This is a genomic window from Pseudomonas sp. 2(2015), assembly GCF_000955865.1.
Taxonomy (GTDB): Bacteria; Pseudomonadota; Gammaproteobacteria; order Pseudomonadales; family Pseudomonadaceae; genus Aquipseudomonas.
Genome location: NZ_JYOF01000019.1, coordinates 55,051 through 111,857, shown reverse-complemented (window position 1 = coordinate 111,857; position 56,807 = coordinate 55,051). Strand labels below are relative to the sequence as shown.

The window sequence follows — 56,807 nt, the reverse complement described above, 5'->3', positions numbered from 1 at the left end:
TCTTCAGCTCCTGGGTGCCCAGGCCGCCCAAGGCAAATGACGGCGTGAAGTAACCGCGCATCTGCACCTGGTAAATGAACGGCTGCTCTTCGCCATGGCCGATCTTCAAACTGACGTTGTCGTGGCTCGGGTCTTCCTGGGTGATGACGTGCAGGCCCTTCTCGCTAAACACCTCGGTCACCTCGGCAATCGCCGGACGCACCACGTCGTCCATGAAGCGGTATACCTCGTCGCGTGACGGAAAGTGCACGGCCTGGCTCAGGCGCTGACGCCAGCCACCGCGGCCGCGCCGCGAATTGGCGAACGGCGCCAGCGAATGCAACTGGGCGATTTGTCGTTGCGACTCCAGATAGAAGGCCTTGTGCAGGCCCCACATCATCAGCAACAAGATCACCGAGAACGGCAGCGAGGTAAGCACCACCGCCGATTTCAGCGAATCGATACTGCCGGCGAACAGCAAACCGCTGGTCACCAGTGCGGTCATCGCGCCCCAGAACACCCGCAGCCAGTTCGGCCCGTCTTCATCGGCATTGCCGCCACGGGCGGAGAGGGTCGAGAGCACCACAGTGCCGGAGTCTGCCGAGGTGACGAAGAACACGAAGCTGATGAACACCGTGACGGCGATCACCGCCTTGCTCCACGGGTAGGTTTCCAGCAACAGGTAGAGGGTCATCGACGGGTTATCGAGGGCCGACTGGCCCAGCGCGGTCATGCCGTGCTCGAGCACCTGGAACAACGCGCTGTTACCAAAGATCGACATCCACGCCAGAGTGAAGCCCAGCGGAATCAGCAGCACGCCGAAGACGAACTCGCGGATGGTCCGGCCGCGGGAAATCCGCGCGATGAACAGGCCGACAAACGGCGCCCAGGCAATCCACCAGGCCCAGTAGAACACCGTCCAGCCGCCCAGCCACTCATTGGCCTGGTTGTAGGCGTAAACGTCAAAGCTCTTGCGCGGCAAGGCGCCAAGATAGTCACCGAGGTTCTGGATCAGGGTGTTGAACAGGTGCTGGGTAGGGCCGGCGAACAGCACGAACAGCAGCAGCGCGCAGGCCAGGAACATGTTGATGTCGGACATCACCCGCACGCCCTTCTCGACCCCGGCAACCGCCACCGCGACCGCCGCGCCCATCATCAGGGTGATGAGGATCACCTGCACCCACTGGGTGTGCGGCACGCCGAACAGGTAGTCGAGGCCGGAGTTCAGGTGCAGCACGCCAAAGCCCATGTCGGCGCCCAGGCCGAACACCGTGGCGATGATGCCGAAGCCGTCGACGGCATAGCCGATCGGGCCGTTGATGCGCTTGCCGATCAGCGGATACAGCGCCGAGCGCAGGGCCAGCGGCAGGTTATGGCGGTAGGCGAAATAGGCCAGGGCCATGCCGACAAAGGCGAACACCCCCCAGCCGTGCAGGCCCCAGTGCAGGAACAGCAACTGCATGGCCTGGCGCCCGGCCTCGACCGTGCCGGCCTCGCCTTGCGGCGGCTGCAGCATGTGGGTCAGGGGTTCGGAGACGCAGAAGAAGAACAGGGTAATGCTGATGCCGGCGGCGAACAGCATGCCGGCCCAGGACAGGTAGCTGAACTCGGGCTCGTCGTGGTCGGCACCGAGCTTGATCTTGCCGTAGCCAGACAAGGCGGTGACCACCACGAAGACCAGGTACAGGGTCATCGCCAGCATGTAGTACCAGCCAACGGTGTTGGCCGCCCAGTTCTGCGCCGCCAGCAGCCACTCGCCAGCGGCTTGCGGGTTGCTGATGACCACCAGGCCGAATATCAGGATAAAGCTCGCCGCGAAGTAGAAAACCGGCGGGTTCATGCGGATCTTGCCGCTGGATTCGGAGCTGGGTGCACTCATTGGTCGTGCACCTCGCCGAGGGGGGAGAAGCTTGGATTGAACGGGTTCAGCAAAGGGTTTCCTCCTGTTGAACACCGGCAGCGGACCACCGTTTTAACTTGAACAAGCGTTCAAGTTAAACACGGATGGGGGTCGCGATGCGACCCGTTGCCGCAAGCCAAGCCTCGGATCGCCTACTTCTGGGTACCGTCATCATGCTGCAGATTGGCCTGGGTCAGGTTGCTGCCCGGCGCCACGCTGCGGGTCAGCCAGACGTTGCCGCCGATGGTCGAACCCTTGCCAATGGTGATTCGTCCCAGAATAGTCGCGCCGGCATAAATCACCACGTCGTCCTCGACAATCGGGTGGCGCGGATGGCCCTTCTGCAACTGCCCGTCCTCGTCCGCAGGGAAGCGCTTGGCGCCCAGGGTCACGGCCTGGTAGATGCGTACCCGCTCGCCGATGATCGCCGTTTCGCCGATCACCACGCCGGTACCGTGGTCGATGAAGAAGCTGGGGCCGATCTGCGCCCCCGGGTGAATGTCGATGCCGGTGGCCGAATGCGCCAGCTCCGAGCTGATCCGCGCCAGCAATGGCAGGCCAGCGCGGTACAGATGGTGGGCCAGGCGGTGGTGAATCACCGCGAGGATGCCCGGGTAGCACAGCAGCACTTCATCGACGCTGCGCGCCGCCGGGTCGCCATGAAAAGCGGCCAGCACATCGGTATCGAGGATGCTGCGCAGGCTTGGCAGGGCGGCGGCAAAGTCCTGGATCAGGCGCAGCGCCGTGGCGTCGATCTCGGCCGTGGCCTGCTTGCCGTGGCGCGCCACATAGCGCAGCTCCAGGCGCGCCTGGGCGAGCAAGGCGGTCAGCGCGGCATCGAGGGTATGGCCAACATAGAAGTCTTCGCTCTCTTCACGCAGGTCGACCGGGCCCAGGCGCATGGGGAACAGGGCACCACACAACTGCTCGAGAATATGGCGCATGGCCTCGCGCGACGGCAGCTCGCGGCCGCCCTGCTCGCCGCTGCTGCGCCCGTTACTGCTGCGCCACTGGTCGCGGGCGGCACGCAGCTGGCCGACGATGGTCTGCAACTGCCAATGCCCTGTTTGCGCGTTGTCGCTCACGGTTACCTCTCCTGCTGCAGCGGCGGTCGGTGGATGGTGGTGCCGCCGAAGTGCCGATTACTTTACGGCAATTTCCTGCGACAGAAAAAATAACCCTTTATTCCAGAACGCAATAAAGGTGGCATAAGCCCGGGAGTTGCCCACCTGCCCCGGGCTGCCTATAGTCGAATTTTACCTAGCCGACGTGACCCCATGATCGACCGACAGCTTGCCCGCTTCAATCGTCTGGACCTGCTTGGCGCCCCTACCGCGCTGGAAAAACTGCATCGGCTGTCAGCCTGGGCCGGCCGCGACATCTACGTCAAACGCGACGACTGCACGCCGTTGGCGCTGGGCGGCAACAAACTACGCAAGCTCGAATACCTGGCCGCCGATGCCCTGGCCAAGGGCGCCGACACCCTGGTCACCGCAGGCGCCATCCAGTCCAACCATGTGCGCCAGACCGCGGCGCTGGCCGCGCAACTGGGCCTGGCCTGCGTAGCCTTGCTGGAAAACCCGATCGGTACCGATTCACTCAACTACCAGCACAACGGCAACCGCCTGTTGCTGGAGCTGTTCGACGCCAAGGTCGAGCTGGTCGATAACCTCGACAATGCCGACGAACAACTGCAGGCCCTGGCCGTGCGCCTGCACGCCAGTGGCCGCAAGCCCTACATCGTGCCGATTGGCGGCTCCAACGCCCTCGGTGCCCTGGGGTATGTACGCGCAGGCCTGGAGCTGGCCGAACAGATCGAACATTGCGGCGAGCAGTTCGCCGGGGTGCTGCTGGCCTCCGGCAGTGCCGGTACCCACAGCGGCCTGGCCATCGCCCTGGCAGAAAAACTGCCGAAGCTGCCGGTGATCGGCGTCACCGTGTCGCGCAGCGACGAAGACCAGCGCCCGAAAGTCCAGGGCCTGGCCGAGCGCACCGCCGAGCTGCTGGGCCTGCGCCTGCCGGCCACCTTCAAGATCGAATTGTGGGATGAGTACTTCGCCCCGCGCTATGGCGAACCGAACGCCGGTACCCTCGCCGCCATCCGCCTGCTGGCCAGCCAGGAAGGCTTGCTGCTTGACCCGGTATACACCGGCAAGGCCATGGCCGGGCTGCTTGATGGTATTGCCCGTCAGCGATTCGATGACGGCCCGCTGATTTTTCTGCATACCGGTGGGGCCCCGGCATTATTCGCCTACCCTGAGGTCTGGAACGGCTAACTAACTTATTTGAAAATAATATAAGAAAATGAATTTATATTATTTTTAAGACTAAAAGCGTCACCCTATAGTCAGCGCCACACTCACAACAACATTGGGGCTAACCATGAAGATTTCCGCTTTCGGTAAACAGGCAATCGCCGCAGGCCTCGGCTTGCTGCTCGGCGCCAGCCTGCTCGGCCAGGCTGTCGCTGGTGAGCAACTGCAGCAGATCAAAGACAAGGGCGTGATCAACATCGGCCTTGAAGGCACTTATCCACCGTTCAGCTTCGTCGACGCCGACGGCAAGCTGGCCGGCTTCGAAGTGGAGCTTTCCGAAGCCCTGGCCAAGGAGCTGGGGGTCAAGGTCAAGCTGCAGCCAACCAAGTGGGATGGCATCCTCGCGGCACTGGAGTCCAAGCGCCTGGACGCGGTGGTGAACCAGGTGACCATCTCCGATGAGCGCAAGAAGAAGTATGACTTCTCCGCGCCCTACACCGTTTCCGGGATTCAGGCGCTGGTGCTGACGAAAAAGGCCGCCGAGCTGAACATCAAGTCCGCTGCCGACCTGGGCGGCAAGAAAGTCGGCGTGGGCCTGGGCACCAACTACGAACAGTGGGTCAAAGCCAACGTGCCGACCGCGGACGTGCGCACCTACGAAGACGATCCGACCAAGTTCCAGGACCTGCGCGTCGGCCGGATCGACGCCATCCTGATCGACCGTCTGGCGGCGCTGGAATACGCCAAGAAAGCCAAGGACACCACTGCCGCCGGTGACGCCTTCTCCCGCCAGGAAGCCGGTATTGCCCTGCGCAAAGGCGAGCCGGAACTGCTGGCAGCAGTGAACAAAGCTCTCGACAAGCTACGCGCCGACGGCACACTGAAAAAGCTTTCGGAAAAGTACTTCAACGCTGACGTCACCCAATAATGGAAGCAGCTTTGCAACTGGCGCTGGAGTCCGCGCCCTTTTTGCTCAAGGGCGCGTACTTTACGGTCATTCTCAGCCTCGGCGGGATGTTCTTTGGCCTGTTGCTGGGCTTTGGCCTGGCGCTGATGCGCCTGTCGTCGATCAAGCTGCTGAGCTGGACGGCGCGGGTCTACGTGTCGTTCTTTCGCGGCACGCCGCTGCTGGTGCAGCTGTTCATGATCTACTACGGCCTGCCGCAACTGGGCATCGAGCTCGACCCGCTGCCCGCAGCGTTGATCGGCTTCTCGCTGAACATGGCCGCCTATGCCTGTGAAATTCTCCGTGCCGCGATCAGTTCCATCGACCGCGGCCAGTGGGAGGCTGCCGCCAGCATCGGCATGACCCGTGGCCAGGCCATGCGCCGGGCAATCCTGCCGCAAGCGGCGCGCACCGCCTTGCCGCCACTGGGCAACAGCTTTATTTCGCTGGTCAAGGACACCGCCCTGGCCGCCACCATCCAGGTGCCGGAGCTGTTCCGCCAGGCGCAGCTGATTACTGCGCGCACCTTCGAAATCTTCACCATGTACCTTGCCGCCGCACTGATCTACTGGGTGCTAGCCAGCGTTCTCGCGCACCTGCAGAACCGCCTGGAAGCGCGGGTTAACCGGCACGACCAGGAGTCCTGAGGCATGATCGAGGTACAACGACTGAGCAAGCAGTTCAACGGCCAGACCGTGCTCGATGACATCAGCCTCAAGGTCGAGGCCGGCGAGGTGATCGCCATCATCGGCCCTAGCGGCTCGGGCAAGACCACCTTCCTGCGCTGCCTGAACCTGCTGGAAACCCCCAGCAGCGGGCGCATCAAGGTCGGCAAGGTAGAAATCGACGCCAACCGCCCGCTGGGCCAGCAAAGCGGGCTGATCCGCCAGTTGCGCCAGGAGGTCGGCTTCGTGTTTCAGAACTTCAACCTGTTCCCCCATCGTACGGCGCTGGAGAACGTCATCGAAGGCCCGCTGGTGGTCAAGAAAACTCCGCACGAACAAGCCGTGGCCCTGGGCATGAAGCTGCTGGCCAAGGTCGGCCTGGCCGGCAAGGAAGCCGCCTACCCGCGCAAGCTCTCCGGCGGTCAGCAGCAGCGGGTAGCGATTGCCCGGGCCCTGGCGATGGAGCCGGAAGTGATCCTCTTCGACGAGCCGACCTCGGCGCTCGACCCCGAGCTGGTCGGCGAAGTGCTGGCGACCATTCGTGGTCTGGCCGAAGAAAAGCGCACCATGATCATCGTCACCCACGAGATGAGTTTTGCCCGCGACGTGGCCAACCGGGTGATCTTCTTCGACAAGGGCGTGATCGTTGAACAGGGCGAAGCCAAAGCGCTGTTCGCCCACCCCAAGGAAGACCGCACACGCCAGTTCCTGAGCAAGTTCCTCGGTACGCAGAACACCGGCTACTGAGTTTTCCCCGACCTTTCCCGCCCCTCTTACAGCGCCTGCCCAGCCCCGGCAGGCGTTCGTCCAGCGACCGCCAAGTACTTCTATATTTATTCCTAAAAGTTAGTTTATTTAATTTTTATACGCTATTAGGGTATATGCACCGGACCACCGGACCAGCGCAATTTTGTCGTCGCAACCCGCGCCGACGTTTTCAATTCGTGAGGTAGGTATGGTCAGGAACACAATCACCCCAGTGCGTAACGCCAGGGCATTGAGTGCAGCCAAGGAGCGGTACTGATGTCCAATCTGGCAGAAACCACAGTCCACAGCGATCTGGACAGCGCCCCGCTGTTGCTGCCGGCCAAGGTGCTGAGCAACGACGAACAAGCCCTGCAGGCAGCCCACGAGCTGGCCGAAGCAGCACGCACCCAGGCGGCCAAGCGCGACCAGCAACGCAAGCTGCCCTGGGCAGAAATCGAACAGTTCACCCGCAGCGGCCTGGGCAGCATCAGCATCCCGCGCGCCTTTGGTGGCGCGCAGGTGTCGTTTGTCACCATCGCTGAAGTCTTTCGCATCATCAGCGCCGCCGACCCGGCGCTGGGGCAGATCCCGCAAAACCAGTTCGGCATCCTGCAACTGCTCAAAGGCACCGCCACACAGCGGCAGAAAGAGCTGCTGTTCACCTCGGTGCTCGATGGCTGGCGCATCGGCAATGCCGGGCCGGAACGCGGCACCAAGCACACCCTGGACCTCAAGGCACGGATCACCCGCGAGGGCGATCACTATGTGCTCAGCGGCCAGAAGTTCTACTCCACCGGCGCCCTGTTTGCCCATTGGGTCGCGGTCAAGGCGTTGAACGATGACGGCCGTCAGGTCATGGCCTTTGTCCGCCGCGGCACCCCGGGCCTGCGCATCGTCGATGACTGGTCGGGTTTCGGCCAGCGCACCACCGCCAGCGGCACCGTGCTGCTGGACAAGGTGCAGGTCGATGCGGAACTGGTGATCGACACCTGGAAACAGAGCGAAGTAGCAAACATCCAGGGCGCGGCTTCGCAGCTGATCCAGGCGGCCATTGATGCCGGTATCGCCGAAGCGGCGATTGCCGACACCATCGCCTTCGTTCGCGACAAAGCCCGGCCATGGATCGACGCCAAGGTCGATCGTGCCAGCGATGATCTCTATGTAATCGCCGATGTCGGCCGCCTGCAGCTTGAGCTGCATGCCGCCCAGGCGCTGCTTTCCAAGGCTGCGCGGGTGCTCGACGAAGTCAGCGCCGCGCCGGTCGATGCCGCTGCAGCCGCTCGCGCTTCGATTGCCGTGGCCGAAGCCAAGGTGCTGACCACCGAGATTTCGCTGCTGGCCAGCGAGAAGCTCTTCGAGCTCTCCGGCAGCCGCGCCACCCTGGCCGAGTTCAACCTCGACCGGCACTGGCGCAATGCCCGCGTGCACACCCTGCACGATCCGGTGCGCTGGAAATACCACGCCGTCGGCGCCTATCACCTCAACGGTACCTTGCCTGCCCGGCACTCCTGGATTTGACCAGACCACTGGAGCCCTGTTTATGAGCCTTTTGCCACAACCGCACGCCAACGTCGCGGTCATCCACACTGACGCCCAGGCATTGCAAGTCGCCGAGGAAATCGCCGTCCAGCTGCGCCGCGACAGCGCCCTGCGCGACCGCGAACGACGCCTGCCGCACCCTGAACTTGAACTGTTCTCGCGCTCCGGCCTGTGGGGCATCAGCGTACCCAAGGCCTTTGGTGGCGCTGGCGTGTCGAACGTCACCCTGGCCAAGGTCATCGCCCGCATCGCCCAGGCCGACGCCTCGCTGGGGCAGATCCCGCAGAACCACTTCTATGCCCTCGAAGTGCTGCGGGTCAACGGCAGCCCGCAGCAACAGCAGCGCCTGTACGCCGAAGTACTGGCCGGCCAGCGCTTCGGCAATGCCCTGGCCGAGCTGGGTACCAAAACTGCCCACGACCGCACCACGGCCCTGACCCGAGACGGCGACGCTTATCGCATCAATGGCCGCAAGTTCTACGCCACCGGCGCAATCTATGCCCAGCGCATTCCCACCTCGGTTGTCGATGAGGACGGCGTCCAGCGCCTGGCCTTCGTCCCGGCAGACAGCGCCGGGCTGAAAGTCATCGACGACTGGAGCGGCTTCGGCCAGCGCACCACCGGTAGCGGTTCGGTGCTGTTCGACAACGTCCAGGTCGCCGCCGAAGACGTGCTGCCGTTCCAGAGCGCCTTCGAGCGTCCGACCACGGTCGGCCCGCTGGCGCAGATCCTCCACGCCGCCATCGACACCGGCATCGCCCGCGCCGCCTACGAAGATGCCCTGCACTTCGTGCGCACCCGCAGCCGGCCATGGGTCGACTCCGGGGTCGAGCAGGCCAGCGAAGATCCGCTGACGCTGAAATCCTTCGGCCACCTGGCGATCCGTTTGCACGCCACTGAAGCGCTGCTCGAACGCGCCGGCGAGTACCTCGACCGCGCCCAGGCCGAGCCCAATGCCACAACCGTCGCCGCCGCCTCCATCGCCGTGGCCGAAGCGCGGGCGATCAGCACCGAGATCTCCCTCGCCGCCGGCACCACTCTGTTCGAGCTGTCGGGCAGCCAGGCCACCCTGGCCGAGCATGGCCTCGACCGGCACTGGCGCAACGCCCGGGTGCACACCCTGCACGACCCGGTGCGCTGGAAGTACCACGCCATCGGCAACTACTACCTCAACGATGAAAACCCACCGTTGCGGGGCACCATCTGATGGCCAAGAAAAAGATCCTGCTCAACGCCTTCAACATGAACTGCGTTGGCCATATCAACCACGGCCTGTGGACCCACCCGCGGGACAACTCGAGCCAGTACAAAACCCTCGAATACTGGACCGAGCTTGCCCAGTTGCTCGAGCGCGGGCTGTTCGACGGGCTGTTCATCGCCGATATCGTCGGTGTCTACGACGTCTACCAGCAGTCGGTCGATGTACCGCTCAAAGAGTCGATCCAGCTACCGGTCAACGACCCGCTGCTGCTGGTCTCGGCCATGGCCGCGGTCACCCGCAACCTGGGTTTCGGCCTGACCGCCAACCTCACCTACGAGCCGCCGTACCTGTTTGCCCGGCGCCTTTCCACCCTCGACCACCTGAGCCGTGGCCGGGTCGGCTGGAACATCGTCACCGGCTACCTCGACAGCGCTGCCAAGGCCATGGGCCTGGACCAGCAACCCGAGCACGACCGCCGCTATGACCAGGCCGACGAGTACCTGCAGGTGCTGTACAAGCTCTGGGAAGGCAGCTGGGAAGACGGCGCGGTGCTCAATGATCAGCAGCAGCGGATCTACGCCCAGCCGGACAAGGTGCACAAGGTCAAGCATCAAGGCGAGTTCTACCGGGTCGAGGGCTATCACCTCTGCGAGCCGTCGCCGCAGCGTACGCCGGTGCTGTTCCAGGCTGGCAGCTCCGAGCGTGGCCTGGGCTTTGCCGGCAACCATGCCGAATGCGTGTTCATCAGCGGCCAGAACAAGGCCGCCACCCGCGCCCAGGTCGACAAGGTCCGCGCTGCCGCCGTCGCAGCCGGGCGCGACCCGCAGGCCATCAAGGTGTTCATGGGCCTGACGGTGATCGTCGCCCGCACCGAAGAACAGGCCAAGGCCAAGCACGCCGAGTACCTGCGCTATGCCAGCCCCGAGGCCGGTGTTGCGCACTTTGCCAGTTCCACCGCTATCGATTTTTCCGAGTACGAACTGGACGAGCCGATCCAGTACGTGAAAAGCAATGCCATCCAGTCTGCAACCAAGAACCTGCAGAACAACGACTGGACCCGGCGCAAGCTGCTCGAACAGCACGCTCTGGGCGGGCGCTACATCACCCTGATCGGCTCGCCGACCCAGGTCGCCGACGCGCTGGAAAGCTGGATCGCCGAAACCGGCCTCGACGGTTTCAACCTGGCGCGCACGGTCACCCCGGAAAGCTATGTCGACTTCATCGACCTGGTCATCCCCGAGTTGCAACGCCGCGGCTCGTACAAGACCGCCTACGAACAGGGCAGCCTGCGCGAAAAACTCTTCGCCAGCGACCAGCCTCACCTGCCGGCAGACCATCCTGGCGCCAGCTATCGCCACACCACCACAACCCCGACGGGAGCGCTACAGCATGCTTAAGACCTTTATTGCCCGCCCGGTTGCAGCCCTGGCCTTGAGCCTCGGCCTGCTCGGCGCCGCCCAGGCCGCCGATGCCCTGAAAGTCGGCACCACCGCAGCCTTCTCGATCCCGCTTGAAGCCGCCGTCAGCGAGGCCAAGAAACAGGGCCTGGACGTCGAACTGATCGAGTTCAGCGACTGGATCGCGCCGAATGTCAGCCTGGCGGCCGGCGACATCGACGTGAACTACTTCCAGCACATCCCGTTCCTGGAAAACGCCAAGGCTGCTGCCGGTTTCGACCTGGTGCCCTTCGCCCCGGGGATCATCAACAACGTCGGCCTGTATTCGAAAAAGTACAAGAGCTTCGCCGAGCTGCCCGAGGGCGCCAGCGTGGCCATCGCCAACGACCCGATCAACAGCGGCCGCGGTTTGCAGTTGCTGGCCAAGGCCGGCCTGATCACCCTCAAGCCCGGCGTCGGCTACAAGGCTACCGAAGAAGACATTGTCGCCAATCCGAAGAAGCTGAAGATCCTCCAGGTTGAAGCAGTACAACTGGTGCGTGCCTACGACGACGCCGACCTGGTCCAGGGCTACCCGGCCTACATCCGCCTGGCCAAGACCTTCGACGCCACTTCGGCGCTGCTGTTCGACGGCCTCGACCACAAGGAATACGTGATCCAGTTCGTCATCCGCCCGCAGAGCAAGGACGACCCGCGCCTGGCCAGGTTCATCGACATCTACCAACACTCGCCGGTGGTGCGTGTTGCCCTCGACCAGGCCCACGGCAAGCTCTACCAAGCCGGCTGGGAGAGCTGAAATGAGCGCCATCAGCGCCCGCGTGGCGCAGGAGCAGCAGGCCACTTTTGCGCCCCTGCAACAGGCCCGGCAACGGGCCTTGCACCCGGAGCTGGGCAACGCCCATGTACGCTTCATTGGCCTCGGCAAGACGTACCCTGGCCAACAGGCCCCGGCGCTGGACGGCATCGACCTGAACATCCAGCACGGCGAGATCTTCGGCATCATCGGCCGCAGCGGCGCCGGCAAGTCGTCGCTGATCCGCACCATCAACCGCCTGGAGCAACCCAGCCAGGGCCGGGTGCTGATCGACCAGGTAGACATCGGCGAGTACGACGAAGGCCGCCTGGTGCGCCTGCGCCGGCGCATCGGCATGATCTTCCAGCACTTCAACCTGATGTCGGCCAAGACCGTCTGGCAGAACGTCGAGCTACCGCTCAAGGTCGCCGGCGTGCCCAAGGCCGAGCGCCAGCGCAAGGTTGCCCAATTGCTGGAACTGGTCGGCCTGCAGGAGAAGCATCACGTCTACCCGGCGCAGTTGTCCGGCGGGCAGAAGCAGCGCGTCGGCATTGCCCGGGCGCTGGTGCATGACCCCGAGATCCTGCTGTGTGACGAGGCTACGTCGGCACTCGACCCGGAAACCACCGAGTCGATCCTCGGCCTGCTACGCGATATCAACCAGCGCCTGGGTTTGACCATCGTGTTGATCACCCACGAGATGGCGGTGATCCGCGATATCTGCCACCGGGTGGTGGTGCTCGAGCGTGGGCGCATCGTTGAACAAGGCGCTGTCTGGCAGGTGTTCGGCGATCCGCAGCATGAGGTCAGCAAGACCCTGCTCGCGCCCTTGCAGCCTGCTCTGCCAGCTGCGTTGCAGGCTCGCTTGCAGCCGCAACCGGCGGGGCCTGAGGCAGCACTGGTGTTGAGCTTGCGGGTGAGTGGCAAAGACAAGCAGGCGCCGGAATTGTCTTCATTATTCGCCTTGCTCGGCGGTCGGATCAGCTTGCTGCAAGGCGGCATCGAACCGATCCAGGGCCGCGCGTTGGGGCAACTTGTTGTGTCGGTGGCCAACTCGCCTCACCGCCACGAGCAAGTGATTGAGCGCGCCCGGCAATGGGCGGCACAAGTGGAGGTATTGGGTTATGTGGTTTGATCGCTTGCTCCAGGGCGTGCTCGACACCCTGATGATGGTCGGCGTCTCATCGCTGATCGCCCTGCTCGCCGGCGTGCCGCTGGCGGTGATCCTGGTCACCAGTGGCAAGGGCGGGATCTTCGAAGCGCCCACCCTGAACCGGGTGCTCGGCGCCTTCGTCAACCTGTTCCGCTCGATTCCGTTCCTGATCCTGATGGTGGCCTTGATTCCCTTCACCCGCTTGATCGTCGGCACCACCTACGGCGTCTGGGCGGCAGTGGTACCGCTGACCATTGCCGCCACACCGTTCTTTGCGCGCATTGCCGAAGTCAGCCTGCGCGAGGTCGACCACGGCCTGATCGAAGCGGCCCAGGCCATGGGCTGCCGGCGCTGGCATATCGTCTGGCATGTACTGCTGCCCGAAGCCCTGCCGGGCATCGTTGGCGGCTTTACCATCACCCTGGTGACCATGATCAACTCCTCGGCCATGGCCGGCGCCATTGGTGCCGGAGGCCTGGGCGACATTGCCTACCGCTATGGCTACCAGCGCTTCGACAGCCAGATCATGCTGACGGTGATCGTCATGCTGGTGGTGCTGGTGGCGTTGATTCAGCTGGGCGGGGACCGGTTGGCGAAGGGCTTGAACAAGCGCTGAATTTATCGCGGGTCAAGTCGGGTCGCCGCTCCCACATCTATGGCACAGGGAAACATTCTGTTTTCAAGACCTCCATGCTCCCCCAGCGAGTCCAGCTACCTTGAAGTTTCAAACTCAAGGAAGTCGACATGGACCGTCCACACTCCAAGCGCCTGCGACGGGGGCGAATTTCCGAACCCGGCAGGTTGTATCTACTGACGAGCATCACTGAAAACCGGGCCCCCATACTCAGAGAGTTTGGCTTGGCCCGGCTCGTCGTTGCCCAATTCAAACTAGCTGAGCAAGAAGGCGCTGCGCGATCACTGGCCTGGGTAGTAATGCCTGATCACTTTCATTGGCTCATTGAGTTGCAGTCCTGCACATTGAAAACACTAATGCGCAGGCTCAAGTCACGCAGTGGCTGCGCCATTTGCAAGGCGTGCAAACTCAAAAGCAGACTCTGGCAGCCTGGGTTTCATGATCGTGCATTGCGCTATGAAGAAGATGTCCAGGCAGTAGCTCGTTACATTGTTGCCAACCCTATTCGTGCAGGGCTGGTGCAGCGAATTGGTGACTATCCTCATTGGGATGCGGTCTGGATCTAAAAGCATCGCGGGTCAAGCCCGCTCCCACAGAATACACCGTTGCAACTGTGGGAGCGGGCTGGACCCGCGATGGCGTAATCACTGGCGCTGCGGCTCGCGGATCTTGTACCAGGCCACGTACAGCGCCGGCAAAAACAGCAGGGTCAGCAAGGTGGCGACGATGATCCCGCCGATCATGGCGTAGGCCATCGGCCCCCAGAACACTTCGCGGGCGATCGGGATCATGCCCAGGCTCGCCGCTGCCGCAGTCAGCAAAATCGGCCGGCGCCTGTGGTTGGTCGCTTCCAGCACCGCATCCCAGGGCGAGTAGCCCTGGGCTTCGTACTCGTCGATCTGGGTCACCAGGATCACCGAGTTGCGGATGATGATGCCGATCAGCGCAAGAATCCCCAGGATCGCCACAAAGCCCATCGGCGTGCCGGTCGGCACCAGCGCCAGGACCACGCCGATCAAGCCCAGCGGCGCCACGCTGGCGACCAGGAACAGCTTCTGCACGCTGTGCAGCTGGATCATCAGGAAGGTGCCCATCATGAACAGCATCAGCGGCACCACCTTGGCGATCGGGCCCTGGGCCTTGCCGCTTTCTTCTACGGTACCGCCGGTGGCCACGGCGTAACCCACCGGCAGTTTGCTGGCGAATTTGTCGATCTGCGGCTTGAGCTCGGCCACCAGGTCGGTCGGCTGGATTTCGCCGCGCACCGAGGCCTTGATGGTGATGGTCGGTTTGCGGTCGCGACGCCATACCAGCGGCTGTTCCAGCTCATAGCGCACGGTGGCGAAGGCCAGCAGCGGGATCGAGGTGCCGTTGGGGGTGACGATCTGCAGGTTTTGCAGGGTCTGCGGCGTGCCGCGCTCGCTGTCTACGGCGCGCGCGATGACGTCGATCAGGTAGATGTTGTCGTTGACCTCGGTCACCGGCGCGCCGCTGACAATGCTGTTCATCACATTGGCCACGTCTTCGGACGACAACCCGAGCTGGCGTGCCTTGTCTTGGGCGATCTCGACCCGCAGCACCTTGCCCGGCTCGTTCCAGTCGTAAATCATCTCGCCGATGTGCTCGTTCTGATCGAGCAGCGAAGCCAGGGCAATGGCGTGCTTGCGCACTTCATCGATGTCCTTGCCGCTGACCCGGTACTGGATTGGTCGCCCGACCGGCGGGCCCATTTCCAGTGACTGGACGTTGCTGCCAATGCCGACGAAGTCTTCACGCAGACGCTTTTGCAGGCGCGCCATCAATGCCTCGCGCGACTCCAGGCCTTTGCTGACAATCACCAGCTGGGCGTAGTACGGGTTCTGCAGTTGCTGGTCCAGCGGCAGGTAGAAACGGATTGCGCCCTGGCCGATGTAGGTGCTCCAGCGCACGATATCCGGGTCGCCCTTGAGCGTCGCTTCCAGGCGATCCACGGCCTTGCGGGTTTCCTCGATCGAGGCGTTCTGCGGCAGGTTGAGGTCGACGAGAATTTCCGGGCGGTCCGAGGACGGGAAGAACTGGTTCTGCACGAATCGCATGCAGAACACCGCCAGCACGAACAGCAACACAGTGCCGATGATAGTCAGCCAGCGATGACGCATGCACCACAGCAGGCTGTTGCCAAAGGCCTTGCCGATACGCCCCGGCTCTTCGCTGTGCGGTTTGACCTTGGTGCTGAGGATATGCACGCCGAGTACCGGGGCAAATACTACGGCCACCACCCAGGACACCAGCAAGGCGGCCGCGATCACCGCGAACAGGGTGTAGGTGTACTCCCCTGCCGAGCTGGCATTGAGGCCGATCGGCACGAAGCCCGCGACCGTCACCAGGGTACCGGTAAGCATCGGAAAGGCGGTCGAGGTGTAGGCGAAGGTGGCTGCCTGCTCCTTGCTCTCGCCCATTTCCAGGCGCGTGACCATGACCTCGACGGTGATCATCGCATCGTCCACCAACAGGCCCAGGGCAATGATCAGCGCGCCCAGGGAGATCCGCTGCATGGTGATGCCGCTGTATTCCATGAAGATGAAGACCATGGCCAGCACCAGCGGAATCGAACAGGCCACCACCAGACCGGCGCGTACCCCGAGGCTGATGAAGCTGACCACCAGGACGATCACCACCGCCTCGAACAGGGCGCTGGTAAAGCCGCCCACGGCCTCCTCTACTACCACCGCCTGGTCAGACACCGTATGCACGCCAACACCAACCGGCAACTCGGAGACCACGCGGTCCATCATCTTGTGCAGGTCGGCACCGAACACCTGGATGTTGCCGCCGGCCTTCATGCCGATGGCAAGACCAATGGCGGTCTGGCCGTTGTAGCGAAACATCGGCGCGGGTGGGTCGACAAAGCCTCGCTGGATCTCGGCGATATCCGCCAGGCGGAAAAAACGGTCGTTTATCCGCAGGTTGACCGCTTCCAGGTCTTTTTCCGAAGCGAACTGCCCGCTGGTGCGTACCGAAATGCGCTCGGGACCGGCCTCGATCACCCCGGCCGGGGTGACTGCGTTCTGGCTCTGCAGGGCCTGCAATACCTGGCGCTGGTCGATGCCGAACGACGCCAGCTTGCGGGTCGAGAAGTTCAGGTAGAGCACCTCGTCCTGGGTGCCGATCATTTCCACCTTGCCCAGGTTGGGCACTTCACGGATCTCGGCGCGCACCTGTTCGACGTAGTCGCGCAGTTGGCGCATGCTCAGGCCATCGGCAGTAAAGGCGTAGATCGAGCCGAACACGTCACCGAACTCATCGTTGAAACCCGGGCCCTGAATGCCTTGGGGAAACTCGCCGCGAATATCCTGGATCTTCTTGCGCACCTGATACCAGATCTGCGGAATATCTTCGGCCTTGGTGGTGTCGCGCAGGTTGACGTACACGGTCGACTCGCCCGGGCGGGTGTAGCTTTTCACATAGTCGAGGGAGTCCAGCTCTTCGAGCTTCTTTTCGATGCGGTCGGTGACCTGGTACAGGGTTTCATCCTGGGTCGCACCCGGCCAGCGGGTCTGAATAACCATGGTCTTGATGGTGAACGAAGGGTCTTCCTCACGCCCCAGGTTCATGTAGGAAAACACGCCCATCAGCAAGCCGACGAACATCAGGTACCAGACAAAGGATTGGTGCTTCAGCGCCCACTCCGACAGGTTGAAGCTTCCATTCATTGCGGGTCTTCCTCGTCGACGATGACCTTCTGGCCCGGTTTGAGACTGTTTACACCGGCGGTTACTACTCGCTCGCCAGGCTGTACGCCCGAGGCCAGCACTACGCTGCCGGGGGTACGCTCAAGCAGCTTCACATCGCGTGTGGCGACGGTTTTTTGCTGCGGATCGACCACCCATACCCGGGTCTTGCCGTCGCTTTCGAGCAAGGCCGACGCCGGCAGTTCGGTGCGTGGCGAAACCGCCGAGGTCAGGGTGACGCTGATAGCCGTGCCGAGACGGAACGCATTCGGCGTATCGACCAAGGTCAGGCGGGCGCGACGGGTGCGCGTGGTGGCATCGGCCTGCGGCTCCAGCTCACGCAGGGTCGCTGTGGTGTTGATATCCGGGTCCAGTTGCGAGGCCACCAGGAACTGAAGCTGCGTGTTCAATTGCTCGGCCAGGCTGGTCGGCAGGTCGATCACCGCTTCCTTGATATCCGGTCGCGCCAGGGTCACCACGGCCTGGCCGGCACTCACCGTTTGCCCGGCCTCGGCCTGCCAATTGGTCACTACGGCGCCATGGTCGGCCTTCAGCTCGCTGTAACCCAGTTGATCACGGGCTTGGTCAACCGCCGCCCGCGCCTGCTTGAGGGAGGCTCCAGTGGTCTTCAGGTCGGTCTGCGCGATGTCCAGCTGGGCTTGCGCACCCACGCCGCGATCAAACAACTGCTGCTGACGTCGGGCGTTGGCCTGGGCGTTGATCCACTGCGCCTGGATCTTCGCCAGGTCGCCCTCAGCGGCGCGCAACTGGTTGCGCTGGTCGGTGGGATCAAGGCTGGCAAGCACATCGCCTGGTTGCACTTGACTGCCGACATCGACCCAGCGCCGGGCAATCCGGCCACCCACACGAAAGCCCAGGGTGCTTTCAAAACGGGCCTGGATGCTGCCAGCGAAACGTCCAAGATTGGCCTGTACCTGCGGCTGGGCAATGACCGACAGCACTGGTCGCACAGGTTCTGGCGCACTGGCTTGCTTGCCGCAACCTACGAGCAGCAGTGCGCCGCCCAAGACAAACGTGATTGCTTTCATTGCGCCACCCCGCTGTCCTTAAGCGGCGCGATTTCCACCTGCATGCCCGGATTTAGCAGTTGTCCGCCAGTTACCACAACGGTTTCCCCACCTTTGAGGCCATCGCCCACCACCACCTTGCCGGTCAGGTAGCGCATCACTTTGACCTTCTGCAAGCGCACCTTGTCACCCTCGCCCACCAGCCACACCGCCGGCTCATGCAGGTCTTTGGTCAGCGCTGACCAGGGCAACTCTACGCTCGGCTTGCCCTGAACTTTGCCGGTGGCAGTAACTGGCGAGCCCAGGTCCATGCCGGGCGGCACTTCATTCAATGCCACCTTGACCTGCACCGTGCCGCTTTGCGCCGAAACCGTCGGGGTGACCTCACGGATGCAACCCTGAGCCTGGATTTTCGGGTTATCCACCAGGCTGACCTTGATTGCCTCACGGGTGGCCGGGGCCACCAGCAAGGCTTCGTAGACATTGAACACCGCATCGCGCTCACCATCGCGGGCCAGGCTGAAGATCGGCACCGTGGCCTGAACCACCTGGCCGACCTCGGCCTGGCGCTCGGTGATCACCCCGTCCGCCTCGGCGACCAGCGCGGTGTAGCTCAACTGCTCTCGGGCGTTGGCCAGTTGCGCCTGGGCGGCCTTGAGTGCGCTCTGGCTGCTGCGCAAGGCGGCTTCGGCCGAGTCGTACTCGCTCTGGCTGGTGTAGCCCTTGGGCAACAGTTTTTGCTGGCGAACAAAGGCCGCGGCAGTCTGGGTCACGCGCGCTTGCTCGGCGAAGACCTCGGCCTTGGCCGAGTCGACGTTGGTCTGCAGGTCCTTGGGGTCAAGCCTGGCCAGTACCTGGTTGGCCTTGATGTGATCGCCGACATCGACGCTGCGGGCAATGATCTTGCCGCCCACGCGAAAGGAAAGATCGGTCTGCACCCGCGCCTGAACATCGCCGGTCAGGGTTACGGACGCTGCGAAATCACTGGGCTGAACACGTTGAACACCAACCCTGGGTAGTTCGGCTTCAGGGGCTTTTTTCTCCCCGCATCCCGTCAGCACCAGCGACACCCCCAGGCAGACGAGCGATAAAGGACGCAACACCCTCATGCAGGCTCCTTGCATGTGCCAGATCTATTTAGGAATGCGAGTGTTAGCGTAGATCAGGGTTCCCTTGATCGCTTGTCGGCATACACAATTCGTTCACCCTGTGGAATCGGCGATACTGCATCTTTGCCTGAATGGACGCTGCCATGCTGACCACCCTGGCTGTCGCCAATTACCGCTCGATCAATCACCTGGTGCTGCCGCTGGCACGCCTTAACGTCATTACCGGGCCCAACGGCAGCGGCAAGTCCAACCTGTACAAGGCCCTGCGCCTGCTCGCAGAAACGGCGCAAGGCGGTGTGGTCAACGCCCTGGCGGTGGAGGGCGGGCTGGAGTCGACGTTCTGGGCCGGCCCCGAGCAGATCAGCCGGCGCATGAGCAACGGCGAAGTCGCCATCCAGGGCGGCCCGCGCCAGCATGCACGGCGCTTGCGCCTGGGCTTTGGCGACGAAAAATTCGGCTACGCCATCGGTCTCGGCCTGCCGGAGCCAAGCAGGTCATCTTTCGCCCTCGACCCGCAGATCAAGCGCGAAAGCATCTGGGCAGGTCCGTTGTACCGCCCGGCCAGCCTGCTGGTGGACCGCCAGGGGCCGATGGTCAAGGTCCGTGAAGGCCGCCAATGGGAGGTGCAGGCGCAGCACACACCGAGCTTCGACAGCCTGTTCGACCAGGTCGGCAACCTGCGCTCCTCCCCGGAGGTGTTGCTGCTGCGCGAGCGCATCCGTGGCTGGCGCTTCTACGATCACTTTCGCACCGACCGTGATGCCCCGGCCCGCCGCCGGCAACTGGGTACGCGCACGCCGGTACTGCACCACGACGGCCGCGACCTGGCCGCCGCGCTGCAGACCATCATCGAGATCGGCGACCCGCAGGCCTTGCAGGCAACCATCGCCGATGCCTTCCCGGGCGCACGCCTGGAGATCGATGCCGTGCCGGGTGGGGCGTTCGGGGTGTTGTTTCATCAAGAGGGCTTGTTGCGGCCGCTGAGCGCCGCCGAGTTATCGGACGGCACCTTGCGCTACCTGCTGCTGGTCGCCGCGCTGCTGACGCCTAGGCCGCCGACCATGATGGTACTGAACGAGCCGGAAACCAGCTTGCACCCGGATTTGCTGCCAGCGTTGGCGCGCTTGATCGTTCGCGCCTCGGAGCAGTGTCAGGTGTGGGTGGTGTCGCATGCACGAAGATTGGTGGCGGCGCTGGAACAGGATGCGAGCTGCAATTCGATCGTGCTGGAGAAAGTGCTGGGGCAGACCCGCGTTGCCGGTCAGGGGATGCTCGATGAGCCGGCCTGGCACTGGCCGGAGTAAAAACCCGAAGGCCCCATCGCTGGCAAGCCAGCTCCCACAGGGACTGCTGTACACAGAACCTGTGGGAGCCGGCTTGCCGGCGATGAGACCCGTCAGATCACGCCGAAACCGGCGCCGGCGCGCGGCGCACGTCCGGTTGTTTCCACGAGTCGGCAGCGCTTTCTTCGATCGCCTGCTGGATCGCCCGACGGCGACGCTCTTCGGCCTGACGGCTGAAGTACCAGACCATGAAGGTCACCAGCGACACGCTGAGCAGGATCAGGCTGGCCACGGCGTTGATTTCCGGCTTCACGCCCAGACGCACGGCAGAGAAGACTTCCATCGGCAGGGTGGTCGAACCCGGGCCCGAGACGAAGCTGGCCAGTACCAGGTCGTCCAGCGACAGGGCAAAGGACATCATCCCGCCCGCTGCCAGCGACGGTGCGATCATCGGGATGGTGATCAGGAAGAACACCTTCCACGGCCGGGCACCGAGGTCCATGGCCGCTTCTTCGATCGACAGGTCCAGCTCACGCAGGCGCGCCGACACCACTACCGCCACATAGGCTGCGCAGAAGGTGGTGTGGGCGATCCAGATGGTGACGATGCCACGCTCCTGCGGCCAACCGATCATTTGTGCCATGGCCACGAACAACAGCAACAGCGACAGACCGGTGATCACCTCGGGCATTACCAACGGCGCGGTGACCAGGCCACCGAACAGCGTACGGCCCTTGAAGCGGGTGACCCGGGTCAGCACGAAGGCGGCCAGGGTGCCCAGCGCCACGGCGGCGATCGCGGTGTAGCAGGCGATCTCCAGCGAGCGCATCACCGAACCCATCAGCTGGGTGTTGTCGAGCAGGCCGACGTACCACTTCACCGACCAGCCGCCCCATACCGTCACCAGCTTGGAGGCGTTGAACGAGTAGATCACCAGGATCAGCATCGGCAGGTAGATGAACAGCAGGCCCAGGACCAACATCAATTTGGAGAAACTGAAACGCTTCATGCCCTGCCCTCCATCTCTTTGGCCTGACTACGGTTGAAGAGCAGGATCGGTACGATCAGGATCGCCAGCATCACTACCGCCAGGGCAGAGGCCACCGGCCAGTCACGGTTGTTGAAGAACTCTTGCCAGAGCACTTTACCGATCATCAAGGTTTCCGGGCCGCCGAGCAGCTCAGGAATGACGAACTCACCCACCACCGGAATGAACACCAGCATACAGCCGGCGATGATGCCGTTCTTCGACAGCGGCACGGTGATTTTCCAGAAGCTGTTGAAGGTGCTCGAACCCAGGTCCGAGGCGGCTTCAAGCAGGCTCTGGTCATGCTTCACCAGGTTGGCGTAGAGCGGCAGGATCATGAACGGCAGGTACGAATAGACCACGCCGATATACACCGCGAGGTTGGTGTTGAGGATCTGCAACGGCTGATCGATCCAGCCCAGCCACAGCAGGAAGGCGTTGAGCAGGCCGTTGTTGCTGAGGATGCCCATCCAGGCATAGACGCGGATCAGGATCGCGGTCCAGGTCGGCATCATGATCAGCAGCAACAGTACCGTCTGGGTTTCCTTGCGCGCGTTGGCGATGGCGTAGGCCATCGGATAGCCGATCAGCAGGCACAGCAGCGTGCTGACGAAGGCCATCTTCAACGACCCCAGGTACGCCGAGATGTACAGTTCGTCTTCGGTCAACAGGCCATAGTTGGCCAGGTTGAGCACCAGCTGCACCTTGTCTTCGACGTAGCTGTAGATCTCGGTGTACGGCGGGATCGCCACGTCGGCTTCGGCGAAGCTGATCTTCAGAACGATGAAGAACGGCAGCATGAAGAACAGGAACAACCAGATGAACGGCACGCCGATCACCACATGGCGCCCCTCGGGCTTTATTCGGTTGAAGGCTCGCTTGAGCTTGCGGGCGTTCATGAGCGCAGTACCACGCCGCTGTCATCCTCCCACCAGACGTAGACCTGGTCGTCCCAGGTCGGCCGGGTGCCCTGGCGCTCGGCGTTGGCAACGAACGACTGGACGATCTTGCCGCCAGGCAGCTCGACGTAGAACACCGAATGGCCACCCAGGTAGGCGATGTCGTGGACCTTGCCGCGCGACCAGTTGTGCTCGCAGGTCGGCTGCTCGGTGGTCACCAGCAGTTTTTCCGGGCGCAGGGCGTAGGTGATGCGCTTGTCTTCCACCGAAGTGGTGACACCGTGGCCGACGTAGATCTTGCGCTCAAGCTCGGGGCTGGCGATCACCGCGTGGCCTTCGGCATCGTCGACCACTTCGCCCTCGAACAGGTTGACGTTGCCGATGAACTCGCAAACCAGGCGGCTGGTCGGGGTTTCATAGATGTCGATCGGGCTGCCGATCTGGGCAATCCAGCCCAGGTGCATGATGGCGATGCGCTGGGCCATGGTCATGGCCTCTTCCTGATCGTGGGTTACCATCACGCAGGTCACGCCGACCCGCTCGATGATCTCCACCAGCTCCAGTTGCATCTGCGAGCGCAGCTTCTTGTCCAGCGCGCCCATCGGCTCATCGAGCAGCAGCAGTTTCGGCCGCTTGGCCAGCGAACGGGCCAGGGCCACACGCTGACGCTGGCCACCGGAGAGCTGGTGCGGCTTGCGCTTGGCGTACTGGGTCATGTGCACCAGCTTGAGCATCTCGGCCACGCGGGCGTCGATCTCGGACCTGGGCATGCGGTCCTGCTGCAGGCCGAAGGCGATGTTCTGCGCCACGGTCATGTGCGGGAACAATGCGTACGACTGGAACATCATGTTGATCGGCCGCTCGTAGGGCGGCATATCGGTGATGTCTACGCCATCGAGGAAAATGCGCCCTTCGGTGGGCCGTTCGAAGCCGGCGAGCATGCGCAGCAAGGTGGATTTGCCCGAACCGGAACCACCGAGCAGGGCGAAGATCTCGCCCTTCTTGATTTCCAGGGACACATCGTCCACGGCGACCGTTTCGTCGAACTTTTTCGTGACCCGGTCGATTTTGACCAGCACCTGTTTAGGTTGCTGGTCGCCCTCGAGGGCTTTCTTATAGGCACCGGAGGCAACTGCCATTTGTGAAACTCCCAACAAGATTTTTTGCGTCCGCCCCTGCCGTGACGGACCCTGGATTTTTACTTGCCCGACTTGACCTTGGTCCAGCTACGGGTCATCAACCGTTGCACCTTGGGAGGCAGCTCGGAGTTGACGTACAACTTGTCCAGCACTTCTTGCGGTGGGTAAACCGCTGCGTCGGTTCGCACGCTCTGGTCCATCAGATCGCCAGCCTTGGGGTTCGGGTTGGCGTAACCGACGTAATCACTGACCTGGGCAATGACCTCAGGCTGCAGCAAATAGTTGATGAAGGCATGGGCCTCTTTGACATTCTTGGAGTCCTTGGGGATCGCCAGCATGTCGAACCAGAGGTTGCCGCCTTCCTTGGGAATCGCATAGGCCACCTTGACGCCCTTGCCGGCTTCTTCGGCGCGGGACTTGGCCTGGAATACATCGCCGGAGAAACCGGCAGCCACGCAGATGTCGCCGTTGGCAAGGTCGGAGATGTACTTGGAGGAGTGGAAGTAGGTCACGTAGGGACGCACGGCCAGCAGCTTTTTCTCGGCATCGGCGTAGTCCTTGGGGTTGGTGCTGTTGGGGTCGCGCCCCATGTAGTTGAGCACCGCCGGGAGCATCTCGTCGGCCGAGTCGAGGAACGCGACTCCGCACTTGGAGAGCTTCTTGATGTTCTCCGGCTCGAGCAGCACGGCCCAGGAATCGATCTTGTCGGTACCCAGCGCCGCCTTGACCTTGTCGACGTTATAGCCGATGCCATTGGTGCCCCACAGGTAGGGGACGGCGTACTGGTTGCCCGGGTCGTTCTTTTCCAGGCGCTTCATCAGCGCCGGGTCGAGGTTCGCATAGTTTGGCAGCAGCGCCTTGTCGAGCTTCTGGAACGCGCCCGCCTTGATCTGCTTGCCGAGGAAATGGTTGGACGGCACCACCACGTCATAGCCGGTGCGACCGGCCAGCAGCTTGCCTTCCAGGGTTTCGTTGGAATCAAAGACATCCTGCACCGGCTTGATGCCAGTAGCTTTTTCGAAGTCTGCGAGGGTGGTCTGACCGATGTAGTCGGACCAGTTATAAATGTGCACCGTGGGCGCCGCTTGGACGCTGATCGCCAGCGTCAGACCCGCTCCAGCCAACAAGGCCTTGCGAAATACAGAAATAGACAAGTGGGAGGTCCTCACAAATGTGCCCGTGGCAAACGGCAGAAATACCTGCCGGATAAGCAAACCGGCGCGCAACTTACCTTCGATGCACTCATGCCGCAAAAAAAATTTGTGCTTTCATGCTCCCCGGGCGGGATTTACACCGCGCCCAGGGAGGTCACCGCTGTTACTTGCCCGACTTGATCTTGGTCCAGCTGCGCGTGATTTCGCGCTGGGCCTTGGCACCCGGGTCAGCAATTGCGTACAGCTGCTTCTTCACATCAGCCGGTGGGTAGATGCTCGGATCGCCCGAGATATCCTTGTCCACCAGTGCGGTCGCTGCCTTGTTGCCGTTCGGGAAACGGACGGCATTGGTGATCTCGGCCATGATTTCCGGCTGCATCAGGAAATCCATGAACTTGTAGGCGGCGTCGACGTTGACGGCATCTTTAGGGATGGCAACCATGTCGTAGAAGGTACCGGCGCCTTCTTTCGGAATGATGTAGTCGAGCTTGACCTTGTCGCCGGCTTCGTGGGCACGTGCCTTGGACTGCTCCAGGTCACCCGAATAACCTACGGCCACGCAGATGTTGCCGTTGGCCAGGTCCGAGATGTACTTGGAGGAGTGGAAGTAGCCGATCGATGGACGCACGCTGAGGAACAGGTCTTCGGCGGCTTTGAGGTCTTCTTTTTTCGTGCTGTTGGTCGGCTTGCCCAGGTAGTGCAGCGCCGCCGGAATCATCTCGGTCGGGGCATCGAGGAAGCTCACGCCACAGCTTTTGAGCTTTGCGATGTTTTCCGGCTTGAACACCACGTCCCAGGAATCGATCTTGTCGACGCCCAGCGCCGCCTTGACCTTCTCCGGGTTGTAGCCGATGCCGATGGAGCCCCACATGTACGGGAACGCATGCTTGTTGCCCGGGTCGCTGGCATCGCCAACGGCCTTGAGCAGGTCTTCGTCGAGGTTCTTCCAGTTTGGCAGCTTGGACTTGTCCAGCTCCTGATAGACGCCAGCCTTGATCTGCTTGGCCAGGAAGTTGTTCGACGGTACCACCACGTCGTAACCGGACTTGCCTGCCAGCAACTTGGCTTCGAGGGTTTCGTTGCTGTCGAAGACGTCGTAGACGACCTTGATACCGGACTGTTTCTCGAACTTGGCGACGGTGTCTGGTGCGATGTAGTCGGACCAGTTATAGACGTGCAGTACTTTGTCATCCGCCTGAACAGCACTGGCCATGGCGCCCATCAGGGACACGGCCAACAACGTCTTGCCCAATTTCTTCATGCGTAATGCTCCAGAATTTTTTATTTAGCCATCTGTTCAGCGGCCGGCTTATTCGGCGCAAGCTCCGAGCGACTGAAACAGCCGCTAGTCTGGCAAGTTACAAGGCGCTCTTTCAACAACAGAGGCGCCTTGAAACCCATTGATGCCATTACGCTAGCCTAGCACCTGGCTATTTCAGCGCTTCGAGCGTCAGGTCCAGGCATTTGCGCGCCTTTTCCACCAGCTCGTCGATCTCGGCGTGGCTGATCACCAACGGCGGCGCAATGATCATGGTGTCGCCCACGGCGCGCATGATCAGGCCGTTGTCGAAGCAGAACTGGCGGCAGATCATGCCCGCACCCTGGCCTTCGTAACGGGCACGGGTGGCCTTGTCCTTGACCAGCTCGATGGCACCGAGCATGCCCAGGCCACGCACTTCGCCCACCAGCGGGTGATCGTTGAGCTCACGCAGACGTTTCTGCAAATACGGTGCCGTTTCGGCCTGAACCCGCTCGATGATCTTCTCGTCACGCAGGATCCGCAGGTTTTCCAGGCCTACCGCCGCCGCCACCGGGTGGCCGGAGTAAGTGAAGCCGTGGTTGAAGTCGCCGCCTTGGCTAAGCACCTTGGCCACTTCGTCACGTACGATCACACCGCCCATGGGGATGTAACCGGAGGTCAGGCCCTTGGCGATGGTCATCAGGTCGGGCTTGAGGTCGTAGTAATCGGAGCCGAACCACTCGCCAGTGCGACCGAAGCCACAGATCACTTCGTCGGCAATGAACAGGATGTCGTACTTGGCGAGGATCTCCTTGATCTTCGGCCAGTAGGTTTCTGGCGCAATGATCACCCCGCCGGCGCCCTGGATCGGCTCGGCAATAAAGGCGGCGACCTTGTCTTCGCCGACTTCGAGGATTTTCTTTTCCAGCTGCTCGGCAGCCCAGACCCCGAACTCGTCCGGGGTCATGTCGCCGCCCTCACCGAACCAGTATGGCTGCGGGATGTGCTCGATGCCCGGCAGCGTGCCACCCTGGGCATGCATGCCGCTCATGCCGCCCAGGGCGGCGCCGGCCACGGTGGAGCCGTGATAGCCATTGATACGGCCAATGATCACCTGTTTCTGCGGCTTGCCCTTGAGCGCCCAGTAGTGGCGGACCATGCGCAGGTTGGTGTCGTTGCCTTCAGAACCGGAACCGGTGAAGAACACATGGGTCATGCCCTTGGGCGCCACGGCGGTAACCGCCTTGGCCAGCTCCAGTGCCGGTGGGTGGGCAGTCTGGAAGAACAGGTTGTAGTACGGCAGCTCGCGCATCTGCTTGGCGGCCACTTCAACCAGCTCTTCACGGCCATAACCGACCGCCACGCACCACAGGCCCGCCATGCCATCGAGGATTTTGTTGCCCTCGCTGTCCCACAGGTGCACGCCCTCGGCTTTGGTGATGATCCGCGGCCCCTTCTCTTTCAGCTGTTGATAGTCACTGAAAGGTGCCAGGTGATGCTCACTGCTAAGGGTTTGCCACTCACGGGTTTGCGGGTTGTTGACGCTCATGTGCTTCTCCGTTTGTTGACGGCCGCGGTCCTGCGGCTCCGGGTTGATCAGACCGCAAACAGCAGGAACTCACGTTCCCAGGAGCTGATTACGCGTTTGAAGTTTTCATGCTCGGCGCGTTTGGTGGCGACGTAGCCGGTAATGAATTTCTTGCCCAGGTAGGGTTCCAGGGCCTTGCAGTTTTCCATGCGCTCGAGGGCGTCCTCGATGGTCAGCGGCAGGCGCAGGTTGCGCCGCTCGTAACCACGACCCTGTACCGGCGCGCTCGGTTTGATGCCTTCGACCATGCCGATGAAACCGCACAGCAGGCTGGCGGCGATCGCCAGGTAGGGGTTGGCGTCGGCGCCTGGCAGGCGGTTCTCGACCCGGCGGTTCTGCGGGCCGGCATCCGGTACGCGCAGGCCGACGGTACGGTTCTCTTCGCCCCACTCGACGTTCACCGGCGCCGAGGTGTCGGGCAAGAAGCGGCGGAACGAGTTGACGTTGGGGGCGAACAGCGGCAGCACCACCGGGATGAACTTCTGCAGGCCGCCGACGTGGTTGAGGAACAGCTCGCTCATGCGCCCGTCTTCGTCCGAGAAGATGTTCTTGCCGGTGTGCACGTCGATGATGCTCTGGTGCAGGTGCATGGCGCTGCCCGGCTCGCCGGTCATCGGCTTGGCCATGAAGGTGGCGGCGACGTTGTGCTTGAGCGCAGCCTCGCGCATGGTGCGCTTGAACACCAGAATCTGGTCGGCCAGCGACAAGGCATTCCCGTGACGGAAGTTGATTTCCATCTGCGCCGTGCCGTCTTCGTGGATCAGCGTGTCGAGGTCCAGGTTCTGCAGCTCGCACCAGTCGTAGACGTCCTCGAACAGCGGGTCGAATTCGTTGGCCGCTTCAATAGAGAAGGACTGGCGACCGGTTTCCGGGCGCCCGGAGCGGCCAATCGGCGGCTGCAGGGGGAAGTCCGGGTCTTCGCAGCGCTTGGTCAGGTAGAACTCCATCTCCGGCGCCACGATCGGCTGCCAGCCCTTGTCGGCGTAGAGCTTCAAAACCTTCTTGAGCACGTTGCGCGGCGACAGCTCGACCGGGTTGCCCTGCTTGTCGTAGGTGTCGTGGATCACCTGGGCGGTCGGCTCGATGGCCCAGGGCACGAGAAACACCGCGTTCTCGTCGGGGCGGCAGATCATGTCGATGTCGGCCGGGTCGAGCAGTTCGTAATAGATGTCGTCATCGACATAGTCGCCGGTCACGGTCTGCAGCAACACGCTCTCGGGCAGGCGCATGCCTTTTTCGGCGATGAACTTGTTGGTCGGCGAGATCTTGCCGCGGGTGATACCGGTGAGGTCGCTGATCAGGCACTCGACTTCGGTGATCTTGTGTTCTTTCAACCAATCGGTGAGCTGGTCGAGGTTGCTACTCATAAATACCTCAGGAGGTAAATGTCTGGACTGACGTCAGGACGTGACCCGGAGTGGGCCGTCCCAGACATTCTGGATGCCCCACGGGGCTAAAGCAAAAGTCAGGCACAGGGAGGCCGCAACGGGCAGTTCCCGCAAGGCTGACGAGCCCGCTATAGTGATGGCAGAGGTCATTCGAAGTAGCGTCGACAGCAGGCAGGACGCCTGGGCCGTCAATTATTTCAGCCGGGGCGCAAGGTGCTGGCGCAGGGCGCAAGCCACCCGCGAGGAATGCGTGCAAACCGTTCTGTGAACGGCGGGCGATGATGCCGGTTGTCGGCAGGCGTGACATGTAACCCCCGGTATTATTGGTGTTATGGGTTGCCACCGAGCTTAGCCTTGTTCATTTTTTTACACAACACCCCCGTAAAAAATAGAACACGGTCCGCTCAAGATCGCCGTTACCGTACGAAAGCAGCCCTTGTCGGCGCCCCCAATTGCAGCAAAAATGCCGCTTGAGGGCCATTTTAGGGCATCATGGGGCTGGCTTGACTTCAGCAAGGCTTTCCGATTGACTGAACCTGCAAGCCCCCATTGATTGATATTTTTAACAACAAAGGTGTTGCATCATGTCGGTACCCCCGCGTGCCGTTCAGCTTAACGAAGCGAACGCGTTCCTTAAGGAACATCCTGAGGTTCTCTACGTTGACCTTCTGATTGCAGATATGAATGGTGTGGTGCGCGGCAAGCGCATCGAGCGCACCAGCCTCCACAAGGTTTACGAGAAAGGCATCAACCTGCCGGCCTCCCTCTTCGCCCTGGATATCAACGGCTCGACCGTCGAAAGCACCGGCCTTGGCCTGGACATCGGCGACGCTGACCGCATCTGCTATCCAATCCCGGACACCCTGTCCAACGAGCCTTGGCAAAAGCGCCCGACCGCGCAACTGCTGATGACCATGCACGAGCTCGAAGGCGAACCGTTTTTCGCTGACCCGCGGGAAGTCCTGCGCCAGGTCGTGAGCAAGTTCGACGAGCTGGGCCTGACCATCTGCGCCGCATTCGAGCTTGAGTTCTACCTGATCGACCAGGAGAACGTGAACGGCCGCCCGCAGCCGCCGCGCTCGCCGATCTCCGGCAAACGCCCGATTTCGACCCAGGTCTACCTGATCGACGACCTCGACGAGTACGTCGACTGCCTCCAGGACATCCTCGAAGGCGCCAAGGAACAAGGCATTCCTGCCGACGCCATCGTCAAGGAAAGCGCCCCGGCACAGTTCGAAGTCAACCTGCACCACGTTGCCGACCCGATGAAGGCCTGCGACTACGCGGTACTGCTCAAGCGCCTGATCAAGAACATCGCCTACGACCATGAGATGGACACCACCTTCATGGCCAAGCCCTACCCGGGCCAGGCGGGTAATGGTCTGCATGTCCATATCTCGGTGCTGGACAAAGATGGCAAGAACATCTTCACCAGCGAGGATCCCGAGCAGAACGCCGCACTGCGTCACGCGATCGGCGGTGTGCTCGAGACCCTACCGGCGTCGATGGCGTTCCTGTGCCCGAACGTCAACTCGTACCGCCGTTTTGGTGCCCAGTTCTACGTGCCGAACTCGCCTAGCTGGGGCCTGGACAACCGTACCGTGGCCCTGCGCGTGCCGACCGGCACCCCGGACGCCGTGCGCATCGAACACCGCGTAGCCGGTGCCGACGCCAACCCGTACCTGCTGATGGCCGCTGTCCTGGCCGGTGTTCACCATGGCCTGACCAACAAGGTCGACCCGGGCGAGCCGGTTGAAGGCAACTCCTACGAGCAGAACGAGCAGAGCCTGCCGAACAACCTGCGTGATGCCCTGCGCGAGCTGGACGACAGCGAGATCCTGGCCAGGTACATCGATCCGAAATACATCGATATCTTCGTGGCCTGTAAAGAGAGCGAGCTGGAGGAGTTCGAACACTCCATCTCCGACCTTGAGTACAACTGGTATCTGCATACCGTTTGATGCTTGAGGGCCTTATCGCGGGTCAAGCCCGCTCCCACAACGGTTAACTGTGGGAGCGGGCTTGCCCCGCGATGCCTTACAAAGCCTTCTCGAAAATCTTCGAATTACGCTGATAGTTATACAGCGAAGCCCTGGCCGCCGGCAGCCGCTCGACCCCGCTCGGCACAAACCCCCGCTCCCTGAACCAGTGCGCCGTGCGCGTGGTCAGCACAAACAGGGTATTTAGCCCCATCGCGCGCGCCCGCGTTTCGATGCGCTCAAGCAGCTCGTCACCGCGACCGCCGTGGCGATACTCCGGGTTGACCGCCAGGCACGCCAGCTCGCCCGCTTCGGAATCGGCAATCGGGTACAGCGCCGCACAGGCGATGATCATGCCCTCGCGCTCGACCACACTGAACTGCTCGATCTCACGCTCCAGCACCTCGCGCGAACGACGCACGAGAATGCCCTGCTCCTCCAGCGGGCTGATCAGGTCGAGCAAGCCGCCGACATCCTCGATCGCGGCTTCACGCACCTTCTCGAACTGCTCCTGGGCCACCAGGGTACCGCCACCATCGCGGGTGAACAGCTCGGTGAGCAAGGCGCCATCTTCGCCATAGCTGACGATATGACTGCGCGCCACACCGCCCCGGCAGGCTTCGGCGGCGGCATCAAGCAGCTCGCCCTGGTAGTCGCTGCCCAGGCGCTGCAGGTGCGCCGGCACTTGCTGGGGGCGTAGTTCGCGCACCAGCCGACCCTGTTCATCGAGCAGGCCGCGCTCGGCGCCGAACAGCAGCAGCTTGTCAGCATTCAGTTCAATCGCGGCGCGAGTGGCGACGTCTTCACAGGCGAGGTTGAAGATCTCGCCGGTGGGCGAATAGCCCAAAGGCGAAAGCAGGACGATAGAGCGCTCGTCGAGCAGGCGATTGATACCTTTGCGGTCGACCCGGCGCACTTCGCCGGTGTGGTGGTAATCAACGCCTTCGACCACGCCGATCGGCCGCGCGGTAACCAGGTTGCCGGCAGCCACGCGCAGGCGTGAGCCCTGCATCGGCGAGGCGGCCATGTCCATCGACAGGCGCGCCTCGATGGCGATGCGCAAGTGGCCTACGGCATCGATCACGCATTCAAGCGTCGCCGCATCGGTGATGCGCATGCCGCGATGGTAGTGCGGGGTCAGGCCGCGGGCCGCCAGGCGGCTTTCGATCTGCGGGCGCGAGCCGTGGACCAGCACCAGGCGCACGCCAAGGCTGTGCAGCAGCACCAGGTCGTGAACGATATTGCCGAAGTTGGGGTGCTCGACGCCGTCACCGGGCAGCATGACCACAAAGGTGCAGTCGCGGTGGGCGTTGATGTAAGGCGAAGCATGACGCAGCCAATTGACGTATTCGGGCATAACCGGAGAGCCTGTAGAAAATAGGGACAAGAACGGGAAAGCACACAGCGCTCGAAGGGTTATCGTCGGAACAGGCTTGGCGTCACGCGCAATCTCCTCTGCAAAACGGTTCAGCTCAGCGGGCAATTACCGGGCTGAGGCAATAATGTTCGATCAACTCACGCAATAGACGCACGGTAGGCTGCAAGCGTGACATTTCAAGGTATTCGCCCGGCTGGTGGGCGCAGGCGATGTCGCCGGGGCCCAGTACCAGGGTCTCGCAACCCAGGCGCTGAAGATAAGGCGCTTCGGTGCCAAAGGCTACCGCTTCGGCGCGATGGCCGGTAAGACGTTCGGCGACCCGTACCAGTTCCGCATCGGCGGCCTGCTCGAACGGCGGTACCTCGGGGAACAGCGGCGCGTAGTCGATGCGCACCTGATGCTGCTCGGCCAGCGGCGCCAGTTTGTGCCGGATGGCGCTGCGCAGTACTTCAGGGTCCATGCCCGGCAGCGGGCGCAGATCGAACTCCAGGGCGCACTGGCCGCAGATGCGGTTGGGGTTATCGCCACCATGGATGCAGCCGAAGTTCATCGTCGGCTGCGGCACGCTGAACTGGGCGTTGTTGTATTCCTGCTGCCACTGCCGGCGCAGGTTCATCAGCTCGCCCATGACCTGGTGCATGGCCTCCAGCGCACTGTGGCCCAGGCTCGGATCGGACGAATGGCCACTGCGCCCAAGAATGTCGATGCGCTCCATCATCACCCCTTTGTGCAGGCGGATCGGCTTGAGCCCGGTCGGCTCGCCGATCACCGCCGCACGGCCCAGCGGCCGGCCGGCCTCGGCCAGGGCGCGGGCGCCGGCCATCGAGCTCTCTTCGTCACAGGTGGCGAGAATCAACAATGGCTGCTTGAAGTCATGCGTCAGCAGCGGCTGCACGGCCTCGATGATCAGGGCGAAGAAGCCCTTCATGTCGCAACTGCCCAGGCCCACCCAGCGGCCGTCGACCTCGGTCAGCTTGAGCGGGTCGGTCTGCCACAGCTCGGGATCATACGGCACGGTGTCGCTGTGCCCGGCCAGCACCAGCCCGCCCGGGCCACTGCCGTAACTTGCCAGGAGATTGAACTTGCCGGGAGTCACCTGCTGAATGTCACAGGCAAAACCCAGGTCCCCCAGCCAGCCGGCCAGCAGGTCAATCACCGCACGGTTGGACTGATCCAGCGACGGCTGGGTACAACTGACCGATGGCGCGGCGATCAGGGCGGCGAACTGCTCTTTGAGCGATGGCAACGGCATGCGCTTTCTCCTTGGGCGAAGCTCATCATAGGGCCATCCGGCACCGGGAATAAACCGCCGCGAGCCGACTCCTGTACACTGCACCCCCAAGACGCTCCCTGTCATTCGAGCCTGGATTACCCAGCAATGCATAAAGAAACCGAAATCAAACTGCGGGTCAGCCGCGAGACCCTCGCCGCCCTGCGTGAACACCCATTGCTGAACAAGCGCAACAAGTCCGGGTGGCAAAGCCGCGAACTACTCAACCAGTACTTCGACACTCCGGAGCGCGACCTGGCCGCCGCCAAGGTCGCCCTGCGCCTGCGCCGCGACGGCGAGGTGGTCATCCAGACCCTCAAGACCCGCGGCCAGAGCGTCGCCGGCCTGTCCCAGCGCAACGAGTTCGAATGGCAGTTGCCCAAGGCCAAGCTCGACCTGAAAAAACTCGACGCCGAGTGCTGGCCAGAGCAACTGGCCGATGTCGACAAAAAGACCATCAAGGCGCTGTTCACCACCGATTTCACCCGTGAGTACGCCGAAATCGCCTGGGGCCGCGGCAAGGCCAAAGTGGTAATCGAAGCCGCCCTGGACCTCGGCACCGTGGTCGCCGGCAAGCAAAAAGAAGAGATCTGCGAGCTGGAGCTCGAGCTGCGCGAAGGCGCCCCCGAAGCCCTGCTGGAACTGGCCGCCGAGCTGTCAGCCAAGCTGCCGCTGATGCCCTGCGACATCAGCAAGGCCGAGCGCGGCTACCGCCTGCTCGACGCCGGCAGCTACGCCCTGAGCCTGCCAGCCGCCGCACTGAACGCCGAAATGACCCTCGACGACGCCTTCGCCGCGTTGGCCTGGCAGTTGCTCGGCAGCAGCCAGCGCCTGGCCGAACAGTACCGTTTCAACGGTCACTGGCGCCTGCTGCAGGACTGGGTCGAAAACCTCTGGGAACTGCGTGCCCTGGCCAGCAGCCTCGGCCAGGCCGGCCCACGCGCCAGCACCCGCGAGTTGCGCAACAGCCTCGACGCCCTGCTCGAAGACTGGCGCCCGCTGGTGCTCGCCGGTGCCGACGACGAAGATGTACGCCGCGCAGCGCCCGAGCAGTTCGCCGAGGAGCTGCTGGAAACCCGCTGGGGCCAGTTCTCCCTGGAGACCTCGCGCTGGCTGCTGGCCCGTGCCTGGACCGTCGAGCGCAACAAGCGCGGCGACCGCCAGGGCGCCGCACAACTGGCCAACTGGCTGAACGTGCTGCTGGCCGAAGAAGCCAAGGCCCTCAACCTGCCGCTGTATCATCGCCAGCCCGAAGACCTGGCCGAGCAGCTGCCGCGCATCGAGCGCCTGCTGGCCTGGCTACATCATGCCCGCCAGGTGCTGGAAAGCCCGGACCTGGACCGCCTGTTCGGCGAGCTGAACAAGCTCCAGGAACTGGCCAACCTGCCGATCAGCGACGAAGTGCTCGAAGCTCGCGTCCACCAGGCCATGGCCGTGTTCCAGAGCCGCGGCTGGAAACACCTGCTGCGCAAGTAAGGCTCAAGGCAATACCGGCAAACTCGTCGTGGACTTGATTTCGGACAAGGCCACGGTCGAGTTGACCTCCTGGATCCCCGGCACCATCGACAGCTTTTCGAAAAAGAACCGTTCGTAGGCTTCGATGTCCGGGGTGACAATGCGCAGCAGAAAATCCACTGCGCCCATCAGCACATAACACTCCAACACTTCCGGAAAACCGCGGATCGCCTCGGTAAACTCGGTGAAGTTGGAGCGCCCGTGGGCGTTGAGTTTGACCTCGGCGAAGATCTGCGTGTTCAGGCCGATCTTCTTGCGGTCGAGCAGGGTCACCTGGGCGCGAATCACCCCCTCCTCTTTCAGACGCTGAATGCGCCGCCAGCACGGTGACTGCGACAGGCCTACACGCTCAGCGATCTGTGCGCTGGAGAGCGAGGCATCTTCCTGCAACAAAGCCAGAATGCGCCGGTCATAGCTGTCCAGTTCGCTGTGCATGATTTTTTCTCCAAAGTCGGTTGATTCGAATTGAGCTATTCAATAATCCGCAATATCTCACGATCATAGAGAAGAAATACCCCAGCCCGCATGTAAAAATTTCTCCACTTTCTGCGGAGAAACCCATGAGCGCTCTCGAACGGCTGGACAGCCCCCTTACGCCCTTGCGCCACGATGTCTGGGCCGCCAACAACGCCCACAGCGATGTCTGCTATCAACTGCAGGTCGAAGCCGAACCCGACAGCCTGTGCCGGGTGCTCAACCTGTTTGCCCTGCAATTTCTGGTACCACATCGCTTGAATGTCGAGCAGCAGGATGACCTGCTCAACGTCGAGATTGGCATCAGCGGCCTTAGCTGGCACCGCGCCGAGCTGATTGCGCAAAAAATGCGCAACCTGATTTACGTGAGCGAAGTGCAGTTGAGCACTGCCGGAAAAGCCTGGTAACCCTTGTTCAGCGGGAAGCCCCGGCTCAGCCGCTAACCTTGCTCAAGCCATCACTGTCGGTGGCGCGGCAAGGAAGCCCGCAGCCATGCACAACCTTAGCGAAGATCGCTGGCTTGACCTGAACACCCTGCTGGACGAGCTGCTGGCCGAGCAACGCATCAGCCCGGCTGATCACGGCAATTGCCCGCCGGTGCAGCACGACCAGCACCCGCTGGAGTGGATCGCCAGCCAGCAGCTTGCCGACCTGCTTAATCCCGGCCAGCACCTGGACCTCGATAGCCTGTGCCAATGGCTGGCCAGGCAGGCCGGGCAGCCGTACCTGCGTATCGATCCCCTGGAGATCGACCCCGCCCGCCTCACCGGCCTGATGTCTGCAGGCTTCGCCCGGCGCCACGGCATCCTCGCGGTGGCCGCCGATACCAGCGGCGTCACCGTGGCCAGCGCACAACCTTATGTACGCGCCTGGGAAGCGGACCTGACGCAGGTGCTGCAACGGCCAATCAAGCGCGTGCTGGCCAGCCCGGTGCAGATCCGTCAGCTCAGCCAGACGTTTTTCCAGGTCGCGCAATCGGTCAGCGGCGCCAGTCAGCAGCAGTCGACGCCAATCGCTGCGGGTAATCTTGAGCAGTTGCTTGAGCTGGGCGCGCGCGGGGCTGACGCACAAGCCAACGATGCGCACATTGTCAGCATCGTCGACTGGCTGTTGCAGTACGCCTTCGAGCAGCGCGCCAGCGATATCCACCTCGAGCCCCGGCGCGACCAGGGCCAGCTGCGCTTTCGCATCGACGGCGTGCTGCACCCGGTCTACCAGTTTCCGGGGCCGGTGACTCTGGCGGTGGTCAGCCGCCTGAAAAGCCTGGGGCGCATGAATGTCGCAGAAAAACGCCGGCCCCAGGACGGCCGGATCAAGACCCGCCTGCCAGGCGGCGCAGAGGTCGAGCTGCGGCTGTCGACCCTGCCGACCACATTCGGTGAAAAGCTCGTACTGCGTGTTTTCGATCCACAGTTGCTGCAACAGGACTTTGCCCAACTGGGCCTCGGCGGCGGCGATCTCAAGCGCTGGCTGGCCATGCTCGACCATCACCACGGCATTATCCTGGTCACCGGGCCTACCGGCTCGGGCAAAACCAGCACCCTGTACGCCAGCCTCAAACACCTGGCTACCCCGCAGATCAACCTGTGCACCGTCGAAGACCCGATCGAGATGGTAGAACCGGCCTTCAACCAGTTGCAGGTGCAACCAGCCATCGACCTCGACTTTGCCGCCGGCACCCGCGCCCTGCTGCGCCAGGACCCGGATGTCATCATGATCGGCGAAATACGCGACCTGGAAACCGCTCAGGTGGCGATCCAGGCCGCCCTCACCGGCCACCTGGTGCTCTCGACCCTGCATACAAACGATGCCTGCAGCGCCATCACCCGCCTGCTGGAGCTGGGCATTGCGCCCTACCTGCTCAAGGCCAGCCTGATCGGGGTCATGGCCCAGCGCCTGGTGCGTACCCTGTGCCGGCACTGCAAGGGAGCGCCGCTGGGGTGCCGGGAATGCCGGCAGACCGGGTATCACGGCCGTAGCGCGATCTTCGAGTTGCTGGGCATCAGCGAAGCGCTCAAGTCACTCATCAACCGTGAAGCCGACCTGCCTGGCCTGCGCCAACTGGCGTTGAAGGAAGGGATGCACAGCCTCAGGCAAAGTGGCCTGGACAAAGTCGCGGCCGGGCAGACAAGCCAGGCTGAAGTGCTTCGCGTCACGGCCTGAGGCTGCGCCAAAGCTTTTACCCGGGCAGGGAACTAGATCTGCGCAAAGCCGATCAAAGGCCCCAGTTCACCTCACGTTGGAGTCACCCCCGATGCGCCTCAAATTCGCAGTCGCCACCCTCGCCCTGCTGTCCCTGCCGGTTGGTTCTGCCATGGCCGATACCTTCTGGCGCAACGTCATCTCGTCCGGCGCCACCACCGGTTCCACCTACCTGACCTTCAAGGACCACAAACTGGTCATGGCGGCCCAGGATGATGCCGGCAGCTACGTCGCCAGCGAAGGCGCGATTCGCGGCCCGTACCTGGAAGCGGCGATGCACAAAGTGCGCGCCGACAACCCGGGGCTGCAAGTCAGCGACATGGAACTGGCCAATGCGATCCTGGCCAAGAATGCGCTAGCCAGCGAGTAAGCTCGCGACCGCTGTGGGAGCGGATAAATCCCCTCCCACACCAATAGCGCTTCAACGATAGTCATCCACCGGCACACAGGCGCAAAACAGGTTCCTGTCGCCATAGACATTGTCGACGCGATTCACTGCCGGCCAATACTTGTGCTGCCGCGCATGGGCACTGGGCGCCACGCCCTGGGCAATGCTGTAGGGCCGCTCCCACACCCCTAGCACATCCTCCAGCGTATGCGGCGCATGCTTGAGCGGGTTGTCTTCGGCCGGCCAGTTACCCTCCTGCACTTCACGGATCTCGGCGCGAATGCTCAGCATCGCCTCGACAAAGCGATCCAGCTCGGCCTTCGACTCGCTCTCGGTCGGCTCGACCATCAGGGTGCCCGGCACCGGGAACGACATGGTCGGCGCGTGGAAACCGTAATCCATCAAGCGCTTGGCCACATCCTCCTCGGTGATGCCGGTCAAGGCCTTGAGCGGGCGCAGATCGAGGATGCATTCATGGGCCACCCGTTCGTTGCGCCCGCGATAAAGCACCGGGAAGGCGCCGCCCAATTGCTCGGCCAGGTAGTTGGCCGAGAGGATCGCCACCTCGCTGGCATCGGCCAGTTGCGGGCCCATCATGGCGATGTACATCCAGCTGATCGGCAAAATGCTCGCGCTGCCCCAGGGCGCGGCGCTGACTGCGGTGTTCTGCGGGTCGGGGCCAGGCAGCGGGATGACCGGGTGGCTGGCGACAAACGGCGCCAGGTGTGCGCGCACACCGATCGGGCCCATGCCCGGGCCGCCACCGCCGTGGGGGATGCAGAAGGTCTTGTGCAGGTTCATGTGCGAGACGTCGGCGCCGATATCCGCTGGCCGCGCCAGGCCGACCTGGGCATTGAGGTTGGCACCGTCCATGTACACCTGGCCGCCGTGCGTGTGGATAACCTCGCAGATCTCGCTGATGCCTTCCTCGTACACACCATGGGTCGATGGGTAGGTCGCCATCAGGCACGACAGCTTGTCGCCAGCCGCCTGCGCCTTGGCTTTGAGGTCGGCCAGGTCGACGTTGCCGGCCTGGTCGCACTCGACGATCACCACCTGCATCCCGGCCATCTGCGCCGAGGCCGGGTTGGTGCCATGGGCCGAGGCCGGGATCAGGCAGATATCACGTTGCGGTTGATGACGGCTGCGGTGGTACTTGGCAATTGCCATCAGCCCGGCGTACTCGCCCTGAGCGCCGGAGTTGGGTTGCATGCAGATGGCATCGAAGCCGGTGATCGCGCACAGCCAGCTTTCCAGCTCGTCGATCATCGCCTTGTAGCCCTGCACCTGCGCGGCCGGGGCAAAGGGGTGCAGCAGGGCGAAACCCGGCCAGGTGATCGGGATCATCTCGCTGCTGGCATTGAGTTTCATCGTGCACGAGCCCAGCGGGATCATCGACTGGTTCAGCGCCAGGTCCTTGTTCTCCAGCTGCTTGAGGTAGCGCAGCATCTCGGTTTCGCTGTGGTGCAGGTTGAACACCGGGTGGCTGAGAAAAGCCGAGCGTCGCACCAATGCCGACGGAATGCCCTCGGGCTGCGCCAGAGCATCCAGCGCGGCGATATCCAGGCCGTGGTCGGCGCCCAGGAAGATATCGAACAGGCGCATCACCGTGGTTTCGTCACAGGTCTCGTCGAGGCTCACGCCCAGTTGCCCGCGACCCAGAATCCGCAGGTTGATCTGCGCCGCCTCGGCGCTTTCGATAATGGCCGTCTGACTGCCGCCGACTTCCAGGGTCAGGGTGTCGAAGAAGTGCTCGTTGAGGCGCTTGATGCCCTTGCTCTCCAGACCCGCCGCCAACACGAAGGTCAACGCATGCACGCGCTGGGCGATGCGCTGCAGGCCTTCCGGGCCGTGGTACACCGCATAGAAGGCGGCGATGTTGGCCAGCAGCACCTGGGCGGTGCAGATGTTGGAGTTGGCCTTCTCGCGGCGGATATGCTGTTCGCGGGTTTGCAGCGCCATGCGCAACGCGGTGTTGCCGCGGGCATCCTTGGACACGCCGATGATGCGCCCAGGCATGGCCCGCTTGAATTCGTCCCGGCAGGCAAAGTACGCCGCATGCGGGCCACCAAAGCCCATGGGCACGCCGAAGCGCTGAGAGGAGCCCAGTACCACGTCGGCGCCCTGCTCACCCGGCGGCATCAGCATCACCAGGCTGAGCAGATCGGCAGCGACGCAGGCCAGCGCCTGCTGGGCATGCAGCTGAGTGATCAGCGGCCGCAAGTCACGCACTTCGCCGTGGGTATCGGGGTATTGCAGCAAGGCCCCGAACACCTGGTAGTTCGCGAGGTTATCCACAGCGTCGACGATCAGTTCGAAACCAAAGCCCTCGGCGCGGGTCTGCAGCACCGAGAGGGTTTGCGGGTGGCAGTGTTCATCGGCGAAGAAGGCATTGCTTTTCGACTTGGCCACGCGCTTGGCCAGAGCCATGGCTTCTGCCGCGGCAGTGGCTTCGTCGAGCAACGAGGCGTTGGCGAGGTCCAGGCCGGTGAGGTCGATGATCATTTGCTGGAAATTGAGCAAGGCTTCCAGGCGGCCCTGGGCGATTTCCGGTTGATACGGGGTATAGGCGGTGTACCAGCCCGGGTTTTCGAGGACGTTACGCAAAATGACGGTTGGCGTGATGGTGCCGTGATAGCCCATGCCGATCAGGCTGGTCCACACCTGGTTCTGCTCGGCGTAGCCCTTGAGCCTGGCCAGGGCAGCCTGTTCATCAAGGGCCTCAGGCAGCTCCAGTGGCCGGTTCAGGCGGATGCCCGGCGGCACGGTCTGTTCGATCAGCTCGCGGCGGCTGCCAACCCCGAGGGTGGCGAGCATGGCCTGCTGCTCCGAGGCATCGGGGCCCAGGTGGCGACGCAGAAAAGGATTGCGGTCGTGCAGTTGGCTCAGGGACGGCGACTGGGACATAGCGGCTCTCTCTTCCTCGACCAAGCCTCGAGCGCTCGAGGCATATTGAGTCTAGGAAGAGATTGCCGCCTGCGTGAAACTATTCGCCGATGGCGGCTTTGTAACCGGCGGCGTCGAGCAGTTTATCCAGCTCGGCCTTGTCGCTTGGCTTGAGTTTGAAGATCCAGCTGGCGTACGGATCGTTGTTCAGCGACTCGGGGCTATCGGCCAGCTCTTCGTTTACCGCGATCACTTCACCGCTGACCGGTGCGTAGATATCGGAAGCGGCCTTGACCGACTCGACCACGCCCGCCGCATCGCCGGCGGCAAAGACCTTGCCCACTTCCGCCAGCTCGACGAACACCACGTCACCCAGGGCTTCCTGGGCATGGTCGCTGATCCCGACAGTCACAGAGCCATCGGCTTCCAGCCGGGCCCATTCGTGGCTTTCGGCAAAACGCAGGTCGGCGGGGATATTGCTCATAATTGTTGTCCTCGATTGGGTCAGCGGTTGGCCCGCCAGAATTGGGTTCAGATCAGGATCTTGCCATGGCGCACGAAGGTCGGCTTGACCACCCGCACCGGGTACCACTTGCCGCGAATCTCCACCTCGGCACGATCGGCGGTGGCCATCGGCACCCGCGCCAGGGCAATGGATTTGCTCAGCGTAGGAGAGAAACTACCACTGGTGATCTCCCCTTCGCCAATCCCGGCGACACGGACCACCTGATGGGCGCGTAAAACCCCGCGCTCTTCGAGCACCAGGCCGACCAGTTTCTGCTCGACGCCATGCTCGATTTCTTCCAGCAGGCCCTTGCGACCGATGAAGTCACGCGCTGCCGGCTCCCAGGCGATGCTCCAGCCCAGGTTCGAGGTCAGCGGCGTGTGGGCTTCGTCGATGTCCTGGCCATACAGGTTCATGCCCGCTTCCAGGCGCAGGGTATCGCGGGCGCCAAGGCCGCTGGGGGCGATGCCGGCGCCGACCAGGTCGTTGAAAAACGCCGGGGCCTGTACCGCCGGGAAAATGATTTCCAGGCCATCCTCACCGGTATAACCGGTGCGGGCGATGAACCAGTCACCATCGGCCAGGCCTTCGAAGGGCTTGAGTTCACGGATCAAAGCGGCGCGGGCAGCGGTTACCAGCTCCGCGACCTTTTCTCGCGCCTGCGGGCCCTGGATGGCAAGGATGGCCAGTTCCGGGCGCTCGCTCAGCTCGACCTCGAAGCCGATCATCCGCGCCTGCAGCCAGGCCAGGTCCTTGTCGCGGGTCGAGGCGTTGACCACCAGGCGGTAACCGTCTTCACAGCGGTAGACGATCATGTCGTCGATCACCCCGCCCTGCTCGTTGAGCATGGTGCTGTACAGGGCCTTGCCGGTGGCGTTCAGGCGCGCGACATCATTGGCCAGCACCTGTTGTAGCCAGGCACCGGCCTGGGCGCCACGGATATCGATCACGGTCATATGGGATACATCGAAGACCCCGCAGGCCTGGCGCACCTGATGGTGTTCCTCGACTTGCGAGCCGTAATGCAGGGGCATATCCCAACCGCCAAAATCGACCATCTTGGCGCCGAGGGCCAAGTGCAGGTCATAAAGAGGCGTACGCTGTCCCATGGGTTTCTCCTTCCGGGCGTGGCGAGGCTACGGCGGCTGGCAGCGTTGCAGCTACCCGGTCTGTAGGACCGGCCGCAGCGAATGCCGCGCATTGTAGCTGCAAGCAAGCAGGCTTACACCCTCAGCGCGTTTGACCGGGGTGGCGGGCCGAACGTCGAATCAGGCCGATGACCGGCAGCAAGCCGACCAGCACCAGGGTCAGCGCCGGTAGCGAAGCCCGCGACCATTCGCCTTCGCTGGTCATCTCGAATACCCGAACCGCCAGGGTATCCCAGCCAAAGGGGCGCATCAGCAAGGTCGCCGGCATTTCCTTGAGCACGTCGACGAATACCAGCAGCGCCGCGCTCATGGCACCGGGCACCAGCAAGGGTAGATACACCTTGAAAAACAATCTCGGGCCACTGACCCCCAGGCTGCGCGAAGCTTCCGGCAAGGACGGGCGAATCCGTCCCAGGCTGTTTTCCAGCGGGCCGTAGGCCACGGCGATAAAGCGCACCAGATACGCCAGCAACAAGGCCGACAGGCTGCCGAGCAGCAACGGCTTGCCGGCACCACCGAGCCAGCCGGACAGCGGCACCACCAAGTGGTTATCAAGGTAACTGAAGGCCAGCATGATCGACACTGCCAGCACCGAGCCGGGCAAGGCATAGCCCAGGTTGGCCAGGCCGACGCCGGCGCGGATGGTCGAGGTCGGCGCCTGGCGCCGGGCAAACGCCAGCATCAGGGCAACACACACAGTAATCAGTGCCGCCATGGCGCCCAGGTACAGGGTATGCAGGATCAGCCCGGCATAGCGCTCGTCGAGGTCGAAACGCCCGCGCTGCCAGAACCACACCAGCAACTGCAGCATCGGCACCACGAAGGCACAGGCGAACACCAGCAGGCACCAGCTGCTGGCGGCCAGGGCCTTGATGCCCCGCAAGTGATACAAGGCCTGGCCGCGCGGGCGTTCGTTGCTGCTGCGCACCGCGCCACGAGCCCGGCGCTCGCCGTACAGCACCAGCATCACCGCCAGCAACAGCAGGCTGGCCAGTTGCGCGGCGCTTGAGAGGCTGAAGAAGCCATACCAGGTCTTGTAGATGGCGGTAGTGAAGGTGTCGAAGTTGAACACTGACACCGCGCCAAAATCCGCCAGGGTTTCCATCAATGCCAGGGCCACCCCGGCACCGATGGCCGGCCGCGCCATGGGCATGGCAACCCGCCAGAATGCCTGCAGCGGCGACAGACCCAGAACCCGCGCCGCTTCCATCAGGCCCTTGCCCTGGGCCAGGAAGGCGTTACGGGCCAGCAGGTAGACGTAGGGGTAGAACACCAACACCAGCACGGTGATGACCCCGCCGGTAGAACGCACCCGCGGCAGGCGCAAGGGCCCGAACCATTCGCGCAACAAGCTTTGCACCGGCCCGGCGAAATCCAGCAGGCCGACAAACACGAACGCCAGCACATAGGCCGGAATCGCGAACGGTAGCATCAAGGCCCAGTCGAGCCAGCGCCGCCCGGGGAACTCGCACAGGCTGGTGAGCCAGGCCAGGCTCACGCCCAGCACCGTCACACCAATGCCGACACCGAGGATCAGCGTCAGGGTGTTGCCCAGCAGGCGGCTCATCTGGGTATCGAGCAGGTGCGACCAGATCTGCAGGTCGACCGACTGCCAGGACAACAACAGCACGCTCAGCGGCAGCAGCACCAGGGCGGCGATGATGAAGACCAGGGGGTACCAGCGGCGTTGGGCGGGGTGGGCCAAAAGTGAAATCTCTATGGGAATGATTGCGACCGCGTTGCGGTCGATCGCTGGCAAGCCAGCTCCCACAGTGAAAAGAGAGAACCGCTATCCCTGTGGGAGCTGGCTTGCCAGCGATTGGGGCCCGATAGGGCCCCGCAAGGATAAAGCCTGGCGCTTAGTTCCAGCCAGCCCGATCCATCAGGCGGATGGCTTCGGCCTGGCGTTTGCCGGCCACTTCCACAGCAATGCTGTCGGCCTTGAAGGTGCCCCAGGCAGCCACTTCTTCAGATGGCGCCACGGCCGGGTTGGCCGGGAACTCCTGGTTCACGCCGGCGAAGATTTTCTGCGCTTCGGCACCGGTCATCCATTCGACCAGCTTCTTCGCCGCCTCAGGGTGCGGCGCATATTTGGTCAGGCCGATACCCGAGAGGTTGACGTGCACGCCACGGTCAGCCTGGTTGGGCCAGAACAGCTTGACTGCCAGCTTGGGGTTTTCCTTGTGCAGGCGGCCGTAGTAGTAGGTGTTGACGATGCCGACGTCGCACTGGCCGGCGTTGATCGCCTGGAGCAAGGCGGTGTCGTCGGAGAATACATCGGTGGACAGGTTGTTGACCCAGCCCTTGATGATCTCTTCGGTTTTTTGCTCGCCATGGGTTTCGATCAGGGTAGCGGTCAGCGACTGGTTGTAGACCTTCTTCGCCGTACGCAGGCACAGGCGACCTTCCCAGTTTTTGTCGGCCAGGGCCTCGTAGGTGCTCAGCTCTTCGGGTTTGACCCGCTCGGTGGAGTAGGCGATGGTCCGTGCGCGCAGGCTCAGGCCGGTCCAGTCGTGGGACGAGGCGCGGTACTGGGCGGGGATGTTCTTGTCGATGACGTCCGACTTGATCGGCTGCAGGATGCCCATCTGCTCGGCCTGCCAGAGGTTGCCGGCGTCGACGGTGAGCAGCAGGTCGGCGGTGGCGTTCTCGCCCTCGGCCTTGATCCGCTGCATCAGCGGCGCTTCCTTGTCGGTGATGAACTTGATCTTCACCCCGGTTTCTTTGGTGTAGGCATCGAATACCGGTTTGATCAGCTCGTCGATGCGCGAGGAATACACCACCACCTCGTCCGCCGCCTGGGCGGCGGTGCCGAACAGGGTCAGAGCCAGGGCGGCCATTACGTGCTTGCGTGGCAACATGGTGCAGTCCTCGGAATTCATGAGAGGCGCAAATGGTAGTTAATCCCATTTGCCTTCTCAACCGAACTCACAAGGGAGGAGTTACCAGATGTTGCGGGGCCCTCAGGCCCGCGCCAGTTCCGGCAGGTCACCGCTCAAGCCCAGGGCCTGGCGCACAAACAGGGCCTTGGCTTGCGGCAATTGCTCGATCCATTTCAGGCCGCTGTTGCGCAACCAGCGCAACGGCAGTGGATCGGCCTGGAACAAGCGCTCGAAGCCTTCCATCGCCGCCATCAAGGCCAGGTTGTGCGGCATGCGTCGGCGCTCGAAACGGCTCAGCACGCGAATATCAGCCAGGCGCTCGCCACGCTCGTAGGCATGCAGCAGCTCTTCGGCCAGTACCGCGGCATCAAGGAAACCGAGGTTGACGCCCTGCCCGGCCAGCGGGTGGATGGTGTGCGCGGCATCGCCGATCAGCGCCAGGCCTTCGGCCACATAACGCTTGGCGTGACGCTGGCGCAGCGGCACGCAAACCCGTGGGTCGGCCTGCAAGACGCCGCCCAGGCGCCCTTCGAAGGCGCGCTCAAGCTCGGCGCAGAACGCCTCGTCGCTCAAGGCCATCAAGTGTTCAGCCTGCTCGGGCGTGGTCGACCAGACGATCGAGCACCAGTCCTGCTGACCATCGCGCAGCAGCGGCAGGAACGCCAGCGGCCCCTCGTCGGTAAAGCGCTGCCAGGCGGTCGCCTGATGCGGCCGGGCGCAGCGCACGCTGGTGACAATGGCGTGGTGCAGATAATCCCACTCGCGGGTCTCGCAGCCAGTCAGGCGGCGTACCGCCGAGTTGGCGCCGTCGGCGGCAATCACCAGCGGCGCACGCAGGGTACGGCCGTCGGCCAGGGTCAGCAGCCAGTCGTCGCCGGAGCGGCGCATCTGCTCCAGGCGGGCATTGGCCAGCAGGCCGATTTCGCTGTCGTGCAGACGCTCCAGCAGGCCATCCTGCACTACCCGGTTCTCGACGATATGGCCAAGCACTTCGGCGTGCACGCTGGCCGCCGAGAAGTGGATCTGGCCGGTGCCGCTGCCATCCCACACGTGCATGTCTGAGTAGGGGCTCAGGCGTCGCTCGCTGACTCCCTGCCAGGCGCCCAGGCGTTCGAGAATGCGCTGGCTGGCCGCCGACAAGGCGCTGACCCGCGGCTCAAACGCCGACTGCTGGTCGAAGGGTTTGATCGACAAGGGGCTGCCGTCGAGCAAGAGAATTTCCAGGCCGCTGTGCTGCAACGCCAGGGCCAGGGCGCTGCCGACCATACCGGCACCGACAATCAACAGATCTGCGCGCATTTCCATGCCTTAAGCCTGTCTCGCTTGCGGCTTGAGCCGCACGTAAAGGGTTTTGTCGACCCGCGCCACCAGTTCACCGGCGGCGTCGCGGATATCGACCTGAAGTCGTGGCAGGTACTTTTTGCCGCCGGCGGTGTGCTGGCGGATGTCGTCGAGCAGGGCATCGTCGATGCGCAGGTCGGCGAACACCGGGCCCTTGCCCGGCGACACGAAATCGATGCTGGCGGCCTTGTCCCAGACGATGTACTCACGCCCGAGCAGCTCCATCAGCATCAGCATGTAGAACGGATCGACCATCGAATACAGGCTGCCGCCGAACTGGGTGCCGACATAGTTGCGGTTGAACCAGCGCAAGCCCATGCGCACGCGGATATGGCGCAGATCCGGGCTGACGCTGAGCACGCGAATGCCCGCGCCCAGGTACGGCGGGTAAATGTTCAGCAGCCAGCGCAACCTGCGCGCGCGCCGGGCCAGTTTGCGCGGGTCGCTCATGCTCAGCTCCGTGGGTCCGGGCGAGTCCCCAGGCCCATGGCCTGGCGGGCGAACCAGCGCTTGGCCGGGGGCAGCAGGTCGAGGCCGAGCAGGCCCAGGTTGCGGCCGGTAGCCACCAAGGGTTGGGCGCTGCCGAACAAACGGGTGACGCGGTCGGAGAAGCCCACGGTCAGGTCCTGGTCCAGGCGCTGGCGCTCGCGGTAAGCCTGCAGGGTGGCAAAGTCACCCGGCACTCCAGGGCTGGCCAGCAAGCCGTCGGCCAGCGACTGCACATCGCGCAGCGACAGATTGAAGCCCTGGCCGGCAATCGGGTGCAGACTGTGCGCTGCGTTGCCGAGGACCACCAGGTGCGGGCGGACCTGCTCCTGGGCCTCAACCAGCGACAACGGATACAGGTGCCGGGCGCCGACCTGGCGCAGCGCACCGAGGCGGTAGCCAAACACATCCTGCAGCTCGCTGAGAAAGCTGCGCTCGTCCAGCTCGGCCAGGCGCTTGGCGTCCATACCGGCGCGGGTCCAGACCAGCGCGCAGCGGTTCTCCGGCAATGGCAGCAAGGCCATCGGCCCTTCGTCGGTAAAGCGCTCGAAAGCCTGGCCGCAGTGGGCTTCGCTCGGGGTGATATTGGCGATAAGGGCGCTCTGGTTGTACGGCCGCTGGCTGACATGAATACCCAGTTGCTCGCGCAGGCCGGAACGGCCACCATCGGCCAGTACCGCCAGGTCGCATTCAAGCGTGGTGTCGTCGTTGAGCGACAGCCGGTAACCGTCTTCCAGCGGCTGCAGGGCGGTGACCTCCGCCGGGCAGCGCCAGCTCACCACCTCAGCGTCCAGGCCCTGCCACAGGCACTGGCCAAGCCAGGCGTTCTCGACCACGTAGCCGAGCGCCGGTACCCCTTCTTCCAGGGCGTCCAGGCGGGTGGCGCCAAAACGGCCACGGTCGGAGACCTGGATCTGACGGATCGGCTCGGCGCGGCGGCTGATCTGTTGCCACAGGCCAAGACGCTCGTAGATTTGCCGGGTACCGAAAGACAACGCCGAAGAGCGGGCGTCATAGCTCGGCTGGAAACTGTCACCCGGGGCGAACGGTTCGATCAGCAGGATCTTCCAGCCACGCGCCTTGGCCCCGGCTTGCAGGGCCAGGGCCAGGCTGGCGCCGACCAGGCCGCCGCCAATGATCGCAAGGTTGACCCGGCTCATGCTGCGGCACTGCGCGCAGCAGCCATCAAGGCTTCGATTTCGGCAACCGTCTTGGGTACGCCGGAGGTCAGGATTTCACAGCCCTGCTTGGTTACCACTACGTCATCCTCGATTCGCACACCGATGCCACGCCATTTTTTCGCGACACTCTGGTTATCGGCACCAATGTAAATGCCAGGTTCAACAGTCAGGGCCATGCCCGGCTCGAGCACTCGCCACTGGCCGCCGACCTTGTACTCGCCGACATCATGCACATCCATGCCCAGCCAGTGCCCGGCGCGGTGCATGTAGAAAGCCCGATAGGCTTCGCTTTCAATCAGTTCGTGCACCTGGCCCTTGAGCAGGCCCAGTTCCACCAGGCCTTCGGTAATCACTTGCACCGTGGCCTCATGGGCGTGATTCCAGTGCTTGCCCGGGGCGATGACCGCAAAGGCCGCTTCCTGGGCCTTGAGCACCAGCTCGTAGATGGCCTTCTGCTCCGGCGAAAAACGCCCGCTGACCGGGAAAGTGCGGGTGATGTCGCTGGCGTAGCAGTCAATCTCGCAACCGGCGTCGATCAGCACCAAGTCGCCGTCCTTGAGCGGCGCGTCGTTCTCCTGGTAATGCAGGATGCAGCTGTTGCGCCCGGCGGCGACGATCGAGCCGTAGGCCGGCATCTTCGCCCCGCCCTTGCGGAACTCGTAGTCGAGCTCGGCTTCCAGGCTGTATTCGCGCAGACCGGCGCGGCAGGCTTGCATGGCCCGCACGTGGGCACGGGCGGAAATCGCCGCGGCCTCGCGCATCACTTTCACTTCCGCCGCCGATTTATACAGGCGCATGTCGTGCAGCAGATGATCCAGGGCAACGAATTCGTTCGGCGGCTGCGCACCCAGGCGCGCTTTGGAGCGGATGACGTTGATCCACTCCATCAAGTGGCGGTCGAACTCGGCGTTGCTGCCCATGGCCGAATACACCCGGTCGCGACCTTCGATCAGGCCGGGGAGGATGTCGTCGATATCGGTGATGGGGAAAGCATCATCGGCGCCAAAATCGCGGATCGCCCCTTCCTGGCCAGCGCGCAGGCCGTCCCAGAGCTCGCGCTCGGGATTGCGCTCGCGGCAGAACAATACGTACTCGCCGTGCTCGCGGCCGGGGATCAGGGCGATCACCGCCTCGGGCTCGGGGAAGCCGCTGAGGTACTGGAAGTCGCTGTCCTGGCGGTACACGTGCTCGACGTCGCGGTTGCGGATGGCAACCGCGGCGGCGGGCAGGATGGCGATGCTGTTGGGTTCCATCTGCGCCATCAGCGCCTTGCGTCGACGGGCGTATTCCGACTTGGGGATGTGGCTCATGGGCAGTGGCAGTCCGTGGTTGATCAGTGCAACGAAGGTTTGGCCGCAGGCTCGACCGGCTGCTTCAACTCGGTGTAGAGCAGCAGCGGGGCGACGCGCAGGTATTCCATGACTTCCATATAGTCGTTTTCGCCGTCTTCGGACTCTTCCAGGGCGTCCTGGACCTGAGAGATCGCGACCAGGTCCTGCAGCACTTCCTTGGCCTCGGTGCTCAGGTCCTTGCCACCGGCATTCAAACCGAAACCGGCAATGAAGCCCTGGCACCATTGACCCAGGGCGGTGGCACGCTCGGTCAGCGGCTCATCATCACCCGGCAGCAACAGCACCACAGTGATATCGTCGCTGGTCAGTTCGCCCTTGACCATTTCTTGCAGGCCGATCAAGGCGTTACGAACGTTGTCTGCCGGTTCGCTTTCCAGCAGTTGCGCAGCATCGGCCAACCATGCATCGGCATCGAAGCCGGCACCGGCGCAGCTGCGCCCGAGCAACAGCCCGTGCAGTTCGGCAGGGGAAACAGGATGCCCGTTGCTGCTGAGCAAGGTGGCGAAGGCGGTGTACGGCGAATTGATATTGGGCATGGGCAACTAGGCGCCAGACGGCGCAATGACTAGAATGAAGACCTTGTATCCTAGCACCGGCAGGCGCGCCAAGACCATCGACGCGGCCAACTCCGGGCCGGCCAGGGCATAAACCGGGCAACCACCCGCACGACCGAATCGAGTGGCAACCAATGCAAGAGAACGATCTGCAAGCGCTGATGGGCCGATTCGAACTGCTGATTGAGCGGGTCGAGCAACTAAAACGGCAAAACGCACTCTTATTAGCTCAGGAAAAATCCTGGCGCGAAGAGCGCGCCCACCTCATCGAAAAAAATGAAATCGCCCGGCGTAAGGTCGAATCGATGATTTTGCGACTCAAGGCCCTGGAGCAAGACTCATGAGCTCAAGCAATAGCGTCACTGTTCAGATTCTCGACAAAGAATATTCGATCATCTGTCCGCCGGAAGAACGCAGCAACCTGGTCAGCGCCGCGCGCTACCTGGACGGCAAGATGCGCGAAATCCGCAGCAGCGGCAAAGTCATCGGTGCCGACCGCATCGCCGTGATGGCTGCGCTGAACATTACCCACGACCTGCTGCATAACCAGGAACGCCCGCAAGCGACCGGCACTGGCGTCAACCGTGAACAGGTGCGCGACCTGCTTGAACGCGTCGATCAGGCATTGGCCGACGATCAAGATTCAAATAAGGGTTGAGTATCGGTATACTGGCGCCACTCCCTGGAGTGCTTGCCAGTCGGTCATGTCCCTGAGCCGATACGCACAACCACGGGGGTTGCACGTGGGGCCGGTGTGCATGTCCGCTTGACGGAAAGCCTTAACGCCTCCTGCAATCTCCACCTTGAACTTTCGGGTTCAAGGGCTACACCGACAGCGGTTCGTCGGGGAGCCTGAATTCTTTGCCCGCCCTTCTGCGCGGGCAATCGAGCTGTCACCCGGCGGGTGGCAGCCCTCTCTGGGACCGCCCGTGCCATGACCGACACCGCGCCGCTGACCCGCCCCCAACTTCGCCGCCTGCTTCGCGATGCCCGCCGCGCCCTGACGCCGGCCGAACAGCGCCAGGCAGCCCGTGGCCTGTACCGTCAGCTGGCGCAGCATCCGTTGTTTCGCCGGGCCCGGCACATCGCCCTGTACCTACCCAATGATTGCGAGATCGACCCGCGCCTGCTGATGCGTGAAGCCCAGCGCCGCGGCAAACGCACCTACCTGCCGGTACTGCACGCCTGGCCAAAAACCAAGATGGTGTTCCAGCGCATCGAAGCCGGCGAGAAGCTGCGGCGCAACCGCTTTCGCATCCCCGAGCCGCACATCAGCCTGGCCCGGCAACGACCGATCTGGGCGCTGGACCTGATCCTGCTACCGCTGGTGGGTTTTGATGAAGTGGGTGGTCGGCTGGGCATGGGCGGCGGTTTCTATGACCGCAGCCTGGCCTATCAGGCCCGCCGCAAGGCCTGGAAAAAACCCTTGCTGCTGGGCCTGGCGCATGAATGCCAGAAGGTCGAACGACTGGCGCAAGCCAGCTGGGATGTGCCGCTGCAGGGGACGGTCTCGGACCGTGGCTGGTACCTGGCTATCAACGCTGTTGCGGATTGACCGGCATTTCGTAAGGGGCGTCGAGTTTGCGTTCCCAAAGGCTTTGCGCATAACCGGTAGTGACAACACCCAAACCGAACAGAAACACCAGAATCCAGAGCAAATCCGGTTTGCGATTCATCGATTGCCCCCCTCAGGCAAACTGATCACGTTGTCAGCAACGTTTTTGTTGTTGCAGCAGCGTCAAGCTTAAAATGCGCGCATTCTCCGACAACCTGAGGCGACACGCAAACGTTGACGCCAACCGACCGTCGGTTTCCTGAAACAGGTTATTTCAAACATTGTCTGGAGCACCACCCATGGCCTACTGGCTGATGAAATCCGAGCCCGACGAACTCTCGATCAAGGACCTCGCGCGGCTGGGCGAAGCGCGCTGGGATGGCGTGCGCAACTACCAGGCGCGCAATTTCTTGCGGGCCATGGCAGTCGGTGACCAGTTCTTCTTCTACCACTCCAGTTGCCCGGAGCCGGGCATTGCCGGCATTGCCCGCATCAGTGCCGCAGCCTATCCCGACCCCACTGCACTCGACCCGCAAAGCCACTACTTCGACGCCAAGGCCAACGACGCCAAGAACCCCTGGAGCGCTGTGGATGTCGCCCATGTCGAAACCTTCGACAAGGTCCTGCAACTGGGCTACCTCAAGCAGCAAACCGCCCTTGCCGAACTGGCGCTGGTACAGAAAGGCAGCCGCCTTTCAGTGATGCCGGTGACCGCCGAACAGTGGGCAGCGGTACTCGCACTGCGTTAAACAGGGTAGGATGGCCGCTCATTTGACGAACATCAACGCACCAGGACCGGTGCGGCGTCACAATTTGACGTTAATGCAGCAAGGATTGCCCAACCATGTCGATGAGCCAACACGCCCCGAAATTCTTCGCCGGTGCCTTGATCGCCCTGCTCCTGGCCGCGGGTGGCCTGGGCTACTGGAAGTCCCTGCATGACCGCCTGCCCGAAGGCCTGAGCATGGGCAACGGCAGGCTCGAAGCCACCGAAGTGCAAATCGCCAGCAAGATCCCCGGACGCCTGGCCGAGGTGCTGGTCGACGAAGGCGATACGGTCGAGCAGGGCCAGTTGCTCGCCCGCATCGACACCCGCACCCTCGAAGCCCAGCGCAGCCAGGCCGAAGCCGAAGTGCTACGCGCCCGGGAAAACTACTCCGCCGCCCAGGCCACGGTGCAATTGCGCCAGAGCGAACAACTGCTGGCCAGCCAGGAGCTCAAGCGCGTCCGCGAGATCTTCCAGCGCAAATATGCCAGCCAGCAGCTGCTCGACCAGCAGCAGGCCCGCTCCGACACCAGCAACTCCGCCGTGGTCGCCGCCCGCGCGCAACTGGCGGCAATCAAGGCCGCCATCGGCGCCGCTGAAGCCCAGGTGGCACAGCTGACCAGCGAAATCGACGACAGCAGCCTGCGCGCGCCAATCAACGGCGTGATCCAGCTGCGCCTGGCCGAGCCAGGTGAAGTGCTCGGCGCCGGCGGCCGCGTGCTGATGCTGATCGACCCCAGCGACCAGTACATGAACCTCTACCTGCCCGCCTCCACCACCGGCCGCCTGACCGTCGGCGACCAGGCGCGCATCGTCCTCGACGCCCTGCCCGACCGGGCCTTGCCGGCGAAGATCGCCTTCGTCGCGGCCAAGGCGCAGTTCACCCCCAAGCAAGTGGAGACCCGTGACGAGCGCCAGAAGCTGGTGTTCCGGGTCAAGCTGCGCCTGACCGAACCAAGCGCCGTGCCCCAGGCCAAACCCGGCATGCCGGGCGCAGGCTATGTGCGCACCGCTGATGTGGACTGGCCGGCCAACCTGCAATGAGCGCGCTGGCGCTGCACGCCGAGGGCATCAACCACCGCTACGGTGGCCTGAGCGCCCTGCAGGACATTGCCTTCAGCCTGCCGGCCGGCACTCGCTGCGGCCTGATCGGCCCGGACGGCGCCGGCAAGTCGAGCCTGCTCGGGCTGATCGCCGGGGTGAAGAAGCTGCAAAGTGGCGAACTGCAGGTGCTTGGCGGCTCGATCCGCCAGCGCCGCCATCGCAACAGCCTCTACCCGCGCATCGCCTTCATGCCCCAGGGGTTGGGCGGCAACCTTTACCCCGAGCTGTCGATCAGCGAGAACATCCGCTTCTTCGCCACCCTGTTCGGCCTTGGCGCCACGGAGTGCGAGCAGCGCATGCACAACCTGCTGCTGGCCACCGACCTGCTGCGCTTTGCCGAACGCCCGGCGGGCAAGTTGTCGGGCGGCATGAAGCAGAAGCTCGGCCTGTGCTGTGCGCTGATCCACGAACCGGACCTGCTGATCCTCGACGAACCCACCACTGGCGTCGACCCGCTGTCGCGCCGGCGCTTCTGGGAGCTGGTCGAGCAGGTGCGCCAGGAACGCCCGCAACTGACCCTGCTGGTCGCCACGGCCTACATGGAAGAGGCCGAACAGTTCGAACACTGTCTGATGCTCGATCGTGGCCGGCTGATTGCCGCAGGCTTGAGCGAAGAGCTGGCCGCAGCCACCGCCAGCCACAAGCTCGATGACGCCTTCACTCATTACCAGGGCGACAGCCAGCGCAGCCAGCAGCCCCTGGTGATCCCGCCGCGCGATAGTAGCAATGCCGAAATCGCCATCGAAGCCCATGAACTGACCTTGCGCTTCGGCGACTTCACCGCCGTGAACAAGGTCAGCTTCGCCATCGGCCGTGGCGAGATTTTCGGTTTTCTCGGCTCCAACGGCTGCGGCAAGACCACCACCATGAAGGTGCTCACCGGGCTGATGCCGGCCAGCGAGGGCAGCGCCACCCTGCTCGGTCGCCCGGTGAACGCCAAGGACCTGGCCACGCGCAAGCGCGTTGGCTTCATGTCCCAAAGCTTCTCGCTGTATGGCGAACTCAGCGTGCGGCAGAACCTTGAACTGCATGCGCGGCTGTTCGACCTGCCCAAGGCCGACAGCGGCCCGCGCATCGCCGAGCTGATCGAGCGTTTCGATCTGGGCGCCATCGCCGACCAGCAGTCCGGCGCCCTGCCCCTGGGTTTGCGCCAGCGCCTGTCGCTGGCAGTGGCGGTACTGCACCGTCCGGAAGTGCTGATCCTCGACGAGCCCACCTCAGGTGTGGACCCGGCAGCGCGCGACGACTTCTGGCGCCTGCTGATCGAGCTGTCGCGCGATCAGGGGGTGACGATCTTCCTCTCTACTCATTTCATGAATGAAGCCCTGCGCTGCGACCGGATCTCCCTGATGCATGCCGGCAAGGTCCTGGCCTGCGACACCCCGGCGGCGCTGCAGCAGCAGTTCGGCGGTGAAACCCTGGAAGATGCCTTCGTCACCTGCCTGGAACAGGCCCAGGGCGCCAGCGAAGCGCCAACGGCCCCAACCCAGTTCGACAGCCCGGCCAATACAGCAACGCAACCCCTGCGCCATGGCTTCAGCCTCAAGCGCCTGGTCGCCGTCGCCACCCGCGAAGGCAAGGAACTGCTGCGCGACAAAGTGCGCCTGGCGTTCGCCCTGCTTGGCGCGCTGTTCATGATGGTGATCTTCGGCTACGGCATCTCCCTGGACGTGGAAAACCTCGCTTTCGCCGTTTATGACCAGGACCAGAGCCCGCAAAGCCGCGCTTATCTTGAAGCCTTCCGCGGCTCGCGCTACTTCGCCGAACAGACGCCGATTCGCGATGCCGCACAGTTACACAAACGCCTGCAGCGCTCGGAAATCAAGCTGGCCCTGGAGATTCCACCAGGTTTTGGTCGCGATCTGCACGCCGGGCGCCAACCCGTAGTGGCGGCCTGGCTGGATGGCGGCATGCCGTTTCGCGCCGAAACCAGCCGCAACTATGTCGAAGCCGTGCACCAGGCCAACCTTGAGCAACTGACGGCGCTGAGCAGCAAGGCCCAGCCCGGGCAAACTCCGGTGCGCCTGGAAACCCGTTTTCGCTACAACCAGGACGTGGTCAGCGTCAACGCCATCGGCCCCGGGGTCATGGCGCTGATCCTGGCGTTCATTCCGGCAATGCTCACCGCACTGGGCATCGTGCGCGAAAAAGAGCTGGGCTCGATCACCAACTTCTATGCCACGCCCCTGACCCGCCTGGAGTTCCTGCTCGGCAAACAGGCGCCCTACCTGGCGGTAAGCCTGGTCAACCTGACGCTACTGGTAGCAATGAACCGCTGGCTGTTCGGCGTGCCGTTCAAGGGCAGCGCCCTGGCCCTGGCCTGCGGCGGCGTGCTCTACCTGCTGGCGACCACCAGCCTGGGCCTGCTGATCTCGGCGTTCACCCGCACGCAGATCGCCGCGATCCTCGGCACCATGATCATCACCAGCCTGCCGACCATCCAGTTCTCCGGGCTGATCGTGCCGCGTTCCTCGCTCGATGGCGCGGCGGCCTTGATGGGCCAGTTGTTCCCGGCCGGTTACTTTCTCGATATCGCCGTCGGCACCTTTACCAAAGCCCTGGACCTACGCGAACTCTGGCCCCAGTGCCTGGCGCTGCTGGGCTTCTTTGTCGGTTTCACTGGCCTGAGTCTGGCCATGCTGAAGAAGCAGGAGGTCTGATGCATCGTCTGGCACATACCCTGCGCCTGGGGCTCAAGGAGCTGACCAGCCTGCGCCACGACAGCGTGCTGCTGTTGTTCCTGCTGTACGCCTTCAGCGTGGCGATCTACATGCCGGCCGCAGGCTCGGTGATCGGCGTGCACAACGCCAGCGTGGCGATCATCGACGAAGACCACAGCCTGGTCTCGCGCAAGCTCGCCGAGGCCCTGCAACCACCGGAATTCCAGCACGCCGTGCCGTTGCCCTACGACCAGCTCGACCAGGCCCTGGACAGCGGCCGCTACACCTTCGTGATCAACGTACCGGTGAACTTCCAGACCGACCTGCTGGCCGGGCGCTCGCCCGAGCTGCAAGTCAACGTCGACGCCACGGCCATGAGCCAGGCGTTCATGGGCGCCGGTTACATC

The 56,807-nt window shown here is 63.2% G+C and carries 50 protein-coding genes and 1 other RNA gene (2 of these 51 only partly in view); 25 read left to right on the top strand and 26 right to left on the bottom strand.

What is annotated here, in order from left to right; translation table 11 throughout:
* Positions 1-1,858 carry the 5' portion of a choline transporter BetT gene (betT, locus tag UB48_RS22450; RefSeq protein WP_045201147.1) on the bottom strand. 143 nt of this gene lie to the left of the window's left edge, so only the first 1,858 of its 2,001 coding nucleotides appear in the window; the start codon lies at positions 1,856-1,858; its stop codon lies off the left edge, out of view.
* A gap of 173 nt (positions 1,859-2,031) precedes the next feature.
* Positions 2,032-2,964 carry a serine O-acetyltransferase EpsC gene (gene epsC / locus UB48_RS22445; RefSeq protein WP_045201146.1) on the bottom strand — a complete coding sequence of 311 codons (933 nt, stop codon included), beginning with the start codon at positions 2,962-2,964 and terminating at the stop codon, positions 2,032-2,034.
* 192 nt (positions 2,965-3,156) lie between these two features.
* Between epsC and UB48_RS22440 the strand changes: the two genes are divergently transcribed.
* The 11 genes from UB48_RS22440 (at position 3,157) to UB48_RS22390 (ending at position 13,775) form a co-directional block, all read left to right on the top strand.
* Complete coding sequence (locus UB48_RS22440; protein WP_045201145.1) at positions 3,157-4,155, top strand: D-cysteine desulfhydrase; 999 nt, start codon at positions 3,157-3,159, stop codon at positions 4,153-4,155.
* A gap of 106 nt (positions 4,156-4,261) precedes the next feature.
* Positions 4,262-5,062, top strand: coding sequence for a cystine ABC transporter substrate-binding protein (tcyJ, locus tag UB48_RS22435; protein WP_045201144.1), 801 nt, complete (start codon positions 4,262-4,264; stop codon positions 5,060-5,062).
* Complete coding sequence (gene tcyL / locus UB48_RS22430; protein WP_045201143.1) at positions 5,062-5,727, top strand: cystine ABC transporter permease; 666 nt, start codon at positions 5,062-5,064, stop codon at positions 5,725-5,727. The genes tcyJ and tcyL overlap by 1 nt, the downstream gene beginning before the upstream one ends.
* 3 nt (positions 5,728-5,730) lie before the next feature.
* On the top strand, positions 5,731-6,492 hold the full coding sequence (gene tcyN, locus UB48_RS22425; protein ID WP_045201142.1) for an L-cystine ABC transporter ATP-binding protein TcyN: 762 nt from the start codon (positions 5,731-5,733) through the stop codon (positions 6,490-6,492).
* Between the two features lie 276 nt (positions 6,493-6,768).
* A complete protein-coding gene (locus tag UB48_RS22420; protein ID WP_045201141.1) occupies positions 6,769-8,010 on the top strand; it encodes an SfnB family sulfur acquisition oxidoreductase in 1,242 nt (413 codons plus the stop codon).
* A gap of 22 nt (positions 8,011-8,032) precedes the next feature.
* Complete coding sequence (locus tag UB48_RS22415; RefSeq protein ID WP_045201140.1) at positions 8,033-9,238, top strand: SfnB family sulfur acquisition oxidoreductase; 1,206 nt, start codon at positions 8,033-8,035, stop codon at positions 9,236-9,238.
* The gene (locus tag UB48_RS22410; protein ID WP_045201138.1) at positions 9,238-10,629 is read left to right on the top strand and encodes an LLM class flavin-dependent oxidoreductase; all 1,392 of its coding nucleotides are present in this window, start codon (positions 9,238-9,240) and stop codon (positions 10,627-10,629) included. Before UB48_RS22415 ends, UB48_RS22410 begins: the two co-directional genes overlap by 1 nt.
* On the top strand, positions 10,622-11,425 hold the full coding sequence (locus UB48_RS22405; protein WP_045201136.1) for a MetQ/NlpA family ABC transporter substrate-binding protein: 804 nt from the start codon (positions 10,622-10,624) through the stop codon (positions 11,423-11,425). Before UB48_RS22410 ends, UB48_RS22405 begins: the two co-directional genes overlap by 8 nt.
* Before the next feature lies 1 nt (position 11,426).
* Entirely contained in the window at positions 11,427-12,557 is a 1,131-nt protein-coding gene (locus UB48_RS22400; protein WP_045201134.1) for a methionine ABC transporter ATP-binding protein, read from the top strand.
* Positions 12,547-13,191 (top strand): methionine ABC transporter permease, encoded by a 645-nt coding sequence (locus tag UB48_RS22395; protein WP_045201132.1) that lies wholly within the window; start codon positions 12,547-12,549, stop codon positions 13,189-13,191. Before UB48_RS22400 ends, UB48_RS22395 begins: the two co-directional genes overlap by 11 nt.
* Positions 13,192-13,319: 128 nt before the next feature.
* On the top strand, positions 13,320-13,775 hold the full coding sequence (locus tag UB48_RS22390) for a transposase (protein ID WP_045201130.1): 456 nt from the start codon (positions 13,320-13,322) through the stop codon (positions 13,773-13,775).
* Between the two features lie 78 nt (positions 13,776-13,853).
* Here UB48_RS22390 and UB48_RS22385 read toward each other — a convergent pair whose 3' ends face one another.
* The 3 genes from UB48_RS22385 to UB48_RS22375 are packed head-to-tail and all read right to left on the bottom strand — an operon-like array spanning position 13,854 to position 19,056.
* Positions 13,854-16,901, bottom strand: coding sequence for an efflux RND transporter permease subunit (locus tag UB48_RS22385; RefSeq protein ID WP_045201128.1), 3,048 nt, complete (start codon positions 16,899-16,901; stop codon positions 13,854-13,856).
* On the bottom strand, positions 16,898-17,968 hold the full coding sequence (locus UB48_RS22380; RefSeq protein ID WP_045201126.1) for an efflux RND transporter periplasmic adaptor subunit: 1,071 nt from the start codon (positions 17,966-17,968) through the stop codon (positions 16,898-16,900). Before UB48_RS22380 ends, UB48_RS22385 begins: the two co-directional genes overlap by 4 nt.
* Positions 17,965-19,056 (bottom strand): efflux RND transporter periplasmic adaptor subunit, encoded by a 1,092-nt coding sequence (locus UB48_RS22375; protein ID WP_045201124.1) that lies wholly within the window; start codon positions 19,054-19,056, stop codon positions 17,965-17,967. The genes UB48_RS22380 and UB48_RS22375 overlap by 4 nt, the downstream gene beginning before the upstream one ends.
* Positions 19,057-19,199: 143 nt before the next feature.
* On the opposite strand from UB48_RS22375, the gene UB48_RS22370 reads away from it, so the two are divergent.
* Positions 19,200-20,360: an AAA family ATPase gene (locus UB48_RS22370; protein ID WP_045201122.1), complete on the top strand. Its 1,161-nt coding sequence runs from the start codon at positions 19,200-19,202 to the stop codon at positions 20,358-20,360.
* Between the two features lie 97 nt (positions 20,361-20,457).
* On the opposite strand, the gene UB48_RS22365 is transcribed toward UB48_RS22370, so the two are convergent.
* From UB48_RS22365 to UB48_RS22335, 7 genes are all read right to left on the bottom strand, one after another.
* On the bottom strand, positions 20,458-21,348 hold the full coding sequence (locus UB48_RS22365; RefSeq protein ID WP_010221198.1) for an ABC transporter permease subunit: 891 nt from the start codon (positions 21,346-21,348) through the stop codon (positions 20,458-20,460).
* Positions 21,345-22,265 (bottom strand): ABC transporter permease subunit, encoded by a 921-nt coding sequence (locus tag UB48_RS22360; RefSeq protein WP_045201120.1) that lies wholly within the window; start codon positions 22,263-22,265, stop codon positions 21,345-21,347. Before UB48_RS22360 ends, UB48_RS22365 begins: the two co-directional genes overlap by 4 nt.
* Positions 22,262-23,404, bottom strand: coding sequence for a polyamine ABC transporter ATP-binding protein (potA, locus tag UB48_RS22355; protein WP_045201117.1), 1,143 nt, complete (start codon positions 23,402-23,404; stop codon positions 22,262-22,264). The genes UB48_RS22360 and potA overlap by 4 nt, the downstream gene beginning before the upstream one ends.
* 59 nt (positions 23,405-23,463) lie before the next feature.
* Positions 23,464-24,558, bottom strand: a complete 1,095-nt coding sequence (locus UB48_RS22350) for a polyamine ABC transporter substrate-binding protein (RefSeq protein WP_045201115.1) — start codon at positions 24,556-24,558, stop codon at positions 23,464-23,466.
* 163 nt (positions 24,559-24,721) lie between these two features.
* Positions 24,722-25,819, bottom strand: coding sequence for a polyamine ABC transporter substrate-binding protein (locus tag UB48_RS22345; RefSeq protein WP_045201113.1), 1,098 nt, complete (start codon positions 25,817-25,819; stop codon positions 24,722-24,724).
* 169 nt (positions 25,820-25,988) lie between these two features.
* Complete coding sequence (locus tag UB48_RS22340; RefSeq protein WP_045201111.1) at positions 25,989-27,347, bottom strand: aspartate aminotransferase family protein; 1,359 nt, start codon at positions 27,345-27,347, stop codon at positions 25,989-25,991.
* A 47-nt stretch (positions 27,348-27,394) separates the two neighbouring features.
* A complete protein-coding gene (locus UB48_RS22335; protein WP_045201108.1) occupies positions 27,395-28,753 on the bottom strand; it encodes a glutamine synthetase family protein in 1,359 nt (452 codons plus the stop codon).
* 605 nt (positions 28,754-29,358) lie between these two features.
* Here UB48_RS22335 and UB48_RS22325 point away from each other — a divergent pair.
* Positions 29,359-30,735: a glutamine synthetase family protein gene (locus tag UB48_RS22325; RefSeq protein WP_045201104.1), complete on the top strand. Its 1,377-nt coding sequence runs from the start codon at positions 29,359-29,361 to the stop codon at positions 30,733-30,735.
* A 76-nt stretch (positions 30,736-30,811) separates the two neighbouring features.
* On the opposite strand, the gene argA is transcribed toward UB48_RS22325, so the two are convergent.
* Both argA and argE read right to left on the bottom strand, forming a co-directional pair.
* Positions 30,812-32,110 (bottom strand): amino-acid N-acetyltransferase, encoded by a 1,299-nt coding sequence (gene argA / locus UB48_RS22320; protein ID WP_045201102.1) that lies wholly within the window; start codon positions 32,108-32,110, stop codon positions 30,812-30,814.
* 115 nt (positions 32,111-32,225) lie between these two features.
* Positions 32,226-33,383: an acetylornithine deacetylase gene (gene argE, locus UB48_RS22315; RefSeq protein WP_045201099.1), complete on the bottom strand. Its 1,158-nt coding sequence runs from the start codon at positions 33,381-33,383 to the stop codon at positions 32,226-32,228.
* A 126-nt stretch (positions 33,384-33,509) separates the two neighbouring features.
* Here argE and UB48_RS22310 point away from each other — a divergent pair, with 126 nt between their 5' ends.
* A complete protein-coding gene (locus UB48_RS22310; RefSeq protein WP_045201097.1) occupies positions 33,510-34,877 on the top strand; it encodes an inorganic triphosphatase in 1,368 nt (455 codons plus the stop codon).
* 3 nt (positions 34,878-34,880) lie between these two features.
* Here UB48_RS22310 and UB48_RS22305 read toward each other — a convergent pair whose 3' ends face one another.
* Complete coding sequence (locus UB48_RS22305) at positions 34,881-35,351, bottom strand: Lrp/AsnC family transcriptional regulator (protein ID WP_045201095.1); 471 nt, start codon at positions 35,349-35,351, stop codon at positions 34,881-34,883.
* Between the two features lie 125 nt (positions 35,352-35,476).
* On the opposite strand from UB48_RS22305, the gene UB48_RS22300 reads away from it, so the two are divergent.
* The 3 genes from UB48_RS22300 to UB48_RS22290 all read left to right on the top strand — a co-directional run bounded on the left by UB48_RS22300 (position 35,477) and on the right by UB48_RS22290 (position 37,962).
* Complete coding sequence (locus tag UB48_RS22300; protein ID WP_045201093.1) at positions 35,477-35,797, top strand: hypothetical protein; 321 nt, start codon at positions 35,477-35,479, stop codon at positions 35,795-35,797.
* Positions 35,798-35,882: 85 nt separating this feature from the next.
* Positions 35,883-37,553: a GspE/PulE family protein gene (locus UB48_RS22295; RefSeq protein WP_045201091.1), complete on the top strand. Its 1,671-nt coding sequence runs from the start codon at positions 35,883-35,885 to the stop codon at positions 37,551-37,553.
* A gap of 91 nt (positions 37,554-37,644) precedes the next feature.
* Entirely contained in the window at positions 37,645-37,962 is a 318-nt protein-coding gene (locus UB48_RS22290; protein WP_045201089.1) for a DUF2388 domain-containing protein, read from the top strand.
* A gap of 51 nt (positions 37,963-38,013) precedes the next feature.
* Here the strand turns inward: UB48_RS22290 and gcvP are convergent, their stop codons facing one another.
* The 10 genes from gcvP to UB48_RS22240 form a co-directional block, all read right to left on the bottom strand.
* On the bottom strand, positions 38,014-40,887 hold the full coding sequence (gcvP, locus tag UB48_RS22285; protein WP_045201087.1) for an aminomethyl-transferring glycine dehydrogenase: 2,874 nt from the start codon (positions 40,885-40,887) through the stop codon (positions 38,014-38,016).
* 79 nt (positions 40,888-40,966) lie between these two features.
* The gene (gcvH, locus tag UB48_RS22280) at positions 40,967-41,350 is read right to left on the bottom strand and encodes a glycine cleavage system protein GcvH (RefSeq protein WP_045201085.1); all 384 of its coding nucleotides are present in this window, start codon (positions 41,348-41,350) and stop codon (positions 40,967-40,969) included.
* 47 nt (positions 41,351-41,397) lie between these two features.
* Positions 41,398-42,480, bottom strand: a complete 1,083-nt coding sequence (gcvT, locus tag UB48_RS22275; RefSeq protein ID WP_045201083.1) for a glycine cleavage system aminomethyltransferase GcvT — start codon at positions 42,478-42,480, stop codon at positions 41,398-41,400.
* 121 nt (positions 42,481-42,601) lie between these two features.
* The gene (locus tag UB48_RS22270; protein WP_045201080.1) at positions 42,602-44,224 is read right to left on the bottom strand and encodes an iron ABC transporter permease; all 1,623 of its coding nucleotides are present in this window, start codon (positions 44,222-44,224) and stop codon (positions 42,602-42,604) included.
* 154 nt (positions 44,225-44,378) lie between these two features.
* Positions 44,379-45,380: an extracellular solute-binding protein gene (locus UB48_RS22265; RefSeq protein ID WP_045201202.1), complete on the bottom strand. Its 1,002-nt coding sequence runs from the start codon at positions 45,378-45,380 to the stop codon at positions 44,379-44,381.
* Between the two features lie 102 nt (positions 45,381-45,482).
* Entirely contained in the window at positions 45,483-46,700 is a 1,218-nt protein-coding gene (locus tag UB48_RS22260; RefSeq protein ID WP_177329179.1) for a 2-octaprenyl-3-methyl-6-methoxy-1,4-benzoquinol hydroxylase, read from the bottom strand.
* Positions 46,701-46,709: 9 nt separating this feature from the next.
* Positions 46,710-47,192: a DUF4442 domain-containing protein gene (locus UB48_RS22255; protein ID WP_045201076.1), complete on the bottom strand. Its 483-nt coding sequence runs from the start codon at positions 47,190-47,192 to the stop codon at positions 46,710-46,712.
* A gap of 2 nt (positions 47,193-47,194) precedes the next feature.
* A complete protein-coding gene (ubiH, locus tag UB48_RS22250) occupies positions 47,195-48,388 on the bottom strand; it encodes a 2-octaprenyl-6-methoxyphenyl hydroxylase (RefSeq protein WP_045201074.1) in 1,194 nt (397 codons plus the stop codon).
* On the bottom strand, positions 48,385-49,719 hold the full coding sequence (gene pepP / locus UB48_RS22245) for a Xaa-Pro aminopeptidase (RefSeq protein WP_045201072.1): 1,335 nt from the start codon (positions 49,717-49,719) through the stop codon (positions 48,385-48,387). Before pepP ends, ubiH begins: the two co-directional genes overlap by 4 nt.
* A gap of 23 nt (positions 49,720-49,742) precedes the next feature.
* Positions 49,743-50,297 (bottom strand): YecA family protein, encoded by a 555-nt coding sequence (locus tag UB48_RS22240; protein WP_045201070.1) that lies wholly within the window; start codon positions 50,295-50,297, stop codon positions 49,743-49,745.
* 152 nt (positions 50,298-50,449) lie between these two features.
* Here UB48_RS22240 and UB48_RS22235 point away from each other — a divergent pair, with 152 nt between their 5' ends.
* The 4 genes from UB48_RS22235 (at position 50,450) to UB48_RS22225 (ending at position 51,870) form a co-directional block, all read left to right on the top strand.
* Positions 50,450-50,659 carry a TIGR02449 family protein gene (locus UB48_RS22235; RefSeq protein WP_010221172.1) on the top strand — a complete coding sequence of 70 codons (210 nt, stop codon included), beginning with the start codon at positions 50,450-50,452 and terminating at the stop codon, positions 50,657-50,659.
* Positions 50,656-50,973, top strand: a complete 318-nt coding sequence (locus UB48_RS22230) for a cell division protein ZapA (protein WP_045201068.1) — start codon at positions 50,656-50,658, stop codon at positions 50,971-50,973. The genes UB48_RS22235 and UB48_RS22230 overlap by 4 nt, the downstream gene beginning before the upstream one ends.
* Positions 50,974-50,991: 18 nt before the next feature.
* Positions 50,992-51,169: non-coding RNA, 6S RNA (gene ssrS, locus UB48_RS27470), on the top strand.
* An 80-nt stretch (positions 51,170-51,249) separates the two neighbouring features.
* The gene (locus UB48_RS22225; protein WP_045201067.1) at positions 51,250-51,870 is read left to right on the top strand and encodes a 5-formyltetrahydrofolate cyclo-ligase; all 621 of its coding nucleotides are present in this window, start codon (positions 51,250-51,252) and stop codon (positions 51,868-51,870) included.
* Here UB48_RS22225 and UB48_RS28025 read toward each other — a convergent pair.
* On the bottom strand, positions 51,851-51,991 hold the full coding sequence (locus UB48_RS28025) for a hypothetical protein (RefSeq protein ID WP_165392175.1): 141 nt from the start codon (positions 51,989-51,991) through the stop codon (positions 51,851-51,853). The two genes, UB48_RS22225 and UB48_RS28025, sit on opposite strands and share 20 nt — an antisense overlap.
* 178 nt (positions 51,992-52,169) lie before the next feature.
* On the opposite strand from UB48_RS28025, the gene UB48_RS22220 reads away from it, so the two are divergent.
* From UB48_RS22220 to UB48_RS22205, 4 genes are all read left to right on the top strand, one after another.
* Positions 52,170-52,619 (top strand): EVE domain-containing protein, encoded by a 450-nt coding sequence (locus UB48_RS22220; RefSeq protein WP_045201065.1) that lies wholly within the window; start codon positions 52,170-52,172, stop codon positions 52,617-52,619.
* Between the two features lie 101 nt (positions 52,620-52,720).
* Positions 52,721-53,680 (top strand): HlyD family secretion protein, encoded by a 960-nt coding sequence (locus UB48_RS22215; RefSeq protein ID WP_156160232.1) that lies wholly within the window; start codon positions 52,721-52,723, stop codon positions 53,678-53,680.
* Positions 53,677-56,400, top strand: coding sequence for a ribosome-associated ATPase/putative transporter RbbA (gene rbbA / locus UB48_RS22210; RefSeq protein WP_045201061.1), 2,724 nt, complete (start codon positions 53,677-53,679; stop codon positions 56,398-56,400). Before UB48_RS22215 ends, rbbA begins: the two co-directional genes overlap by 4 nt.
* Positions 56,400-56,807, top strand: the 5' end (the start) of a protein-coding gene (locus UB48_RS22205) for an ABC transporter permease (protein WP_045201059.1). Its footprint extends 711 nt past the window's final position; only the first 408 of its 1,119 coding nucleotides appear in the window; its start codon is at positions 56,400-56,402; its stop codon lies off the right edge, out of view. Before rbbA ends, UB48_RS22205 begins: the two co-directional genes overlap by 1 nt.

Excerpts from the sequence above, each read along its gene's own strand:
- UB48_RS22240 (WP_045201070.1), bottom strand. The coding sequence starts at position 50,297 with ATGCCCAATATCAATTCGCCGTACACCGCCTTCGCCACCTTGCTCAGC.
- UB48_RS22265 (WP_045201202.1), bottom strand. The coding sequence starts at position 45,380 with ATGTTGCCACGCAAGCACGTAATGGCCGCCCTGGCTCTGACCCTGTTC.
- UB48_RS22370 (WP_045201122.1), top strand. The coding sequence starts at position 19,200 with ATGCTGACCACCCTGGCTGTCGCCAATTACCGCTCGATCAATCACCTG.
- UB48_RS22380 (WP_045201126.1), bottom strand. The coding sequence starts at position 17,968 with ATGAAAGCAATCACGTTTGTCTTGGGCGGCGCACTGCTGCTCGTAGGT.
- pepP (WP_045201072.1), bottom strand. The coding sequence starts at position 49,719 with ATGAGCCACATCCCCAAGTCGGAATACGCCCGTCGACGCAAGGCGCTG.
- UB48_RS22345 (WP_045201113.1), bottom strand. The coding sequence starts at position 25,819 with ATGAAGAAATTGGGCAAGACGTTGTTGGCCGTGTCCCTGATGGGCGCC.
- UB48_RS22255 (WP_045201076.1), bottom strand. The coding sequence starts at position 47,192 with ATGAGCGACCCGCGCAAACTGGCCCGGCGCGCGCGCAGGTTGCGCTGG.
- argE (WP_045201099.1), bottom strand. The coding sequence starts at position 33,383 with ATGCCGTTGCCATCGCTCAAAGAGCAGTTCGCCGCCCTGATCGCCGCG.
- UB48_RS22385 (WP_045201128.1), bottom strand. The coding sequence starts at position 16,901 with ATGAATGGAAGCTTCAACCTGTCGGAGTGGGCGCTGAAGCACCAATCC.
- UB48_RS22375 (WP_045201124.1), bottom strand. The coding sequence starts at position 19,056 with ATGAGGGTGTTGCGTCCTTTATCGCTCGTCTGCCTGGGGGTGTCGCTG.
- UB48_RS22235 (WP_010221172.1), top strand. The coding sequence starts at position 50,450 with ATGCAAGAGAACGATCTGCAAGCGCTGATGGGCCGATTCGAACTGCTG.
- potA (WP_045201117.1), bottom strand. The coding sequence starts at position 23,404 with ATGGCAGTTGCCTCCGGTGCCTATAAGAAAGCCCTCGAGGGCGACCAG.
- UB48_RS22395 (WP_045201132.1), top strand. The coding sequence starts at position 12,547 with ATGTGGTTTGATCGCTTGCTCCAGGGCGTGCTCGACACCCTGATGATG.
- UB48_RS22230 (WP_045201068.1), top strand. The coding sequence starts at position 50,656 with ATGAGCTCAAGCAATAGCGTCACTGTTCAGATTCTCGACAAAGAATAT.
- UB48_RS22305 (WP_045201095.1), bottom strand. The coding sequence starts at position 35,351 with ATGCACAGCGAACTGGACAGCTATGACCGGCGCATTCTGGCTTTGTTG.
- UB48_RS22440 (WP_045201145.1), top strand. The coding sequence starts at position 3,157 with ATGATCGACCGACAGCTTGCCCGCTTCAATCGTCTGGACCTGCTTGGC.
- UB48_RS22295 (WP_045201091.1), top strand. The coding sequence starts at position 35,883 with ATGCACAACCTTAGCGAAGATCGCTGGCTTGACCTGAACACCCTGCTG.
- gcvH (WP_045201085.1), bottom strand. The coding sequence starts at position 41,350 with ATGAGCAATATCCCCGCCGACCTGCGTTTTGCCGAAAGCCACGAATGG.
- UB48_RS22415 (WP_045201140.1), top strand. The coding sequence starts at position 8,033 with ATGAGCCTTTTGCCACAACCGCACGCCAACGTCGCGGTCATCCACACT.
- ubiH (WP_045201074.1), bottom strand. The coding sequence starts at position 48,388 with ATGAGCCGGGTCAACCTTGCGATCATTGGCGGCGGCCTGGTCGGCGCC.
- UB48_RS22325 (WP_045201104.1), top strand. The coding sequence starts at position 29,359 with ATGTCGGTACCCCCGCGTGCCGTTCAGCTTAACGAAGCGAACGCGTTC.
- UB48_RS22340 (WP_045201111.1), bottom strand. The coding sequence starts at position 27,347 with ATGAGCGTCAACAACCCGCAAACCCGTGAGTGGCAAACCCTTAGCAGT.
- tcyL (WP_045201143.1), top strand. The coding sequence starts at position 5,062 with ATGGAAGCAGCTTTGCAACTGGCGCTGGAGTCCGCGCCCTTTTTGCTC.
- UB48_RS22225 (WP_045201067.1), top strand. The coding sequence starts at position 51,250 with ATGACCGACACCGCGCCGCTGACCCGCCCCCAACTTCGCCGCCTGCTT.
- argA (WP_045201102.1), bottom strand. The coding sequence starts at position 32,110 with ATGCCCGAATACGTCAATTGGCTGCGTCATGCTTCGCCTTACATCAAC.
- tcyN (WP_045201142.1), top strand. The coding sequence starts at position 5,731 with ATGATCGAGGTACAACGACTGAGCAAGCAGTTCAACGGCCAGACCGTG.
- rbbA (WP_045201061.1), top strand. The coding sequence starts at position 53,677 with ATGAGCGCGCTGGCGCTGCACGCCGAGGGCATCAACCACCGCTACGGT.
- UB48_RS22220 (WP_045201065.1), top strand. The coding sequence starts at position 52,170 with ATGGCCTACTGGCTGATGAAATCCGAGCCCGACGAACTCTCGATCAAG.
- tcyJ (WP_045201144.1), top strand. The coding sequence starts at position 4,262 with ATGAAGATTTCCGCTTTCGGTAAACAGGCAATCGCCGCAGGCCTCGGC.
- UB48_RS22310 (WP_045201097.1), top strand. The coding sequence starts at position 33,510 with ATGCATAAAGAAACCGAAATCAAACTGCGGGTCAGCCGCGAGACCCTC.
- UB48_RS22290 (WP_045201089.1), top strand. The coding sequence starts at position 37,645 with ATGCGCCTCAAATTCGCAGTCGCCACCCTCGCCCTGCTGTCCCTGCCG.
- UB48_RS22215 (WP_156160232.1), top strand. The coding sequence starts at position 52,721 with ATGAGCCAACACGCCCCGAAATTCTTCGCCGGTGCCTTGATCGCCCTG.
- gcvP (WP_045201087.1), bottom strand. The coding sequence starts at position 40,887 with ATGTCCCAGTCGCCGTCCCTGAGCCAACTGCACGACCGCAATCCTTTT.
- UB48_RS22405 (WP_045201136.1), top strand. The coding sequence starts at position 10,622 with ATGCTTAAGACCTTTATTGCCCGCCCGGTTGCAGCCCTGGCCTTGAGC.
- UB48_RS22360 (WP_045201120.1), bottom strand. The coding sequence starts at position 22,265 with ATGAACGCCCGCAAGCTCAAGCGAGCCTTCAACCGAATAAAGCCCGAG.
- UB48_RS22365 (WP_010221198.1), bottom strand. The coding sequence starts at position 21,348 with ATGAAGCGTTTCAGTTTCTCCAAATTGATGTTGGTCCTGGGCCTGCTG.
- UB48_RS22260 (WP_177329179.1), bottom strand. The coding sequence starts at position 46,700 with ATGCGCGCAGATCTGTTGATTGTCGGTGCCGGTATGGTCGGCAGCGCC.
- UB48_RS22420 (WP_045201141.1), top strand. The coding sequence starts at position 6,769 with ATGTCCAATCTGGCAGAAACCACAGTCCACAGCGATCTGGACAGCGCC.
- UB48_RS22400 (WP_045201134.1), top strand. The coding sequence starts at position 11,427 with ATGAGCGCCATCAGCGCCCGCGTGGCGCAGGAGCAGCAGGCCACTTTT.
- UB48_RS22335 (WP_045201108.1), bottom strand. The coding sequence starts at position 28,753 with ATGAGTAGCAACCTCGACCAGCTCACCGATTGGTTGAAAGAACACAAG.
- gcvT (WP_045201083.1), bottom strand. The coding sequence starts at position 42,480 with ATGGGACAGCGTACGCCTCTTTATGACCTGCACTTGGCCCTCGGCGCC.
- UB48_RS28025 (WP_165392175.1), bottom strand. The coding sequence starts at position 51,991 with ATGAATCGCAAACCGGATTTGCTCTGGATTCTGGTGTTTCTGTTCGGT.
- UB48_RS22410 (WP_045201138.1), top strand. The coding sequence starts at position 9,238 with ATGGCCAAGAAAAAGATCCTGCTCAACGCCTTCAACATGAACTGCGTT.
- UB48_RS22300 (WP_045201093.1), top strand. The coding sequence starts at position 35,477 with ATGAGCGCTCTCGAACGGCTGGACAGCCCCCTTACGCCCTTGCGCCAC.
- UB48_RS22390 (WP_045201130.1), top strand. The coding sequence starts at position 13,320 with ATGGACCGTCCACACTCCAAGCGCCTGCGACGGGGGCGAATTTCCGAA.